Origin of the sequence: Breznakia pachnodae, assembly GCF_030814225.1 — a bacterium.
In the GTDB taxonomy this organism is placed as follows: domain Bacteria; phylum Bacillota_I; class Bacilli_A; order Erysipelotrichales; family Erysipelotrichaceae; genus Breznakia; species Breznakia pachnodae.
The window spans coordinates 1-57671 of the sequence record NZ_JAUSUR010000007.1; the positions used below are offsets into that span (position 1 = coordinate 1).

The 57671-nt window shown below is 32.9% G+C and carries 69 protein-coding genes; 7 read left to right on the forward strand and 62 right to left on the reverse strand.

The genetic code is table 11. The features are described from left to right. Positions 1-564 (forward strand): hypothetical protein (locus tag J2S15_RS15900; protein WP_307410101.1); only part of this gene is annotated, 564 nt, incomplete at its 5' end. A 99-nt stretch (positions 565-663) separates the two neighbouring features. Next, the gene (gene ulaA, locus J2S15_RS15905; protein ID WP_307410103.1) at positions 664-2178 is read left to right on the forward strand and encodes a PTS ascorbate transporter subunit IIC; all 1515 of its coding nucleotides are present in this window, start codon (positions 664-666) and stop codon (positions 2176-2178) included. A 139-nt stretch (positions 2179-2317) separates the two neighbouring features. On the opposite strand, the gene J2S15_RS15910 is transcribed toward ulaA, so the two are convergent. From J2S15_RS15910 to J2S15_RS16030, 25 genes are all read right to left on the reverse strand, one after another. After that, positions 2318-3205, reverse strand: a complete 888-nt coding sequence (locus J2S15_RS15910; RefSeq protein ID WP_307410105.1) for a hypothetical protein — start codon at positions 3203-3205, stop codon at positions 2318-2320. Positions 3206-3676: 471 nt separating this feature from the next. Then, positions 3677-4039, reverse strand: coding sequence for a hypothetical protein (locus J2S15_RS15915; protein WP_307410107.1), 363 nt, complete (start codon positions 4037-4039; stop codon positions 3677-3679). A gap of 80 nt (positions 4040-4119) precedes the next feature. Continuing rightward, complete coding sequence (locus J2S15_RS15920) at positions 4120-6309, reverse strand: ATP-binding protein (RefSeq protein ID WP_307410109.1); 2190 nt, start codon at positions 6307-6309, stop codon at positions 4120-4122. A gap of 676 nt (positions 6310-6985) precedes the next feature. Then, positions 6986-8188: an IS110 family RNA-guided transposase gene (locus tag J2S15_RS15925; protein WP_307410111.1), complete on the reverse strand. Its 1203-nt coding sequence runs from the start codon at positions 8186-8188 to the stop codon at positions 6986-6988. Positions 8189-8783: 595 nt separating this feature from the next. Further along, a complete protein-coding gene (locus J2S15_RS15930; RefSeq protein ID WP_307410114.1) occupies positions 8784-9524 on the reverse strand; it encodes a hypothetical protein in 741 nt (246 codons plus the stop codon). Positions 9525-10098: 574 nt separating this feature from the next. Next, positions 10099-10632, reverse strand: a complete 534-nt coding sequence (locus J2S15_RS15935) for a hypothetical protein (RefSeq protein ID WP_307410116.1) — start codon at positions 10630-10632, stop codon at positions 10099-10101. A 43-nt stretch (positions 10633-10675) separates the two neighbouring features. Continuing rightward, complete coding sequence (locus J2S15_RS15940; protein ID WP_307410118.1) at positions 10676-11176, reverse strand: hypothetical protein; 501 nt, start codon at positions 11174-11176, stop codon at positions 10676-10678. A 51-nt stretch (positions 11177-11227) separates the two neighbouring features. Then, positions 11228-11728: a hypothetical protein gene (locus J2S15_RS15945; RefSeq protein ID WP_307410120.1), complete on the reverse strand. Its 501-nt coding sequence runs from the start codon at positions 11726-11728 to the stop codon at positions 11228-11230. Positions 11729-11834: 106 nt separating this feature from the next. Further along, positions 11835-12446 carry a M23 family metallopeptidase gene (locus J2S15_RS15950; protein WP_307410122.1) on the reverse strand — a complete coding sequence of 204 codons (612 nt, stop codon included), beginning with the start codon at positions 12444-12446 and terminating at the stop codon, positions 11835-11837. Beyond that, positions 12443-14902, reverse strand: coding sequence for a polysaccharide biosynthesis protein (locus J2S15_RS15955; RefSeq protein WP_307410124.1), 2460 nt, complete (start codon positions 14900-14902; stop codon positions 12443-12445). Before J2S15_RS15955 ends, J2S15_RS15950 begins: the two co-directional genes overlap by 4 nt. Continuing rightward, a complete protein-coding gene (locus tag J2S15_RS15960; RefSeq protein ID WP_307410126.1) occupies positions 14895-17351 on the reverse strand; it encodes an ATP-binding protein in 2457 nt (818 codons plus the stop codon). The genes J2S15_RS15955 and J2S15_RS15960 overlap by 8 nt, the downstream gene beginning before the upstream one ends. Beyond that, positions 17338-17721 carry a hypothetical protein gene (locus tag J2S15_RS15965; RefSeq protein WP_307410128.1) on the reverse strand — a complete coding sequence of 128 codons (384 nt, stop codon included), beginning with the start codon at positions 17719-17721 and terminating at the stop codon, positions 17338-17340. The genes J2S15_RS15960 and J2S15_RS15965 overlap by 14 nt, the downstream gene beginning before the upstream one ends. Positions 17722-17742: 21 nt before the next feature. Next, entirely contained in the window at positions 17743-18039 is a 297-nt protein-coding gene (locus J2S15_RS15970) for a hypothetical protein (RefSeq protein WP_307410130.1), read from the reverse strand. A gap of 2 nt (positions 18040-18041) precedes the next feature. Next, positions 18042-19004: a hypothetical protein gene (locus J2S15_RS15975; protein ID WP_307410132.1), complete on the reverse strand. Its 963-nt coding sequence runs from the start codon at positions 19002-19004 to the stop codon at positions 18042-18044. Next, the gene (locus tag J2S15_RS15980) at positions 18997-19230 is read right to left on the reverse strand and encodes a hypothetical protein (RefSeq protein ID WP_307410134.1); all 234 of its coding nucleotides are present in this window, start codon (positions 19228-19230) and stop codon (positions 18997-18999) included. Before J2S15_RS15980 ends, J2S15_RS15975 begins: the two co-directional genes overlap by 8 nt. A 294-nt stretch (positions 19231-19524) precedes the next feature. Continuing rightward, positions 19525-20157, reverse strand: coding sequence for a hypothetical protein (locus tag J2S15_RS15985; RefSeq protein ID WP_307410136.1), 633 nt, complete (start codon positions 20155-20157; stop codon positions 19525-19527). 130 nt (positions 20158-20287) lie between these two features. Then, positions 20288-21154 carry a hypothetical protein gene (locus J2S15_RS15990; RefSeq protein WP_307410138.1) on the reverse strand — a complete coding sequence of 289 codons (867 nt, stop codon included), beginning with the start codon at positions 21152-21154 and terminating at the stop codon, positions 20288-20290. Then, positions 21151-21315 carry a hypothetical protein gene (locus J2S15_RS15995; RefSeq protein WP_307410140.1) on the reverse strand — a complete coding sequence of 55 codons (165 nt, stop codon included), beginning with the start codon at positions 21313-21315 and terminating at the stop codon, positions 21151-21153. The genes J2S15_RS15990 and J2S15_RS15995 overlap by 4 nt, the downstream gene beginning before the upstream one ends. Before the next feature lie 80 nt (positions 21316-21395). After that, positions 21396-21998 (reverse strand): MSCRAMM family protein, encoded by a 603-nt coding sequence (locus J2S15_RS16000; RefSeq protein WP_307410141.1) that lies wholly within the window; start codon positions 21996-21998, stop codon positions 21396-21398. Between the two features lie 175 nt (positions 21999-22173). Continuing rightward, entirely contained in the window at positions 22174-24075 is a 1902-nt protein-coding gene (ltrA, locus tag J2S15_RS16005) for a group II intron reverse transcriptase/maturase (RefSeq protein WP_307410143.1), read from the reverse strand. 679 nt (positions 24076-24754) lie between these two features. After that, complete coding sequence (locus J2S15_RS16010) at positions 24755-27904, reverse strand: MSCRAMM family protein (RefSeq protein ID WP_307410144.1); 3150 nt, start codon at positions 27902-27904, stop codon at positions 24755-24757. Positions 27905-28099: 195 nt separating this feature from the next. Further along, positions 28100-29095, reverse strand: a complete 996-nt coding sequence (locus tag J2S15_RS16015; RefSeq protein WP_307410146.1) for a hypothetical protein — start codon at positions 29093-29095, stop codon at positions 28100-28102. 236 nt (positions 29096-29331) lie between these two features. Then, positions 29332-29748 (reverse strand): sigma-70 RNA polymerase sigma factor region 4 domain-containing protein, encoded by a 417-nt coding sequence (locus tag J2S15_RS16020; protein ID WP_307410148.1) that lies wholly within the window; start codon positions 29746-29748, stop codon positions 29332-29334. 74 nt (positions 29749-29822) lie between these two features. Then, on the reverse strand, positions 29823-30884 hold the full coding sequence (locus tag J2S15_RS16025) for a ParB/RepB/Spo0J family partition protein (RefSeq protein WP_307410149.1): 1062 nt from the start codon (positions 30882-30884) through the stop codon (positions 29823-29825). 1 nt (position 30885) lies between these two features. Then, positions 30886-31605 (reverse strand): ParA family protein, encoded by a 720-nt coding sequence (locus J2S15_RS16030; protein ID WP_307410151.1) that lies wholly within the window; start codon positions 31603-31605, stop codon positions 30886-30888. Positions 31606-31887: 282 nt separating this feature from the next. On the opposite strand from J2S15_RS16030, the gene J2S15_RS16035 reads away from it, so the two are divergent. Continuing rightward, entirely contained in the window at positions 31888-32121 is a 234-nt protein-coding gene (locus J2S15_RS16035; protein ID WP_307410153.1) for a helix-turn-helix domain-containing protein, read from the forward strand. Positions 32122-32160: 39 nt separating this feature from the next. Here the strand turns inward: J2S15_RS16035 and J2S15_RS16040 are convergent, their stop codons facing one another. The 4 genes from J2S15_RS16040 to J2S15_RS16055 all read right to left on the reverse strand — a co-directional run bounded on the left by J2S15_RS16040 (position 32161) and on the right by J2S15_RS16055 (position 33281). Then, the gene (locus J2S15_RS16040; protein ID WP_307410154.1) at positions 32161-32370 is read right to left on the reverse strand and encodes a helix-turn-helix domain-containing protein; all 210 of its coding nucleotides are present in this window, start codon (positions 32368-32370) and stop codon (positions 32161-32163) included. Positions 32371-32433: 63 nt separating this feature from the next. Next, entirely contained in the window at positions 32434-32817 is a 384-nt protein-coding gene (locus J2S15_RS16045) for a hypothetical protein (protein WP_307410156.1), read from the reverse strand. After that, positions 32814-33029 carry a hypothetical protein gene (locus J2S15_RS16050; RefSeq protein WP_307410158.1) on the reverse strand — a complete coding sequence of 72 codons (216 nt, stop codon included), beginning with the start codon at positions 33027-33029 and terminating at the stop codon, positions 32814-32816. Before J2S15_RS16050 ends, J2S15_RS16045 begins: the two co-directional genes overlap by 4 nt. Before the next feature lie 42 nt (positions 33030-33071). Beyond that, a complete protein-coding gene (locus J2S15_RS16055; RefSeq protein WP_307410160.1) occupies positions 33072-33281 on the reverse strand; it encodes a helix-turn-helix domain-containing protein in 210 nt (69 codons plus the stop codon). 69 nt (positions 33282-33350) lie between these two features. Between J2S15_RS16055 and J2S15_RS16060 the strand changes: the two genes are divergently transcribed. Beyond that, positions 33351-33620 carry a hypothetical protein gene (locus J2S15_RS16060; protein ID WP_307410162.1) on the forward strand — a complete coding sequence of 90 codons (270 nt, stop codon included), beginning with the start codon at positions 33351-33353 and terminating at the stop codon, positions 33618-33620. Between the two features lie 628 nt (positions 33621-34248). On the opposite strand, the gene J2S15_RS16065 is transcribed toward J2S15_RS16060, so the two are convergent. The 33 genes from J2S15_RS16065 to J2S15_RS16225 form a co-directional block, all read right to left on the reverse strand. Next, a complete protein-coding gene (locus tag J2S15_RS16065) occupies positions 34249-34731 on the reverse strand; it encodes a hypothetical protein (protein WP_307410164.1) in 483 nt (160 codons plus the stop codon). A gap of 5 nt (positions 34732-34736) precedes the next feature. After that, entirely contained in the window at positions 34737-34943 is a 207-nt protein-coding gene (locus tag J2S15_RS16070; RefSeq protein WP_307410166.1) for a hypothetical protein, read from the reverse strand. A 12-nt stretch (positions 34944-34955) separates the two neighbouring features. Beyond that, entirely contained in the window at positions 34956-35864 is a 909-nt protein-coding gene (locus tag J2S15_RS16075; protein WP_307410169.1) for a DNA-methyltransferase, read from the reverse strand. 6 nt (positions 35865-35870) lie between these two features. Continuing rightward, on the reverse strand, positions 35871-36341 hold the full coding sequence (locus J2S15_RS16080) for a helix-turn-helix domain-containing protein (protein ID WP_307410171.1): 471 nt from the start codon (positions 36339-36341) through the stop codon (positions 35871-35873). Between the two features lie 4 nt (positions 36342-36345). Further along, complete coding sequence (locus J2S15_RS16085; RefSeq protein ID WP_307410173.1) at positions 36346-36876, reverse strand: thermonuclease family protein; 531 nt, start codon at positions 36874-36876, stop codon at positions 36346-36348. Beyond that, on the reverse strand, positions 36833-37510 hold the full coding sequence (locus J2S15_RS16090) for a hypothetical protein (RefSeq protein WP_307410175.1): 678 nt from the start codon (positions 37508-37510) through the stop codon (positions 36833-36835). Before J2S15_RS16090 ends, J2S15_RS16085 begins: the two co-directional genes overlap by 44 nt. Then, positions 37503-38249, reverse strand: a complete 747-nt coding sequence (locus J2S15_RS16095; protein WP_307410177.1) for a hypothetical protein — start codon at positions 38247-38249, stop codon at positions 37503-37505. The genes J2S15_RS16090 and J2S15_RS16095 overlap by 8 nt, the downstream gene beginning before the upstream one ends. Next, on the reverse strand, positions 38249-38563 hold the full coding sequence (locus tag J2S15_RS16100) for a hypothetical protein (protein WP_307410179.1): 315 nt from the start codon (positions 38561-38563) through the stop codon (positions 38249-38251). The genes J2S15_RS16095 and J2S15_RS16100 overlap by 1 nt, the downstream gene beginning before the upstream one ends. A 2-nt stretch (positions 38564-38565) precedes the next feature. Further along, a complete protein-coding gene (locus J2S15_RS16105; RefSeq protein WP_307410181.1) occupies positions 38566-38766 on the reverse strand; it encodes a hypothetical protein in 201 nt (66 codons plus the stop codon). Positions 38767-38797: 31 nt separating this feature from the next. Then, on the reverse strand, positions 38798-39112 hold the full coding sequence (locus tag J2S15_RS16110) for a hypothetical protein (RefSeq protein ID WP_307410184.1): 315 nt from the start codon (positions 39110-39112) through the stop codon (positions 38798-38800). Positions 39113-39147: 35 nt separating this feature from the next. After that, on the reverse strand, positions 39148-39561 hold the full coding sequence (locus tag J2S15_RS16115; protein WP_307410185.1) for a hypothetical protein: 414 nt from the start codon (positions 39559-39561) through the stop codon (positions 39148-39150). A gap of 96 nt (positions 39562-39657) precedes the next feature. Beyond that, positions 39658-40095 carry a hypothetical protein gene (locus J2S15_RS16120; RefSeq protein WP_307410187.1) on the reverse strand — a complete coding sequence of 146 codons (438 nt, stop codon included), beginning with the start codon at positions 40093-40095 and terminating at the stop codon, positions 39658-39660. 115 nt (positions 40096-40210) lie between these two features. Beyond that, a complete protein-coding gene (locus J2S15_RS16125) occupies positions 40211-41647 on the reverse strand; it encodes a hypothetical protein (RefSeq protein ID WP_307410189.1) in 1437 nt (478 codons plus the stop codon). Between the two features lie 7 nt (positions 41648-41654). Then, positions 41655-42089, reverse strand: coding sequence for a Lar family restriction alleviation protein (locus tag J2S15_RS16130; RefSeq protein WP_307410191.1), 435 nt, complete (start codon positions 42087-42089; stop codon positions 41655-41657). Between the two features lie 25 nt (positions 42090-42114). Next, positions 42115-42843, reverse strand: a complete 729-nt coding sequence (locus J2S15_RS16135; protein WP_307410193.1) for a hypothetical protein — start codon at positions 42841-42843, stop codon at positions 42115-42117. A gap of 1 nt (position 42844) precedes the next feature. Further along, positions 42845-43099 (reverse strand): hypothetical protein, encoded by a 255-nt coding sequence (locus tag J2S15_RS16140; protein WP_307410195.1) that lies wholly within the window; start codon positions 43097-43099, stop codon positions 42845-42847. Further along, positions 43063-43254, reverse strand: coding sequence for a hypothetical protein (locus tag J2S15_RS16145; protein ID WP_307410197.1), 192 nt, complete (start codon positions 43252-43254; stop codon positions 43063-43065). Before J2S15_RS16145 ends, J2S15_RS16140 begins: the two co-directional genes overlap by 37 nt. Continuing rightward, positions 43247-43666, reverse strand: a complete 420-nt coding sequence (locus J2S15_RS16150; RefSeq protein WP_307410199.1) for a hypothetical protein — start codon at positions 43664-43666, stop codon at positions 43247-43249. The genes J2S15_RS16145 and J2S15_RS16150 overlap by 8 nt, the downstream gene beginning before the upstream one ends. 54 nt (positions 43667-43720) lie before the next feature. Further along, positions 43721-44434 carry a DUF5131 family protein gene (locus J2S15_RS16155; protein WP_307410201.1) on the reverse strand — a complete coding sequence of 238 codons (714 nt, stop codon included), beginning with the start codon at positions 44432-44434 and terminating at the stop codon, positions 43721-43723. 35 nt (positions 44435-44469) lie between these two features. After that, entirely contained in the window at positions 44470-44715 is a 246-nt protein-coding gene (locus J2S15_RS16160; protein ID WP_307410203.1) for a hypothetical protein, read from the reverse strand. 179 nt (positions 44716-44894) lie between these two features. Beyond that, positions 44895-45146 (reverse strand): hypothetical protein, encoded by a 252-nt coding sequence (locus tag J2S15_RS16165; RefSeq protein WP_307410205.1) that lies wholly within the window; start codon positions 45144-45146, stop codon positions 44895-44897. A 231-nt stretch (positions 45147-45377) separates the two neighbouring features. Further along, complete coding sequence (locus J2S15_RS16170) at positions 45378-45830, reverse strand: YrhA family protein (protein ID WP_307410207.1); 453 nt, start codon at positions 45828-45830, stop codon at positions 45378-45380. Between the two features lie 2 nt (positions 45831-45832). Continuing rightward, positions 45833-47320 carry an HNH endonuclease signature motif containing protein gene (locus J2S15_RS16175; protein WP_307410209.1) on the reverse strand — a complete coding sequence of 496 codons (1488 nt, stop codon included), beginning with the start codon at positions 47318-47320 and terminating at the stop codon, positions 45833-45835. Next, entirely contained in the window at positions 47310-47660 is a 351-nt protein-coding gene (locus J2S15_RS16180; protein ID WP_307410211.1) for a DUF3958 family protein, read from the reverse strand. Before J2S15_RS16180 ends, J2S15_RS16175 begins: the two co-directional genes overlap by 11 nt. A 13-nt stretch (positions 47661-47673) precedes the next feature. Then, entirely contained in the window at positions 47674-47955 is a 282-nt protein-coding gene (locus J2S15_RS16185; protein ID WP_307410213.1) for a TIGR04197 family type VII secretion effector, read from the reverse strand. Between the two features lie 223 nt (positions 47956-48178). After that, entirely contained in the window at positions 48179-49345 is a 1167-nt protein-coding gene (locus J2S15_RS16190; RefSeq protein WP_307410215.1) for a tyrosine-type recombinase/integrase, read from the reverse strand. Positions 49346-49856: 511 nt separating this feature from the next. Continuing rightward, the gene (locus J2S15_RS16195; RefSeq protein WP_307410217.1) at positions 49857-50066 is read right to left on the reverse strand and encodes a hypothetical protein; all 210 of its coding nucleotides are present in this window, start codon (positions 50064-50066) and stop codon (positions 49857-49859) included. A gap of 80 nt (positions 50067-50146) precedes the next feature. Continuing rightward, positions 50147-50428 (reverse strand): hypothetical protein, encoded by a 282-nt coding sequence (locus J2S15_RS16200; RefSeq protein WP_307410219.1) that lies wholly within the window; start codon positions 50426-50428, stop codon positions 50147-50149. A gap of 48 nt (positions 50429-50476) precedes the next feature. After that, entirely contained in the window at positions 50477-51289 is an 813-nt protein-coding gene (locus tag J2S15_RS16205; RefSeq protein ID WP_307410220.1) for a hypothetical protein, read from the reverse strand. 14 nt (positions 51290-51303) lie between these two features. Beyond that, complete coding sequence (locus tag J2S15_RS16210; RefSeq protein WP_307410222.1) at positions 51304-53283, reverse strand: type IV secretory system conjugative DNA transfer family protein; 1980 nt, start codon at positions 53281-53283, stop codon at positions 51304-51306. Between the two features lies 1 nt (position 53284). After that, entirely contained in the window at positions 53285-54961 is a 1677-nt protein-coding gene (gene mobP3 / locus J2S15_RS16215; RefSeq protein ID WP_307410224.1) for a MobP3 family relaxase, read from the reverse strand. After that, on the reverse strand, positions 54954-55397 hold the full coding sequence (locus J2S15_RS16220) for a hypothetical protein (protein WP_307410226.1): 444 nt from the start codon (positions 55395-55397) through the stop codon (positions 54954-54956). The genes mobP3 and J2S15_RS16220 overlap by 8 nt, the downstream gene beginning before the upstream one ends. Before the next feature lie 110 nt (positions 55398-55507). After that, entirely contained in the window at positions 55508-56260 is a 753-nt protein-coding gene (locus J2S15_RS16225) for a hypothetical protein (protein WP_307410228.1), read from the reverse strand. 307 nt (positions 56261-56567) lie between these two features. On the opposite strand from J2S15_RS16225, the gene J2S15_RS16230 reads away from it, so the two are divergent. Genes J2S15_RS16230 through J2S15_RS16240 form a run of 3 tightly spaced genes read left to right on the forward strand, consistent with a single transcriptional unit; the run spans position 56568 to position 57562 of the window. Beyond that, positions 56568-56918, forward strand: a complete 351-nt coding sequence (locus tag J2S15_RS16230) for a hypothetical protein (RefSeq protein WP_307410230.1) — start codon at positions 56568-56570, stop codon at positions 56916-56918. Beyond that, the gene (locus J2S15_RS16235) at positions 56884-57111 is read left to right on the forward strand and encodes a hypothetical protein (RefSeq protein WP_307410232.1); all 228 of its coding nucleotides are present in this window, start codon (positions 56884-56886) and stop codon (positions 57109-57111) included. The genes J2S15_RS16230 and J2S15_RS16235 overlap by 35 nt, the downstream gene beginning before the upstream one ends. A 25-nt stretch (positions 57112-57136) precedes the next feature. Next, complete coding sequence (locus tag J2S15_RS16240; RefSeq protein ID WP_307410234.1) at positions 57137-57562, forward strand: hypothetical protein; 426 nt, start codon at positions 57137-57139, stop codon at positions 57560-57562. The last annotated feature ends 109 nt before the right edge of the window (positions 57563-57671 follow it).

The window sequence follows — 57671 nt, forward strand, 5'->3', positions numbered from 1 at the left end:
TTGGTTTGTGATGGTGAAGGGACAAAAGTAAAAGTGGCAAATCCAAATCCTGCAGAATATGAAGTGAACAAAGATGGGGATGATATAGCATATCGCATGGTTCAAAAAGTTGAGGATCAAATTCAATATCATACAATCTATTATAAAAATAAGGGGTTCTATCAAGAGTTTTCACAAATGAGTGGACAGGTAGATACAATTAGTGGGAATAATGATGCACTGATTATGAATACAGTGTTCAAAGAAATTGATACAAACTACTACAAAGTTACCAAGGAAGAGGATGGAGAGAATACAAAATATACATTCACATTGGATAAAGCAAAGAAATATAATGAAAAGTATCCAGATGACCGTGATAATAAAGTTTGTAATATTGTAGGCGATTATGTAAATCAGAAGTTTGAGATTACAGTGAACAAAGATGGATATATTATTGATGAACGTTTAGAAGAAACAATTAAATATACATCAGGTGAGACAGTACAGGAACGTACTAATGTTGTACATTATGAGTTTTATGACTTTAATGTTCCAAATGAAATAAACTTCTATTTTATCTAATAAACAAAGGACTTTCTCACTCTTGGGAAAGTTTTTTTAATGAAACTATTGACAACTGGTTATAACCAGTTGCACATTAAGAATAGAGGAGGGAATACAGTGAAAAATGAAAATGATAAATTACCAATATATTATAAGTTGGCAAAGAAAATAGAAGAAAACATTGAAAAAGGTGTTTGGCGTAAAGGAGAACCGATTCCTTCAGAGCGTGAGCTGATTAAGATTTATAATGTGAGCAGGATTACGGTTCGTAATACAATTGATGAATTGGTAAAACAGGGAAAATTGGAAAAGATTCAAGGGAAAGCTACGTTTGTATTAGGGTTAGTTGCACTTGTTGGATTGGTGTTACAGGGAAAAGGTTCCGCAGCAGTTTTCTCAGGAACACTAAAAACATCGTTAGGGATGCTGGTATTATCAGCAGGATCAAGTTTGATTGTTAATGAGATATTACCGTTTGTATCATTATTTACAGATGTATTTAATTTGACAGGATTTGCGACTTCATCAGAAGCAGTGGTAGGAGCAATACAACAGGCATTGCCAGTTGTAGCAAGTACAAGTTCGATTATCTTGGCAATTGGATTCTTGGTAAATGTGATTTTAGCGAAATTCTCTCCACTAAAATATATTTTCTTAACTGGACATATGATGTGGATTTTATCAGTGGTAGTAGCATTTGCATTATATAAAGCGGATTACAGCGAGACAATGATTATCATAATTGGTAGTGCATTACAAGGTATTATCATGGTTGTATTACCAGCATTGGCACAACCAATGGTACGAAAGATAACTGGTAATGATTCTATTGCGATAGCTCACTTAACAACATTAGGTACAGTACCTTCTGCTTATATTGGTGGATTATTAGGTGATAAAACAAAGAGTGCTGAAGATTTAAAATTACCAAAATCATTAGAAGTATTTAAAGATACATCAATTTCAGTTGCAATCGTTATGGGTGTGTTCTACATGGTTGTCGTAATTATGGCAGGACCAGATAAAGTTGGAGCACTAAGTGATGGTACAAACTACATTCTATTTGGATTAATGAAAGCATTAGGATTTACAGCAGGTATCTTAGTATTACTACAAGGTATTCGTATGTTCTTAGGAGAACTAGTTCCAGCATTTAAAGGAATCTCTGATAAACTTGTACCAGGTGCAATTCCGGCACTTGATGTACCTGCATTATTTGGATTTGCGCCTAATTCACTGATGATTGGATTCGTTACTGCAGTAGCAGGTATGATAGTATCAATGGTCGTATGTTCAATGGTATTTAATACAGTTCCATTAGTATCAATCATTGGTGCATTCTTCACTGGTGGAGTTGCTGGTATTCTTGGAAATGCAACTGGTGGTAGAAGAGGAGCAATCATTTCAGGATTCGTATATGGATTCTTATTAATCTTCTTAAGTGCAATGTTATCAACAATGTTTGACTTCTCTGCATATGGAGTTGCAGGAGTTGGACATGACTGTATTGATGCAATTGTGATTACCATTTTACTAAGTAACCCGATTATTGGAATTGTAGTAATTGGTGTGGTATTCGCACTGCTATGTGTACTAGAAGTAAGAAGAAAAGCAAAGACAGTTCAACAATAATTCCTATTAAGACTATTGATTTTGCAATAGTCTCAAAATTTTTATTTTTCTTTTCGTACATATTATAATCAGGATAGGATAACCTCTTCTTTTTATACATCCATCCGCTTCAACATTATAAAAAACCAGAGACAAACACTTAAGTGGTGCTCATCTCTGGTTTTCCTACATTATTGTCCTTTTCATGTTTATTCATATTTTGAAGCAAACGATAAGTATAGTTATGCACAGGCTGCTTATAAACCTCTTCTAAGGTGCGTTCACATACATCTGTATACTTTGTTGTGAGTATCTCTATTTCCTTCGCATGTGGACTTTGTTCAATCTTCTTATGGATCGTTTCTATTTGCATATCGGTTTGTGAAATAAATAATACTCTTTGTGCAATGATTGGAATCTTCAAATGTCTGGAATATGCATTTTCATCAAACGCAGTTGCGTAACTAGATAACTTACTGTGAATACGATCTTTACTTGCATAGGATCTTTCTACTTCTATAAAGATTGCGATATTACCTTTTAAATCGCGATCCTTTCTTTCAAGCAAAATAATTCCATCCGGTTGATTTGTTCTTTTTGGTAAACACGATTCTTTTTCACTCAATATCCTGGTAATCTTAAATTTGCTATCTGCAGACTGATTGAAGTTTCGTTTCATACATTCACATACTGTCGCAACTTGCACTTGGTGATAAACTCTATAAGGTGCTGCATTGCGAAGCGTATCTCTATAATCTGTCACAGGATAACCCGCTACATGCATCGCCTGTAGTCCAACCTTCCCTAACGTAATTGCTTTGTATCCAGTTCTAGCATCTAGCGTATAATCTTGTGGAATGTATGTTCTCCTGATTTGTAAATAGCCATACTGTGCTAATTGTAGAATCCGTCTTTCTACAGTTTCTTGCTTCTTCCCTACTTTGTAGAATTTATATACAAAACACATATCCACGAATCCATAGATTGCAATCATTCTCATTAATTCCCTATCCTCGCTGTCAACTCTTGGTCTTGTCTTATTCCCCATCTCTCATCTCTCCTTTCAGTGAATTGTGCCAGTCACCGGCACAATTGTCTTTTTATTGTTTTAGTTATGTATATAGATATTGATAATTATAGTAGTTTATATTGAGTAGTATTAGTTGTTGGTTAGAAGTAGTTTTATTAGTTAGTAGTAAGGTAGTTAGAGTATTGTTTTTAGGAATTGTAGAAGGCTTCGTATGGTAGGGTTAGTATAGTTGGTTTCCGTAAGGTTTTTATTTAGTGTATAAGGTACACTAGTCGACTCTTTATTGCATCAAGCAGTGTTGCTATATATCCCCTGTTTATTAGGTTTTAAGCAGTTTTTACTATGCCAAAAACTATGCCCTACTTCGTATAGCAATCGGCATAGTTTTCGGCATAGTAATTCCAGATAAAAAAAGAGGGTTGATTTAGTTCAATCCCCTACTCAATATTGCATCATAATTGGCTATCTTAAAAGAATCAGTTGCGTTGCCTATTGCTCTAGCATCTGAATAAGCAATGGCATAAACGCACCTACTGTAATCACCAGATAGAGTAACACAACTATCCCATTAATCTGATAATACCAACTGTTAAGTGTCTTCCCGTTCTCATCAGTCAATGGACTTAAGTATGCTCTCATCAATAAATATATAAGTGCTATTGTTACAGTGATCACAATCCCACTATGTACCTCACGTAATAAAGTATCTATTCCTGATTGAATCATATTCTTTGCTGTAATCAAAAAAATACTCTGTGATAACTTAATCATAAACAACAAATACAACCATACTCCAAGCAACGATAAAAACAACTGCACTGGTTTTCGTAACCATCGAGGGAGTAGTTTCATTACCAATCCCCTCATCTTATATTTGATTCTATTCCATGTACCTGCATTGAATATTCTTTTTAATTTGTATATATACTTTCTTAATCCTCCCATGCAATTTGATCTCCTTTCTCTACAGACAGTAAGCTATCTCCTTCTGCCAAAAGCTCCTTTTCATATTCACTGGTTTCTTTCCTGTTGAGGTAATTTTTAAATACTATCTTTTCCGCATCCGTTTTACTTATACAATCTCTTGCCATAAGTTCTCTGGCAAATATTCTATTCTTTTCTAAATTTTCTTTTACTGCAGTCTTGTTATTATGGTCCACTAGTTTTCCATCTGTGTATCGATAAGGGTAATCCACCTTAATCATAATACTCTTCTCAACTCCGTGATCACTTGTACTCAAGTATCCACTCATATCACGTAGTGTTTTCAAATCTTCTTCTTTCACTGTTCCACTAGAAATCAAAGGTACTAGACTTTTCGCAGCTTCTCCTTTTTGCTTCATCGATATAATTGTATTCATATTCCCCAAAAGAGCTGTTCGAAAGTCACTAGAGAATTGTTCTAGATATTGCGACATAATTACCAACCCCAAACCTCCCTTTCTTAGCTTAGCAGCTATCTTAGGAAAAATCGGTAACTGAACATCATGGGCTTCATCAACAATTAACAAGTGAAGTAAAGAGAAATCTGGTCTACCTAAAGCAGTCAAATAGTATTGCACACTTAAGTATCCACAAATAACTTTAATATCAAACTTGCTCATCCCTTTTAAATTCATCAAAATGATATAACCTTCATCCATCCACTTACGGATTTCTTTCACACAATCATATTTACTCGTTAATCCAAACATCAATTTCTTTTGTTCCGTATTTTTGAATGAGTTCAAACGATTCAATATTGGGTTCACTATATTCTCACTCATTGATGTCTTTAGTAAAAAATTCACTAAGTCTTGTGCATACATATTCTTTTTCAAACGACTAGCTAACCGTTTACGATACTTATCATCACTCCTGTCAAAAATTTTTGAAATATCTGCAATTGGATGTTCTTTCAGTGGATCACTCAATAAACATTGAATTGCTTCACTCATCATACGATCCACTTGAATTGTCTTGTTATCCCCATAAAGAGAAGTAAAGAAATCCAATAACTCCGTGGTATCTGTATTAGGATTTAATAGTGATATTGGGAAAACATAATCCTTATAACTAAAGTCTACATAGCGTATCTTTTCTAATAAGGGTTCTACATCATATCCATCTGCTTTAAATTTCAATAACATATCAATAACACCCAATGCTGAGCTCTCCAGTGGATCTAAAAATGTAAAACCTGGTACGTCCTTCTCACCATCCAGTTTTCTTTTTAGTAAATCCTGAATAGTTCCTTCAACTACAGATGATTTTCCACTTCCTGTAGTTCCAGTTACTACAATATGTTCTCTCGCCTTCGATTCACTTAGGTACACATCACGATCGTGCTGCACTGGATGATCTAATTTTCCAATATACAATCCTTTCAAAAACTCATGATCTTTTAACGTAACCTGACCTTGATACAAATAACGAATCTTATTGATTTCTTCTCCTTTTCCATCCAATGTTGGTATCTGCAGTAAGTTCATCAACTCTAAACCGGTTGAGACACTTACCTGATAACTTTCTTTGTAATCTACATAATATTTTGTTTCATAAGCTGTAAGAGCAACAATCTTGGAAGATATATCTCTTAAATATGTATTCTCATATTTTGTAGCTCCTTGTACTTTTAATATATATTCTATCTCTACATCACTTGCTTGCTTTTGAACTTTCTTATTTTTATCAAATACACTCCCTTTTTTTATTTTAAAATTGAGCCAAATACGTGTATTCTTTTGCAAAGTATTGATAATTGTCATTTGTATTGAGTCATTAAAAAAAGAAGTCAATTTCTTTGATGACTTCTTTCTCGTATTTGGTACATACAGCGTGCTCGCACGCTGATATTCAGGCAGATTCCCATCAATCGCTAACACAGATGCCTCACTACCTAAAAACGTCTGTAAAGCGCTCATAAACGCTTCTGATTCCTCATCTACTTCGTGATTCAAAAAATAGAAACTAATTCTTTCCTCTTTATCGCAATCAATAACAAAGGAAAATGGAAAATCAGATAGTAAGCGTTTGAAGAATGGTTTCTTCTTACCCATTGGTATAGATAAAGACTTTAACAGATTTAGCATCCGTTCTTTATCAAACACATAACTTTTCTTTGGTATTACTTGATAAATCATAGTACTCCTTTCACAATTTTTCTATATAGAAAAATGTGCCGGTGACCGGCACATTCTAGTTTTGTATCTATTCTATTTTATGGTATACTTCTTTTGAAGATAGTAATCTATCCTACACACCCAACTACTTCCTTGTGACAAAAGAAGCAGGAGGTGATTACTTTGGAAAAATTAATAATCATCCTACTTATTCTTCGTGATTGTAAGGAAATATTAGTAATTATAAAGAAGTAGCCACTTTTACTCCTTATTTTGCCGTAAGGTAAAAGTGGCTTTGTAGTGGATAGCAATTGCTATCTTCACCATTATTATATACCAATTTTATGAAATTTCAACTGCATGTGTAGCATTACCTACAGTTTTTATTTGTGCCGGTCACTGGCACATTCTAGTTTTATATCCAATCGAATTTATGGTATTATTCTTTTGAAGATAGTAATCTGTTCTTATCAAAATACCAACTACTCTCTTATGACTAAATAGTAGGAGGTGTTGCTTATGAGTAATTTAATCTTGATTCTTTTCATTCTTAGAGAAGTAAAAGAAATCTTGATAATTATAAAAAAGATTAGTTAATAAAAGTCAACATCTTTTTGAATGATATCTATCAAAAAATATATCTGCTGAAAAAAACTGTGTGCTACAGTTTTTATTTTGATATGATTATATCCTCTAATTATTGATATAAACAGCCTGTTTTACACATGCCATAAATCACCCGAAGTAATTTGTTTGCACTTGCTATGATGGCCGCTTTACGATTCATTGGATTTTCTTGTGTCATCTTCTTTTGATAAAATTCTCTAATTGTTGTATCTTCAATTGCTTTTCTTACTATGCATTTTACCGCAAGATATAAAAGACACCGCAATCGCTTATTTCCTTTTTTTGAAATTTTATAATGGAGCCCATTATTTTTTCCTGATTGATATATCATAGGTTCTATACCAGCAAAAGCAATTAATTGTTTAGATTCAGTAAATCGATTAATATCTCCTATTTCAGCTATAATTCGTGCTGCAAGATTATCTCCTATTCCTGGTATGCTTGTCAAAAGTACCATGTTCTCTGTTTTCTTCGCTAAATGTATCATTTTATTCAGAATTTCTTCAACTAACAACTCATAATACTCTATCTGATCAATTAAACTTAATAATATTTTCACATTAACGTCATCTTTTCTGCATCCTGATACTGTATTATCTGAGAATTCCTTTATTTCTTTACATTTTTTCATTAACCATTTTTCTTGATGATTTGTATGCTTTTGCAAGTATTTACACATTGTGGTTTCTTTCGTATTAGATATAATCTCTGGATGCTTATACTTCTTCAAAACAATCATAGAAGTTTCTCCATAAAGATTTGAAAATAGTTTTTTGTATCCTGGAAATACAACATCTAATTCTTCATTAAAATTCACTTTACATTTCCTCAAATGAACTAGTAATGATTCATAATTTCGACTATACTGCCGTAACGTATAGTATATATCTTCGGCTCTTCTTTCTTCTATGAGTTCTTCACAAAAATATAATTTAGCTATATTTTTGCAGTCTTGTTTATCAGTTTTCAAATTCCGAAGATTTTGCTTTCTGTATCTAGAAGATAGAATTGGATTTACCATGAAATAAATGAAATTTTCATTCTCTAAATAATTTTGCAATCCTCTATGATATATTCCTGTTGCTTCAAATACTACATGAACATTTTTACTAGTAATTCGTTTCATTTCATTCGCAAGTTCTTTAATTTTTTTGAATCCTTGTAGGTCATGTTTTACTTTGAAAATTGCCTTGAATGGTGTGTTTAAGTCAAGATAACTTCCTACATGACTTTCATTTTTTGATACATCAACCGTAATACAAACATCTTTCATAAAGTTCTCCTTTTCTTTCGCTTTAGAGTTTCCAATCTTCTTAACAATCCCTTATCTCGTGTTTCATACAGGATCTATGTCCTAATTAGTTTAAATCAGAGTATTCATCAAGAAGAAGGAAGGGAACGGACTTTTTTTCGAGTTCTTTGACTCATGACTACCCACGTTCTCTCTTGCCTTCACTTTTTCTTCTATATGCCTATAAAAGAAAAAGCCAAGAGCATCAAACACCCTTAGCATATTTATTACAAGCGGAGAGATTACCCAGAAAAGTAGTCAAGCTACACGGGGCTTTTTACGAGATCAAGTCTCAAGAAATTATTTCTCCATTTATAATATACTATATTTCTATTTTTTAGAAAAGAAAAAGCTAAGAATAATTGAATAACTCTTAACTTTATAATACGAGTGACTACCCCAATCATTATTTAGCGATACTGAGGGGAAGTCCTACTAGATAAGAATAGCAATTGCTATCTTCACCATTATTATATACCAATTTTATAAAATTTCAACTGCATGTATCATTACCTGCAGTTTTTATTTGTGCCGGTCACTGGCACATTTGCATAATCCCCTTATAACAAATATATTATCAAATCACACTTTTAAACTCTTTTGCTAAAGATTGATAAATTGCCATTTCATCAAGTTCCTTAATTTTAATATTTCGCCATGTGAACGTGCGCACATTATCAATTAGTTTCTTTTTAATAATTGGATCATAGTTATCCATTCCTTTGCATTCTGATTTTATAGTGTAGAAGTTCTGCAACACTTCATTTAAATATAGATGATCTTCATGGAATCGCTCGTTGCATTCAAGTAGAAAGCTAGTCGTATTTTTAGTTTTCATACCTTTGCTGAAAACTGACTTTATTTTATTTATTAATCTACTTGCTTCTTTTGCTTGATACATTTTTGAATACAATAAGAAATGATTTCGAATCCACAAAAAATCATTCACAATCTCCTGTAGTTTTCTAAAATCAAGATTCAAACTTACTATTTCTGCTTCTTCATCAATTCTGCTTACATCGCTTAGTATGTCAGAAAGTTCATTTGAATATCTTTCTACAATTTTTCTTGCTTCATGCAGTTCATTAATTAACGTGTTATAAATCGTCCAACGCATCTCAAATCGTACTTCTCTTTTCATAATATAAACACTGACAATCAAACTCAACGCAGCTCCAATTAGTGAACTTATTAATATTATTTCTATATCATTCATGTAATTCCCCAAACCTTTCTTGTATATATAATATTGTACCGAAACAATTACTATATACAAAGGAATTGTATAGTTACTTTTTCGAATCCTTATTTTTTCCATCTTTACCTCTATCTATAGACTTCATTGCAAACAAAAACACATAACCTTTTGATTATGCGTTTATTACCTGTGTTCTACCTGTCACTACATCCTATTCCAGTTTGTGCCACTCACCGGCACAATTTACATTGATATTTTAATATTGACGAAAATAAGAGACTGCTTATTACATTTTGTACGACTTTATTCAAAGTATTAGAACAGAGAAAGTCTCTATATGAAAAGATTATAAATAGTCAAATGTAATTTGAGGGATAGTATTACAGCATTATTGTAAAGTTCACTGATACTATTAGCAGACTCTTATTTTCAACTTCATTTTACTATAATACAAAATAATTACTAGTGTTTTATTATCAATAACCACCTCTATCTCACTTAGCCAATTAGATAAAGGTGGCTATTAATTCAGAACAGCGATTGCCATTCCTATTACTATTATATACATGATTGTTTAAATTTGAAACCATCTTATATTTAATCATCTAGTAAAATTGTGCCGGTCACCGGCACAAATCATTTATTTTAGATATAAGGAAAATTACTTTTCATTATTCTATTTATGTGTATCACTTTATTCCTTCATTCGTTTTTCAATCCATTGTTGAGGTGTTTTGTTTGAAAATCTATCATTTATTGTATATGCTGATTTCTTTTCAAAATCAATTACTTTCCAAAAATCCTCAGCTATTAAAAATACTGTCAATTTTTTATATGATGATAAATACTTATGTAATTCAGTAAATTCTTCTAGATCCTTTATATAAAACAAGAATTCATCAATAATCAAATAATCATACAAATATAAGTCTTCCCGTTTTAATAAAGTTAAAAGATCATTCTCTTTGTTATAAGGACGAGTGTAATGGAATGTATGCGTTCCTTTCAAATTTTCATAATCATTTTTTGCTGAATAAATCAGTGCTTTTAAATTTTCTTGCACATGCAACTTGTTCAAAACTTCTCGCATGAATTTCGTTTTCCCACTACCTCTTTTTCCTCTCATAAATCTGTAACCACGCTCATATTGTTCATCTTCTGCCAGATCATCAACGGCAATATCTTGAAATGTCCATTTCACATCTTCATCTTTTATCACTTTTTTCATCAATTTTCTCGTAGCTTTCGAAAACTCTATTTCCTTATCCATATTAATCCCTTTCATTGTTTCTTATTAAATCTTTAATATCAATCTCTTTTTCTGCATATCGTTCAGGATATCCAATTTCTTCTCGTAGTTGTTTATGACAATGTTTCACTATAAGCATGAGAATACATAGCACCAAAAAAATGCTTGTTTCAACCCTTGCTGCACCCGTATCAAATAATCCATGCCATATAACTACAAATGCAATTGCATAAGCCGATGTAAGAGATAGTAGTTCAATCATATCTATTAGTCTCTTATGCATTAGGATCGAATGAACTATAAATCCCATTAATATATATAGGAATGAAATTATGAATTCTCTTTGTAAATCAATCTTCCCTGCTTTGATCATTAAAAAAACATCTTTAATTCCATACATAATGATGGAGCTAACTACTATACCTATTACAATATGTAACAATCCTCTAAAAGTTCCTAGTATCCAACATAACCATTGCTTCTTTGAAATGCTGGCTAACTTTCTTGTTAACAATTTCTTCATTTCATACACCTCTTATTACTTCACAAAATTGTGCCGTTGACCGGCACAATTTCAATATACGTTATCATGATTACCTTCTGCCAGATAATCCAATTTATAATTTACCTGCAAATACTGTAGTAGCCACAATACAAACATACATGCCATTGTTAACTGCACTTTATCACTCATAGCAATTGTTTCCTTTGGTATCCCTGCCATAAGGCCAAATAACAAAAATGCAAATACTACTTTCAGTAAGATAATACTGATTTTATAAAATAACTGTTTGCGTTCTTTTCGTTTCCTTACCTTCTCATTTGGTGTTTCCTTTATCCTAAAATTTGTATTATTGATACTTTTTAGTTTTTTACTAAAACCTATATAAGTACTAGCGTTCAATAATATAAATACAACTAACCCTATTACCATCATATATAGTAAATTATTGGTTGTTGTTTCTAATGTTGAAATATCAATTAAAAATATCAGTACAAAGAGTACTGTAATCAACTTAAATAAAATTCTTCCTATATTTGAAAATGTTTCTTTTCTTATCTCTTGTTTATTCATATATGTTTCCTTTCGCTCGTTGCACGAGGGCTTTTAAAAACTTGCTGCGTAGAGCACATAACTCTCTACACACCGATGTAGCAGTACTTTATCTATCTTTTAATTATCATTTAAATTCTAAAAATGTTCTTGGTGTTACCCAGTTGATTGTAGAACCTGCATAGACTCCTCCATAGTGGACCTCGGCATGCAGATGACTTCCAGTACTATTTCCTGAATGACCTTGCGTTCCAATCACTTGACCTTTTTTCACCATATCACCTGTTTTTACTGCTACTGTAGCTAAATGTGCATATTGCATATAGTAATCTTGATCTTCATAATAAAACTTCAAAATTACATAATTCCCACCACCACTCGCTACATTATCAAACGGGCACCAGTTTCCTAAATATCCACCACTTGGTTCGCAAGTATTGCTTGCTCGATAAACAACTGCATCTGTAAGGGCAATTATCTTTGCTCCATATCCAGCATCCAAATCCATTCCCATATGCATTCCATCTAAAGCCCGATCTCCTACATCCGAAGTAATTACATAGTTGTCATTTTCATATGGACCTACAAATTCACCAGCTGCTGTAATCACCTCTACATTTGTTTCTTCCGCAATACTATTACTATTCCCCTTACCTCCAATTAATACTAAAAAGGAAAAGAGGATAAAGAATACAGTGAAAAAGAAAAGAGCAGCTATTTTCTTAACTACCCTTTTCATTCATCTTCCTCAAAACCACTTGAATCATCATTTTCTATTTTTCTTATAAATTCATCAAGTTTACTTTTTGTTTCTTTTGACTTCTCTGCTCGTTTTCTTACAATTGGTTCATCTCGTCTATTTTCGGAAGAATTCCTTTTGCTTGTGATATCCGGACTTCCATTATACGTTGATGTTTGGATTATATCTTCATGGTGCTTATCAATATCAACTGGATCATCGTAGTATTCGTTATCATCCAGCAATTCATTTCCAACATCTCCAATACTAGAATCATCTTCTTCTGATAAATCTACAGGATCATGTTGAGCTTGTTTCTTTTGCATCATCTTATCGAACTCTGCATTTAAATCATAGTCATCTAGATCGACTTCCTCTTCACTAGCACTTACCTGATCAACACTACTACTTCCATTTTTATCAACTGCATTTTCATCTGTTTCATTTGATGTTGTCGTTGATGCAGTAGAATCATCATCAGATGCTTCATCACCATCTACTTCTTCATCTTCGCCAGTTTTTGAAATTGCACTTCCTTCTTTTGTTTCTTCATCGTCCGTTGTTTCATCTTGATCTGAATGTTGTTTTGCTGATGAGTCATCTTCTACCTCTTCATCAACCGCATCATCATTACCGTCTTCATATTCCCCTAAATCATCACTACCTACTTTATCTAGACTTGAGGATCCTCCATCGCTGTCACCATCTTCATCTTCGTCCCCATCTTCATCATTTTTGCTACCAAGTCGAGGGAATTGTTCTTTTGCATTCTCCAGCAATTGGCTAGGTGTCATATCTCCACCAGTGAAGCGAGCAATGGTACTGACAACTCCTGCACCATCTCCCCCAAAGGTAGCTAACACTTTTTGTAGTAACATTGGTGCATTCTTTCCTGCCATAATCATCGCAAATAATATAACTGCATCAAATGGTAACACAACTAACAACCCCGCGCTTTGACTACTCAATGTATTGATCAACTGAATCATCATAAATATAATCACAACCAATACCACCTTCGATAAGGCCGCAATAATCATCCATATAAAGCGATTCACAAACCACATGAGCGCATTTCGCTTATCAGGGTCAAATACCACCCGAATGAGTGCATACAGGCTCACTGATAGCAGTATCTCCTTCAAAATAGATACTGCCAATACTGCCATACACGCAATAATGATAACTCCAGCAATTAATATACGGTGTACAAAAAAGAAGAATGATAATAATAAAATCATAAGCGACGATGCCCAGTTATAAATTACCGCAGTACTTCCATAGTACTTTCGTTCATTCTGGGTATTCGACTTACTTGGATCTTCTAATAAAATTCGAAACCTTGCATACTGCAAATCTGCAGAGTTGTTTTCCCACATCTCTTGTGCATTGCTTTGTGCACTATCAATATTACCCATGAGGCTTTCTCCAAAGTCTGCATTGTAATCTTTACTTGGTGCTGCAATATCACTTACCCCGGTTACCCCAAAGTGACGTAATCGAAATCCTTGTAACTGCATAACATCAAACAACATTCGTTTTACTTGAATCTCATATTCATCACTTGCTCCTGTATCACTATAACTTTCATCAAACTTTGTCATTTCTGTGACGGTTTCCGTTAAAAAAGACATTGCTGTAGATTCAATATAATCCATCGTCGGTTTTCCATATCTTGCGACACCATACACTAATACAGCACTCAGTGCACAAGATAGAATAATCTGTAGAATCCCTTTTGCACCATGTATATTTTTGAATGATGCCAAGAGTCGCTTGAAAATTGCAAATACTGTAAAAAAGATAAGCAATTTTAGAAAAATAGAATTTGGATTGCTCCAATCAAAAATTGCATTATCAATGACATCAAATACCCCTCTTACTGCATCACTCCAAAACTCCGCAACTGCTGCATTGAATACAAGAAAGGTCACAACTGTAATCGCAGCACCAATCATTTCAATGAGTGATATTACTACCCGCATAATATGCATAATGATGGTTTCACCATCTAACAAATCGATATCATATGCAATTCCAGTCTGTGCTGAATTCGAAAAGTTTTTTATATAATCTTCGTTCTTTTCTTTTTCACGCACAGTATCATTGAGTGAATAGAGAGCACCTTTTATAAACTGTGGTGTATCTGAACTTGCTTTTCTATCTTCTTTACATTGTTCATAATCAGAACTCCCTTCTCCATAAATCATACAGGAGTCTTTCATAATTTCTGAACCTACTTCTCCATGCGTATCATCACTACTTTCAGTGTCGCTTTTGTCATCGCCACTTTCTTTTTTCTCTTCACGTACTATTGCCTGTTCATTAGCGGTTATTTGTGTGGCTCCAATCGTTGATGAAAATATAGGAATCAATATCAGGAAAACAAAAAATATAGACAATAGTCGTTTTTTAGTTGAAAGAATTTTTGTCGAAGAAATTGATTTCTTATCCATCATAAATACCTTCACTTTCCACAGCATAATTATCAAACATCAGGGTATCTTGTTTGGGTATTATCTTTTTGTCGACTTCTCCAACTTTTACTTTCAGTGTTGAGAATGCATCTGCGAATACATCCAACATTTCATTACGGACCATACTTTTTCGCTTATTGTAATCTTCAAGGATAAATACATACTTTTTATCAGGATCTGCACCTTCTTGTTTCGTACGGTCTTGTAATGCATCCTTGATTGTCTCATTACCTTCCAGACCCATCTCACGCATAATGTATTCAATCTCTTCGCTAGAGCGAATAGATCCTACATATTTATCACCTGTATTATTTAAAATACTTGCGGAAATATCACTGAGTGATTGCGCAATAATGTATAAGTGCACAAACCAGCTACGCACTTGTCGATTTGCATGCTCTACAATTGCTTCTCCACCATCTATTTCCTTGTATACTTTATATTCATCAAATACTAACTGCTTTTCTTCTCCAGCAAAGCGCTTCATGAACCCATTGATTATATTTTGTACTCTTGATAACACAACTGAGAAGACTGCACGTTCCAATCGGTTTGGATCAAACCGATCATTTGCTTCTCTTTTAGGTGGTATCTTATCAAAGGTTACTAGGTTGTACATCTTATTCAAGTTGAATGCTTCATCAAACGTTGTGTGTTCATCACTGAAAAATAAACGTCCCATCGAGTCTTCTCGTAGTGTAAGTAATTCCTTTGCGACCATTGGTTCAATTTCCATTAGCTTATATTCAATCAGATACGTAAAGCTAAGTTTCTTTATTTTTCCTAATTGTAAATCTGTAATCATTGCACGATGTGCTTCTTCTACTTTCTGGAAAATACCTTCATGATGCATGTTGACTGCACGAAGCAAGGAATCCACATCTTTCTTTGCCTGCGAATAAGCTTCATTGATATTTTCATTAATCAAATATGCATCAAACATTCCATTCTGACAATCAGGAGAACCAATAATTAAGTGAGACGCCATATCACCTAACAGTTCTACCTTTTTAAGGCGATCGCCTTTTGGATCCACACAGAGGGTTCGCATACCTCGAAAGACCATATAGGTAAATACTCGATTATCTGCCTGCTGGGTTTTCCCACCTCCAGACTCTCCAGCATAAGCAGTTGTGGAACAGTGGGTACCTGTTGCACCTTCTTCAAATACTTTCGATATATCATAGAGAATTGGTATTCTTCCCGGCTTTGTGAAGGTTTCTACAAAGCCTTCATGCTCTTCACCAATAAATAATCCGCCTAACCAGTTGTATTGGCAAAAGTAAGCTACATCTGTAAGCTGTGTGTATTTTGTAAACACGCTACGATATGGCATCAGGTTGTTTGCCAATTTTAATTGATCACCATATTCGACGGATAAATTCATTTTACCTTCCATCAGGATACGTAGTTGATCACTGTATCGTTCCAGGTTCTTTTCCCTCTTGGAATACAATCTAAAAAAGAGCTGCCAACGAATCTTTGACTTCTCAATTGATTCATCTACATTCTCTCCTACTTTTGCGATTGCAATTGCTTTTACACCTTCTTTATCGATACGATCACTCAAACTTGTATAACGCTCTGTCTTTTTGATAGTATCCTGTTTCTTTCCAGCCATGTTCTTTTTAAATTCTCTGGTATGCTCTAAATCAAACTTTACGATGGTATCAACTGGAAAACTTTCTAGCTGCAAACAGTTAATGACATCATCCGTATAATTCTTACTACTGATTTTTTTCTTGTTGAATTTAGAAGCTACAAACGTTCTGGAATACAATGTTTCTTTTTTATGATCCATTGTTTCATATTCATACACTAATTTTGATGGGTCCACATCTGGCCGAACATAATAATCATAGACTGGTTTCTCAGTTGGAATCGCCAGATAGTTCTGTAGTCCAAGCAACTCTTTTTCATCTACTACACGTTTTACATCTAGACCTTTTTGTTTGATTTTCTTGAAAATCTGTTTTTCATATAACTTGAATCGTTCCATCATACGTTTATCGTATGGCACGTTTTCATCAACTGTAAACATCTTCACTCGCTTGCGATGTTTCAATTCCTCTCTTCCATCACAAAGTACAAAATAAAGGTCATAACGAAATCGCTTGTGTTTCTTTAGAATCTTCTCAAGAGAAAATAGCATTTGACCTGCTAAATCTCTGAAACCATCATGTCCATACTTTTCGAAATTATCCAAATAAAATTGTAAGATTTTCTTGTTATCAATTCCTCTTGGTCGAATTAAGAAATAACCTGGCATATTAATATTAAGAATCAACTTTTTCATCAATTCTACCAGATCACTTTTTTGCGTTTTCTCTGAATAGAGTGAGTTCTTTGGTTTGATTAGATAATTATAAGTCATAACACCATAGTTACTCATTAAATTATCTTCTATATACACCTTACCTACATGCATGCATATACACAACTCCTTTCACTTTCTTTGAAAGATAATGTTCTCTTCCATCACTTCCATAAATACATTTTAATTTTCGAATTCTTGTATAGTAAAATTTCTCTATACTGGTTCTTCCAGTTTCTTCATCACGCTCACTACTAAAATGAGAGAAAATCATCATCCCTACAAAACTGAGTGTAAACGAAAGAAAGAACATGATATTACCGAGTAAGAGTGCAAGTGGAATTCCAAACACAATGGTTCCAGCAATCGTTCCTACTGTACATGCAAGAAATGGTAACCAACCTTCAAACTCAAGAGCAATGATGGGAATTACAATCTTTTGCTTATAATCTTCTACACAAGCATAATTATAAGAATTTTTCATCCCTGTATCTCCTCCTCATCCTTAAATTGGAATTCCAATATAATCTCGAAGAATCGGGTGAATAAATCCCCATATCCATCCTACAATTGCTGTGAATACATTAATAATTGTTGATGGTGGAAGATAAACAATAATTCCAAATATAGCGATATAAACAATCGCTAACACCACCTCATCTAATACTGAAATGATACTTCCTTTTGATTTCTTCCATGATGCACCAGCACTATCAATCAGTCTTCTTATAAGAAAAAAGAAAATCAGTGCTGCAGCACCTTTCCAAATTACCTGAAATAACGCTGTATCTACAAAATTCATATTTAATATACCTCCAATCTTTTTATCTTATTTTTTTCTTTATCGATTTCAACATAGTATTTTCTAGTTGAAGAATATAAAGTTCCATATGTTTCACTAACTTCTGCATACACATAGATTGTTTCCTCATCACTAGTAGCACTACTCACATTTACAAGTTCCAGTTTCATATTTGGATCCAGTTCATCAATGACGCTATTTTTTGTACATAACAGTCTCGCTTGTTTGATATCATCATTGTTGGTTTTCAAAAACAAATTGATTGTTCTTGTAACTTCATCCTTATCACTACCTTCTAGTGTTGTAGATGCGCTCTCACCTTCAAACTGATAGATTTCGACTTTATCTTCATCAACAATTGCATTTACATTTACTTTTGCATTTGCAACTGGTTCTACTACCAAATAACGACTCCCATCCTTTGCGACACTTACTTTGAAATACACTACGGTTGAAACTGCTTTTGGTTGTTTTTCCTCTTTTGTGGTTAAGGTTCCATAACAGTAATAATCATTGATTCCTTTTTCTGTATCACTGGTTGACACTTTATAAATTTCAACGTTATTCAAATTGGCATACTCCACTAATTCTGTATATTTCATATCCCAACTATTCTGTAGTTGAAATTTCTTTAACGATGCAAGTTCATCCTCTGTTTTTGGATAATGGTAATATTCTTTGCTATAGTTTTGAACAAACGTCATCGCTTCAACTTCTGCATAGTTATGTGTTGTAACTGCAGGAGCGAAACTCTTAATTGCACCCAACACACCAAATCCAATACATACATAAATCAAGATTCGTTTACGTAACAGTTTACGATCAAACTTTTTTAAACGACGATCAAGTTCTACTTGCTCTTGTACTTCATCTGTTTTTTCAAACTCCTCTTCTGGAGTATCTTCACTTTCATCAGCCCATTCCTTGTTTAGTTTCTTACCAAGAAACTTACTTAAACTAAACATCGATAACACCACCTTCCTTTCTTAGTTCCAATACACTACGCTCAATTTCCTCTACATCTTCTTTACTTAAATGGCGAATACAAAAATTTGTATGGCCATAGCGTTCATAGACACTATGCAACTTCTCTTGTAACCATGACCGATTCTCTCGCAACAAAGAAAGGATCCAAAACACACTTAGGTTTGGATACTTTTCTTTCACTGCTTCATAATGTGTGATCACCATACACAGCACCTCCTGTTCTTCTATGGTGAACTCTGTTTGTTTCCTTGGAGGTTTCTTCTCTTTTAATTCATTCACTTAATGCCTCCTTTGCCTTTTATTATGTATACTTCTATTAAAAACTCACATATAGGATGCTTTTACTCGCTCAACGCAGTTGTTTTTAATCACTCTCACGCAGTAAGTTTTATCTGCCCTCACGCAGTGAGTTGTGCCGGTCACCGGCACAACTTTGTTTATACGCATTTTCTACATGTGAGCATAATAAAAAGGCACGAACAATCGTACCTTTCATTATTATCTATTCTTTTGCTTCCAACTATATCTTAAATCATTCAACTTAGATTCAGGTAAAAATTTAAACATTGCTTCAAACAGAGATTTAAAGTCCTCAAATTTTGCGATTAGGGTAAAACTCATACTGTTCCACATCCTATTTTTGAGTTCACTCATAAACTCTTCATTTCCTCTATCGTACTTAAGCTCAATTTCATGTTGCTTACAATATTCTTTCAGTTCTTCTTCCTCGCCATTCATGCATTCTATTACCATATAAGATTCTAAAACATATGGATTATTGGAAACATATAGTAATACACTTCCATCATCTCTTATAATTTTATTTATTTCAAAGCAATATTCACACCACTCATCATGCTTTCCATATGGAATTTCAAAATAATAAGATTTTCTCAATGTATCTTCCTTTACAATTATTATTTCACTATTACTATAATTCATTGTGAAATAATATCCAAGATTGTATAATCGAGATTCGCCATTCAACATAATAATATACCACTGCAGACATTCTAAACTTTCAATTTTATCATCAGAAGCATCTGCTAGTTTAATCGAAGATTTCTTATCTCTTTTTAATCTTTGTATGATTTGATACGCTTCTGTTTTATATTTATCATTCTGGTTCATCTTTACCTCTTCTTGCAGATAACCTTGTATCTGATTTTGGAGCATAATTTATAAACTCAATGCAATTGTGCCGGTGACCGGCACAATTGCGATGGACTCGATTACTTTAAGTATAACTACAAATTCCTTGTCAATAGAAAACTGCTTCTTGTCCTAACGGAACGGATCCATTATATAAGTTCTTACATGCTCCAGAATAACCAGGGAAAGAAAATAAATACCCTTGACATGCTTGCTGTGCACTTTGCATATCATAACCATCAGAGAACAAAAACTTCTTATTTGCAGGCTTGTTTCCTGTTGTTTGTGAGGGTTCAGGGCTAACAGGATTAGTAACTTGATTATTTGAGTTGTTTTGTCCCCCACTGCCTTCGTTTGAGCCGTTCTCAGAGCCATTTGTCTCTTTTGTATCCGTTTCCTCCACTTTCGGCTTTTCCTTTACTGTGAGCCTTAAAATAGCACTTACCTTATTACCGTTTTTATCTTGAATTCGATATACAATTTCATGACTTCCTACTTTTTTATAATTCTCAGGTTTCTCTATTTCCACTTCTAGTTTTCCATCAATTGGATCCTCTGCTTTTACTACATAGGATTCCAAATCAATTGCATCACCTTCTGTAATTTCCACAGATGCTACACTCAATTCCAACTCTGGAAGAATGGGATCGCTAAAGTTTAACTCCAAAGCAAATTCTTTCTGATTACCAAAAGAATCATACGCTAAAAAGATATATACATGTTCGCCTATTTGCGTTGTATCAATATTAGGATATGTAATATCTTCCACATTTGAACTTGTGCTTTTAATAAATGAGATTGCATCCAATTCACTCTCTACTTCATAAACACTTTCTACTTCTTTAAATGTGATTTGCATCTGGTCGTATGATTCTTGCTTTTGCATTTCATAAAACAGAAATGCTCCTACACTACAAAGTGCAATTACACTTATTACAATGATAAGAAGGGCTTTCTTATTATTCGATTTCCTCATTTTGTATCACTCACTTTGTTTCTGTTGTTCTCCAATAATTCACGTTTTGGATCTACTGAGATAATTCTTAGACATGGTCCATGTGGTTCTTTTCTCCACTGTTTAATTATCTCTAGCATTGCTGGAGTGTTACATGTCATACCACCATTGTTTTCTTTCATTTCCTTCACCTCGTATTCTAGTATCGCTTGGTGAGAGTCCTACCTGGACTACATCATTTTATTCGCTCTCACGCAGTAAGTTATTCTTTTTTCTCTTCAATGATTTTACGATACAACACTTCACTCTTTTCATTCTCTGTTTCTTTAGTTTTAATCTTTGTGACTTTAGATTCTTTCATCGCTTGTTCATGTCTCTTTGCATAGTTTGCTTGTGAGCGTACAAAAGAATGGAAAACTGATTGATTACTTTGAGCTTGCGCAAAAGAATATGTTCCTTCTCTTCTTTGATAAATAAGAATTCCTAGGATAAAGAAAAAGACTCCTGACAACCCTAGTAATGTGAAATGTAAATCTAGGATTGTAGAATCTCCTGCATGTACTTGAACGACTTCCATCATTTCATTGTAATATTTAATTGTATATACTCGATCTTCATCAAAATCATCCATTGTGACTTTCACAACTTCATCAGATAATACGAATCCTTCTGGCGCTTCTTTTTCTTTAACACGTACTTCATCATACGTTCCTTCACCATAGAATGTGAATGTCGCTATACCTGTTTCAATATCACCGTCGATTACAAACGTATCAACAACCTTACCATCTTTCAATCCTTCAAACTCAAATGAGAAAGGAAGTCCTTTAATTACTTCATCTGTTAGTTTATTTGCCTTGTTCACTTTGATCTCATGTTTGAATTTTTCCATGTGAAATAGCGATAGGTAATCCTTTGAAATTATCTTCGGATTTTCCCCCGCTCCACACCGTGCGTGAGACTTTCACCTCACACGGCGCTCCATCAATTATTTATAAATTTCATTTTACTTAATCTTTTAGTTAGAAATATTCATTTGTTTAATGCATTTTCAATTCAGAATTGTTAATAAGTTTTCTCAATTTGTTGAGTTTTTCCAATTGCTTTTCGTTTAAATTCCATCGGTTTAATATGATGCTAATAAAATTACCGTCTGTCGCATGAATAAGATAATGTATCTCTTTATGGATAATTATCAAGTTATGATAAGAATCATCTTTTGTTTTCGACCATAATTCCTTGTGGTGACAGTGCACATCTTCTAGCACTAGTTCTATCCCACTCACTGCACATCTACCTTTCTGTGCTATGAATAATGATAAACGATTATCATTATATTCTATACTGGCTCTTTCACTTATAATTGGATGCTCTCTCAACCATTGTATTTTCCATTCTTCAACTGATTTTTGTGTTTCATGTATTAGTTTTCTACCTTCTACAGTGTATATGTTTATATTTCTTTTTCGTAGCCAAGATATTTTTGTTTGGACATAGTCTATTGGTAAAATGGGATACCCATTTAGGTACCTTACCATTTTTGATGACATATATTTTCTTATGCCTTTGTCCTTACCATCATATTTCCCACGACTTGTTAAGCCTTCTCTTTTAAAGCGATTGTAGAAGCTTCTCATCATCTGGTACCCAATCACGTTAAAATCCCTATTCACATGTGTTGCTTTATTATAGTAATTATGTATTCCAATTACCATACAATTGTACTTTCTTATTTCTTCCTTTAATGTACTTTCTTTTTCAGCTTTTCGTATGCATTTCATTTGTGCTTTTAATGAACCTTTTATTCGTTTCTGTGCTTTTGCTGAAACATGCGAATGACAGACATGTCGATTGCTTTTTTCAACTAGCCTTAAGCTAAACCCTAGGAATTCGCTACTTTCTTTCTTCAAGTTTGTTACTTTTGATTTCTCTTTTGATATCGGTAATTTCAGTCTTTCTTCCAACCACATTTCAATTGCGTGATATATTTTATTTGCAGTTGAACGATTGCGACAGAATATCTTGAAATCATCACAATATCTCACTATATACATTTCTTTCAAACTTGTTTTGTTTCGTAGTTTCCTGTAACTATTTGCTTTATCTCGAACTCCCTTTTTATTGAACTGTGGTTTCAATTCCTTACAGTCTCTTTCTTCCCACTGATTAGCTATCCACCAGTCAAACTCATTCAGATTAATATTTGCCAATAACGGACTTAATACTCCTCCTTGTGGTGTTCCTTTGGTTGGAATTATCGTTTCTCCTGTGGGCATTACTATTGGAGCTTTTAATATTTTTCTAATTATTACTAATAACTGCTTATCCCGTATTCCTAATGTCCATATTTGTCTCATTAGTTTTGTGTGATTTACTTCATCAAAAAATGATTGTATATCCATGTCTACTACATATGACATTTTTGTATGATTCATTCTATACATACAAACACCTATTGCATTTTCTGCTGAGTTTAGAGGACGAAATCCATAACTATGTTTATAGAATTTGGCTTCACATATTGGTTCTAATACTTGTAATATACACTGTTGGGTTATCCTATCCCATATTGATGGAATCCCTAAGGGCCTCATTTTGCCATTTTCTTTTGGTATCTCTACCCTTTTTACTTTTCTTGGTAGATATCTTTTAAACCTCTTTTGAACTTTCCGTATAAACTCTTCCTGTGGCAGCTTTTCTAAATCTCTTATGGTTATTCCATCAATCCCTTCACTTTTACTTCCTTTATTTCTTTTAATCGTTCGATACGATAAAAGTATATTTGCGTTAGAACTAATGGTATCCATTAATTTATGAAATATCGCTCCTTCACTACTTCGTTTATAGAGTTCGTCAAATATTTCTGTCATTCCATAATATTCACTGTAACTAATACTTTGATTCTTTAATTTTCTATTCTCTTTTCTAACTTTTGTATTCATGGTTTATCACTCCTCTCGTCAGATTCGTGACCTTTTTAGTCCTACTAGAATCCATGAGCTGTGATTAAGTTTCATTTATAAATAATTGACTTGTGGCTGTTCCTCTGGTTCCATTACAGAACCTTCATTGGTCGTGCCACTACTCTCACTAAAGATTCAGAAAAGTTATGATTTCCTTTTCTTCGCTTCTTTGATTGTGCTACCTCCACGTCTTTAGCTTTCAACGTTCCCTTAACTCTATCAATGTTTAAACTTAGGTGCTTGCTTTACCCCACCAACTTATCATATGCCTGTAACATATCAAGGACTTTCATAAAACGCATTTTTACTTATCCTCAAGTCAGTTTCACGTACATTTCTATACGCAAGGCCTTGGAGCGTACATTCGCAAGTTCGTCAGACTTTTTAGTCATTCTCACCATATTTAACTTTTTATGACTCCCGGCATATAGGTTACATATCCTACCTCTAGGACACTTTCGTTAATTTCTTATTACGGTAACTCTCTGCCGTCTTTACCGAGCTTCATACAATAAATATGCACTTATTAATTGCATGTCGGAGTATTAGAGGAAGCGTTTCAAGGCGTTACCCTATCATTCCACTTCTCAAGTTAAGAGTTCTCCACTCTTTGTTTTTTTTCTCCCTTCTTTTATTTGAGTGTGCATAATCTTTTCAATTATGAACGTTTCGCACGAGTCTGACCTGGATCTTCTGGATCGTTATGCGAAATCAGTGGTGTTTCTGTTTCTACCTCAACAATTGTATCCTCAGTTTCCTGAACAAAGAAATCCTCGCTAAAGAAGTATCTGCCTTCTTCAAGTGTATGAGCTTCTGCCAACAACTTGCTAGTAAATAATGCATCGGCTTCTTCAAAAGTAACATTTCTATAGACTTCTTCCAACACTACTTTATGATTTCCGTTTCCACTTTCATCATATAACCAGTATCTTGTATGAATTGTATAAATTAGTTCTGTATCAATATTCTTTACATCACTAATATCTGTCATCTCATTATCAATACTTGGATCTAATACTTTCGCATCATTAATTCCTGTAGCTGTAGTACCAATCGTTGGTTTTGGCTTATTGTAGAAATCAATTGAATAAGTATTTCCTAATCCTTCCGTGTCATCATTGATAACCACATGGATTACTTCTTCACTTAGATACCATCCTTCTGGTGCTGATGTTTCAACTAAGTAACCTTCAAAAGTATATGGAAGGTCGTTTAAAACTGCTTTTCCTGTTTCTGGATCTGTAGTTAGTTGTGCAATCTCTTGCGTTAGTTCTGCATCTGCATATAGCGTCCAACCAAACTCTTCACCTATCACAACTTCATCAGTGTATTGATTCTTTTTAACTACTTCTAAATCGGTACGAATAACTTTGTTTTCTACTTCACGTTCGATTTCGATTACTTTAGTTTTGTTGTCATCTTCATCTTTTGTGAACGTTACACTAAAGTCCTCGGCTTGCACATACCCTTTAGGATAAACAACTTCTTCAAAGTTTAGAGTTGTTCCTTCTCCATACCCAACATAAATATCATCCATGAATAAATCTGCATCTTCATTGGCATAGAACAACCCATCTTCACTATCAGGATTTACGTATTGCTCTCCAGCAGTGTGTAGAACTGTCTCACCATCATAAGTAGCAAGTACATCGTTTTTAAACGTTACTTTCCATCCACTCTGTAATACTTCATCATCGTATAAACCTTCAACTCGTTCAAATACCTTTGTAAGTTTCATGCTTCCTGTAGGAGCTTCATTTGTAACTCTAACAACAAAGATTGGTTTACCATCCACATTTACCTCATGTGAATTTGAAGAAGTAATCGTGAACGGAATTCTTTCATCTTTATCCAAGTAACCTGATGGTGTACCTGTTTCAACTAGTTCATAGTCACCAGCTGGAAGTACTTTGTTTGTAATTAGCAGTCCATCTTCTGTAGACCATTCATCAATTACTTTATTTCCAACAACTTCTGTATACCATTCATCGTTTGTTTTATCCCAAATTTGGAATGTTGCTGGGAACGTAATCAACTCACCACTTGCTTCATCTTGCTTGTATACTTGAAGATAAGAAGTGTGTAAATTGTTTCCTACAATTGAATTAACAATTTGTCCATCATAAGAAATTGTTCTTGTGAACTCTGGAGATAAATCCCAGTTTTCATTTCCTGCTTTTATTTGAGTGAATGTATAAGTACCTGCTGGTTGGTTTTTCACCCATGCAACTCCATCTAATCCAGTTGTGACAGTAATTACTTTTGCATTTTCTTTTCCAACCTTTGCAATTTCGGATGTCAAACGAACTTCCCAAACAGATCCTGGTTCTGGCATCTGTAATCCACTTTCTCCAGTATTAACAAACTTTTGAATACCAAAGTCTCCACGCATTACTTTATTTGCAGAAGTAGTTTCTCCTTTTACAACTGCAGTCGCATTATCCACATATCTTAAATCAACTATATGTTTTTCAGTATCTAATAAATAAAGAGTTGATGCTTTCTTTTCTACAAAATAATATCTTCCCGGCTGTAACCCTGATACTGTCATTGTAAGATCCGATCCAATTGTTTCCGTTTTGATCAATTGGTCTTTCTTTAATGTTTGTAATCCTGTAATTTCATCATAAGTATCTTCATATGCACGGAATTCAAATTCCGCATCATCTAAGCGACCATCACCCAGTGGTTCTGTCCCACCAGTATCTTTATCTACTTTATGTAATATCGCTGTACCAGTTACACGATTATTTGTTTGGCTAAATGTAACAGTTTGATTTGGTAAGATTGTAACTTTGTAAATTGTCTTATCAATTGTAAGAGGTGCTCTTACTGCAGTTTCTTGTACATACACATCACCAATATCAATACCAGTTTGTGTGATCGACCCATCTGCTCCTGTTGTTAGAGTTGCAAATGGACTACTCATATTTGAATTTGTACTTACGTTAAATGTAACTCCAGATACTTTATTTCCTAAGTTATCAACTTTTACAATTTGTAAGTCTCCTTTGCGTAGATTAGTCAAATTAAAAGGTACTACATCAGGATCGGTAATCCCAAAACTTCCAGTTTGCTGTGACCCTGCTTTGTTGTAAACCATTGATAATCGCTTATATTGACCAATTTCTTTTTGAAGTCGAATACCAATCGTATTATCAGTAGTATTATTATTTGTTATTGTTAGTACGCCATTAGAGAATGTTGCATTAACTCCTGTACTGGTACCATTGACAGTCCAACCACTAGTAATACCATTGGTAACATTATATGTCTTTGTTTCTCCAGACTTTATTGTTCCATCTCCGAAATTGAATGTTGGTTTTGTCCAAAAACTTGTAGCTTTTGCTTCAAACTGTGAATAATAATTTGAAAGATTTGGCACATCAGTAGAATCAACTGTAAATCCATGGGAACTACCATACATAATTGTATGTTGATATAGTTGCCATGCACTATATGTTTGATCATCCATAGCTTCAATATTATTAGCAACCGCAGTTCTAGCTAGTTTTGTTTTTATTGCATCCATTACCATCGGATCGCTATTATAACCGCCACCAGGTTGCGTCATCGTTGCTGGGTCAAAGCATGTATTTAACAATCCATCTGCATAAATACGATCTAACTGCGCATAACCACTTGTCATTCCATTAATTGGTGTTGTTGATGACCACGAGTAATTATACCCTGTAGACGATGTTGTCAAGTTCCCTATTGCTGCAGCTTCCACATTTCCCAAAGTACCTGCAAACATTCCAAACGTAACAAGTAAAGTTAATAAAATTTTAGATATTTTCTTTTTCATTTTTCTTGTTTCCTCCATTCATGAAAAAAAGCGACTTATCGTCGCTTAGTTATTTTAATCTTCTTATTATACTAAATATATTTAAGCTGGGTCCACCTCCTCCTGCTCCATTACTTTTAAATCCACTCATTCTAATCCTCCTCTCAAAAGAAAAAGCCGATGATTATCACCGACTTTAATTTATTTATTGTTTATTTATTGAAATGTCCATGTAACTGAATATTTAACATTTACAATTTCTCCTGTACTTGTATAACCATATGCTATTTGTGTTGTAATGTAACTTGTAATGTCTGAATATCCAAATTTTGCAGCATATTTTCTTGCAGCATCCCAATCGTTAAATATAGAATCAGCCCAATCAGCTGCAGCAGTGTCTGTATCGAATATTTGCCCTCCTAATGGTGTAGGAGTTAATTGTACAATTGGCTCTGATGGTGCTGGAGTAGGATTGCTAGGAGTTGTAGTTATTCCTCCTGTACTTGTGCTACCAGTTCCACCAGATGTATTTGTACTATCTCCAGTTGTTCCTGCGCCTGAACTATCTACAGTTCCAGATGTTGTAGATTCTTCATTTGTTTCTGCATTTGTTTCTTCTGCAGTTGCTTTTTCCTTTACAATGATTGTTATATCTTTAACTGTTTCATTGTCATATGCATCTTTCGCAGTTACTGTAGTTTTGTACTCGCCAGCTTTCGCTAAATCTACTTTTGCCATATCTAATGAAACTGTGGCTTCACTTAAATCTTCAATCTTAAATTTAGTTGTTAGATCCTCAGTTGAATTTTGCTCAACTTCTATCTTATCTTGAAAATCAATAAATTCCGGAGCTGTTGTATCTTTTACTATAATTTTAAAATCTAAAGTTTCATCTTCATATTCTGCAGTTCCTCGATACTCACCTACTGGCAATCCATCAATTTGGATTGAATTTTCAATAATTACATACGTTACCATATCAGATAATTCTTCTCTTACCATTTTTTCGTCATCAATATCTGCGGCTAATTGTGTATTTTGTATTAAATTCTCATTTTCTGTTTTTAATACATCTTCTGGGCTCAGTAATATTTCTTCACCAAACTCAAATACAAATTTATCTTTCTTCAATTCAAACTTAGGCTTATTATTTCCACAAGCAACAACACTTGACAACAAAATAATTCCTAACAAAATTTTAATTTTTCTCATGATTTTTCTCCTATTTTCCTTTTTTACTTTGATATTTGTGCCGGTGACCGGCACAATTCTTGTTGTTTTCATTAAATATAGGGTTAAAACAACCTAAATTCATTGTTTTTACCTCTAGATACACTAAACTCATTATACATATTTTAACACATTTTGCTTTGGATAAACTGTTGAATTTTTTTGCGAAAACTTTGTGTTTATTTTGCAAAAACTTTGCATTTATTTTGGGTGCATTTTCATTGATGTTCACACTTCACCTCTAACTGTAATAATATCGCAATTGAGAAGTACGCTTCTCTTAAAAGTTTAAATACTGAATATTCTGAAACTTGCATTGTTTCTATTATTCTATCATTTGACAACATTACAATATATTTCAGGAAAAGTACTTCACCCTCTTTATCATTCAATCTATCCATTGCTGTTAACACTTCTTCAATCTCAGCATAACGTTCATCCTTCTTTTCTATTTGATGAAGTATCTTTTGTGAGTGATTGCTGTAGCCATTACTTTGTACATCACTCCCATACGAAACCCCTGGTATTTGATATCCTGCACACAATAAGCGATAGAGATCACTAAAGTGTTGCATTCTCTTTTTTGCTTTCTTAATCGTCTCTTTTCGGTCCAAACTTTCTATATAACTACTCATAAACCCTCCAGTCCTTTTTTTTTGCTATTATCTTATTTGCGCTGGTGACCGGCACAAATTTTCTTTACTTCATTTTACAAATTACTGATTCTATTTAAAATCTCTACACATGCTGATTCAACACCTGATAAATCTTGTTCCTGTAAGGTTGCTTTATCTGCTTTTTCTACAATATCTATCATCTTTGATAATGACTGCTCCAAACTTTCAATGGTATTTTTTAGATATCTTTCATCATTGATCAAGTTCAAATATAATTCTTCTTGATCTTGCTCAATATCTTTATTCATTACTTCATCTTCATCAGCAACAAGTATGCCATCTTCTTCATCGTAATCCAAAAACTCTATATCTTCTTCTGCAGTAACTGCTTCTTCATATTCTTCTGAATCATCTGCAATCACCTCATCATCAATTGTGCCACTCACTGGCACAATTTCTTTGTCTTGTGCCTGTTTGTGTTCTTTTATAGTTTTTAGTGATAGATCATCATTCTCTTCAATGAACATTAATTGTTCTTCATCATCCAGTGATGAGAGTTCTGCAGCTGCGCTTATTGTTAATTCGCCTTCCTCAATTTTCTTTCTTACTTCCGGAATTGCATTATTAATTACCTTCTCATATACACCAACTTGGGAACTTTTTAGTCCAACTTCTTCTGCAATTAACTCTCTAATTCTTCCTTTTAGTTCAATACCTTGCTTTTTTCTTTCATTGAATACGTGGCGTAATTCTTCAATACAAGATAAGTATTCAGCTGGTGTATATGGATCTGTTTGTAGATTATTTAATATCTTTCTTCTAGCTGCGTCTAAATCATCCATTTCCTCTATCTTACATGGAACATATTTAAACTCTTTATGCCCTTGATCAATCAACATATTTATAGCTGCAAATCTTCTATGACCTGCCACCAGTTCATAATTATAAACATCGTTATCCTTAATTGGTCTAACTAGCAGATTATGCTCGATTCCATCAGCTAGCAGATCTTCTGCCATACCTTCAATATCTCTCAATTCACGGTTTTTATCTGCTTCTTTGATTTCGTGATAATGAATCATCTGTATTCTAGTTTCATTCTTCTTCGTCTCTTTCACAACATCTTTTGCGAAATCCTTCAATATACTTCCCATCTTATAGTACCTCCATTACTTCTTGCGCTAACTTTATATAGTCTTTTGTCACACTCGCTCGTTTATATCGTTTCGAAAGTGGGATCTGTTTTGCTCGTGCTCGCTTAGGAGCATATTTATGATAATGAATCCTTGTTTTAAAATTATAATTCTCAAGTGCATCTTGTAACATATCCAAATCCTCTTCTGTGGATTTTAGTGAATTCACTTTTGTATACAATATTTTAAATATGGTTCCTTCTTTACAAATTGTATTAATCTCTCGAAGTAGTGTCTGCATTCCATCAAGTGAATCCGGTTCCAGTTCACATGGAATAATAACTGCATCACTGGCAACTAAGATTCCAGCAATTAATGCATTGAAGAATGGAGAGGTATCTAAAATGACATAGTCATAATTTCCACTTAACTCATTCATTTTTTTCTGGAAGAGTGATATATCAAACTCTGCAGATGCTAATGTTGGATCACCCGGAATAATATCCATGTACTTGTTGTATTTCAGAATACAATTCTTAAATCGCTTTTGCATGATTACATTCAGAATTGTGCGATCATACGATTTCGTAATGAGTCCTTTTGTACTATTGCACTGTGGATCCATATCTACCAGAACTACTTTTTGTTCTTTTCTTGATAATTCATAAGCTAGATTCTTTGCAGTAGTAGTTTTTCCTACTCCACCTTTTTGATTTGATATCGCTATAATTTTATGTTTCATTTCCTTATTCTCCTTTTAATTAATTTCACTCTGTTGCACATGCCAGTGCAGTATAGAAATAAGTATTTGTTTATTGGAGGGCTCAAATACTTAAGTGAGTTAGGGTATGTATTGACGCCTATACTACACCAGCACCTACAACAGAGTGATTACATGTATATTGTAAACTTATAAATGAACCTTGTCAACATAAAAGTAAATTTATTAATTGTTTAAGTACATTTTCAGATTGACTTTTGTCACTTTATATATCATAATGGTATTGCAAAGGAGCATATTATTATGACATCAACTGATAAAATAAAGTCTCTACTTGCTTTACATGGATTTACATTCACTGATTTAGCAAAGCATCAGAACGTTACCAAGCAAAATATTTCTAACAAAGCTAGTAATGATAGTTGGAGCAAAAAAGATTTATTTGATATTGCAGAGTTAACAGGAACAAAGTTAGCTTTTATTGATGATAAGAACGATTTAACGTTTGTTCTTGCAAAACCTGATAAGGATAAATAGAGTCCTTTATTGAATTGTGCCGGTGACCGGCACAATTTTTTATTTTGCTAGATCATTGTATATAAAATCATCAATGCTAATTTCTAAACATTCACATAACTTAGCAACTGTACGGATGCTGGGATTTGCTCGTTCGCCAGATTCAATTTTACGAATGATACTTTCATTTAATCCAGTTGCTTTACTTAATTGGTAAATACTCATGGTTTTCTTGTTTCTTAATTCTTTTAAATTTACTTTTATTCTCATCATGTGTTTCTCCACTTTGATCTTCATGATATTATCTAAATTTAGTTCATATCTACATAAGGTTTAATGAACAATATTCCAATTTCTAGCTGCAACATATATTAATGAAACTATCAGAAGAAATAACCCAATCCTCACTAATCGTTCTATCCAACCATAAGGGACATTTTCATCACTTACTATAGTCCAATGATTCCCAAATATTTTTGTACTAAATAATATTTGATAAGTACTGTGCCATCCCATCTTCTTTTCTTGCTTATATAAATTTTCTATTAATTTTCGATAATATACTATTAAGATACAATTTGTTTTCACCCTTTCCTCAAATGCAATATTCACTAAAATAATTCTAATTGCATCAAAAACTATAAGGGTTAAAACCAAGGCTATCATTGCTATAATTCCTCTTTCCACAAATACTGGCATCACTGTTGATTCACTCATATTTCCTTCTTTCCAATTGTGCCACTCACCGGCACAATTTTTATTACCCTACTATAAATAAGTTGGTTTCCATTTTTCGTAATCATAACTCTTCCGCTTTCTTGAAGAATTCTATAATCAACAATCCTCTTTTTTCTAATTAACATTGCATTTAGTATTGAAACAATAATCGATACAATTGATATAATTACTGATATTATGTCTATTTTCATTAAACCTCTCTCTTCTTAATTGTGCTGGTGAGTGGCACAATTCTATTTAGTAAAATCCTCATTTACAAACTCGTCAATTGATACTTTAAAATAATCACATATCTTTTTTACTGTTGAAATTTGTGGATCCGCTGTTAGTCCTTTTTCAACTCTTTCTATTACTGTATGTGGAACATCTATAATATTCCCTAGTTTTCTGTAGCTCAATCCCGATTGGATTCGCAAGTATTTTAAATTCTTTGCAATATTCATATTTTTACCTCATTTCGTATTATGCTATAATGTATTTAATTAATTACACATCATTAGGGAGGGATTCTTTTGTATTCTTATTTATTTTTTATTACTCTAGCAGATGTAACTGCTAAATCCCCGGAAACTACTTTATTTAACGCAGATACCATTATGTCTCTTATAGGAACTATTGGGGTTGGAAGTATAATTGCAACCATACTTTCTTATTTTCTCAATCACAAAAGTTCAATAACAGATGTTGATATAAAGAAATTGAATTTCTATAAATATATAGCATTTTCATGTATTTATGATTCTTTTTTTGAAAAACGTGTATGTAAGCAACAAACCTGCTAGAGATTTTTATAATGATCTAAAAAAAGAAATGGCACTGGATGAGGAATACTCTATGCTACTAAGTAAAGTAGCTCATGGACTTTTAATTAAATATTATAAAAATGATTCTACTGATAATTTGGAAAATTAAATAAACGCATTGATAAAGAATTTATAAAAATGTTAAAAAGGCATAAATATCGCTCCTATAGTTTTTGGAATGAATTAGTATTCAATATTGTTTTTTTTGTCCTATTGTTTAGTTCTATTTTCGCAATCCTTTATATTGCGACCATTATTACTACAGCAATCACTGGAATTATTCATCCTGTAGTTATGCAAGACTTACTTAATGCAATTATAGCGTTAGCAATCTGTATCGTTTTTATAGTACCAAGTGCTGCATATGTATACAGACATTCATATATGTTTACATCCTAAAGTAGAAGCTTCTTAAGTAAATACTCTAATGTATATATAAAAGTTGGAAATACAATTATACTCATTACTATTATAAATACTATAGATTTCCAAGTATCCTCTTCTTCTGTATATGTCACCATACATAGAGCTAATACTCCTGGAATACTCCCACAACATATTATTTTCATTTCAGGAGTTAGAATATCATTTATTGTAATCATTCTTATCATCTACCTTTCTTAAATGTGCCACTCACTGGCACATTTTTTAGTTTGTTTCGTACTAACCTACTCATACGATATTCTTTCTTTTGATAATTCAGTAAAGCACTCTTATTTCCTTTGATTTTTTTCATTTCCAATGTGTTCACTTTATTAAGGTCATCAATCGCTTTTCGCACATGCTTTTCATACATGATAAGACTCCTATTGATCAGATTAATTTCTTCTGCAGTTAAATCATTTTCATCAGTCTCAATCACACTTTTTTTAGCACTTTGCTTTTCAATGATATCCTGTAACCTGATAATCTCCTTACTAATTTCTTCTGCAGTTATCAATAACTCTTTCTTTTGTGATTTTGGCATTTTATCTAATGCTCCTGTTGGATCTGGCATTTGAATCATTCCAGTTCTTCTATACATATAAGCCAGATGTAATTGATAAGTTGTATATTTCCTCAGTTTTCTTTTTGCTTCTGAAACATCCATATCTGCTACATCCTTTCTAAGATGTAATACGTATTCTTTGCACTTTTACGTTTTGAGGTATCATCTTGCTTTTCATATATTACAACAGTGAATCCTTGTGTTTCCAATTCATCAATTAAATTTTTCTTTCCTACTCGTTTCACATATTCACCACCAACTGCACAATTTCCATATTGCTCTAAATTTCTTGGTATAAATGGTTTTAGTTTCATTTTCTACTCCTCCTAGGTTTCTTTAAATAATTCATCAATTCGTTCCATTTCAAGTTCAATATAACGTCTCACTAATTCGATGCCTATAAAATTTCTATTATAACGAACTGCAACTTTTGCAGTTGTGCCACTTCCCATAAACGGATCTAATACAACATCTCCTTCATCACTTCCACATAAGATCATCCTCGTTGCAAGTTTCTCTGGGAACGTAGCATAATGTTCTATTCTAAGTGGTTGCTGATTCACTTCCCAAACGCTGCGTACGTTGCGATAGAGCTTGTTCTGTTTGCATTTGTGTCTTCTTCCTGATTGTGGTGTAGAACATCCTTTACTCCCCCTAGGATTGCTTGTATCCTTTGTTTTCATCTTTTCTTTTAATTGATGAAACTTGTAGTATTCATTTTTAGAAAACATATAGATATTTTCATGTTCGACAGTGAAGCGATCCTTCACCGCACTTGGCATCACATTATTCTTTTTCCAAATAATTTCATTTCTACATATCCATCCATGATCAATCATCTTTACCATGAATCGCTGTGGAATCCCAGTTAAACTTTTTCTTCTGATACTTTTATCTTTATAAGTCAGAAATGATTTACCAGAACCTTTATTACTTACCTGTTTATCATTATCTTTTGGTTGATATCCTTTACCATTGTTAGATCCATAGTATGTATCAGCTAAATTAACAAATAGCACTCCATCATCTTTTAATACACGTTTACATTTTTCAAAAAACAGTATCAACTCATCAATATAATCATGCGGTGTTTCTTCCTGTCCTAATTGATTTGGATGATTCTCATAATCCCTCAACCCCCAATAAGGTGGACTAGTAATAATTAGTTGAACGCTGTTATCCTCTAGTTGATCAATAACTTCTCTTGCATCTCCTTCATGTAACCTGTTAATCATTAATATCTACCTCTTTTTATTAGACTTACTTTCTATATGTAAAACTTTATAATTATTTACAATTGGCTCATCTATAGCACATCCAGCTGTTGTTCCCGCAACTTCGAAGCAACCATTTGGACTTGTTAGAACTAAATCTTCCGGATGCTCTATAAAACACAGGGATATAAGGACTAGAGTATCTGGAACTTCTATAATATTTGTAATTTTTATAAACATTGCAATTTTTTTTGAAGGTTCCTTGAAATTTATATCGGATGTTTTTTTGAATTTATAATACATAAATGTATCAATTGTGATACTGAAATAACTACATAAATTTGCGATTGTTTCAATTGTAGGATTTTTTGATTTCCCTGATTCAATATTGCGAATAATACTTTCATCGATTCCAATTTCTTTCGCTAATTTTGTCTTGCTTAAGTTACGACTTTCTCTTAGATTTTTGAGATTTTCTTTTATGTTAGATCCTTTCATAACTTTACTCTTTCCAAATCCCTAATTTATTTTCTTCAGCATAATCCTGCAAACTGTATAACTCATCAGTGTATCGATAATCACCATAAATATAATCTACAGTGGCATACCCTTCACCTACAAGAGAACGTTGTAGTAGATTACCATCTACCCAAACCCACGCCAGTATCCGACTATATTTATCCGTTCTATTTGATTCTTCATATTCTAATTCGATTTCTGTCGCATTACTGAGCATTGAACATGTATATTCACTCGCTTCTTCTCCATAGAATTCCTTCCCCTTAGTTGGATGCTTTGTTTCTGGTGTATTCACCGCAAGAAATCGTACCGTCTTTTCTTCACCATCAATCATCAATTTTGCAGTATCTCCATCTACACATGCAGAGAATGCAATTCCATTTTGTGTGGTTGTACTTGAAGTGTTTTTATCCAAATAATCTTGCATATAGAAGAATATTCCTACAGCAATTACCAATAAATACGATTTTTTACTTAATCGCTTTAATATGCTCTGTTTTGTTTTCTTTTTCATCTTTACTCTCCTTACTTATTTTTGTGATGGTTGCTACAATCCCCTTGGAAGAAATAGTTAATACAAAACAAAATGCTGTAACAATAGCAGCTGCAATAACTGCATAGAATTCCATAAACGAATCTGACCAATCCTCTACATATTTTTCATATACTTTCTCTAGGTTTTCATCCTTCCATTCTTGAAATGGCATATCCTTTTCATCACTTTTAATAACCAGTTGCCAAATATTATAATATTGATATTGTGCATAGGTATCCTTTGTCGCAAACATTGATGAGTCATACTTATCTTGAATATAGTACTCTACAATTTCACCTTTTAAATAGGTATTGTCATCCACCCAGTCAAGAGGTTCATCACTCGAATAGATCAATTCACTTGGTAATCTATTGTTGGTAATTTCGTAGTTATATATGAATGAATCATTCTCATAAATTCTTCCAACATAATCAATTTTGAATTGTTGTTTATCGGAAGCAAACTCATACACTTCTACATCTTTATAAAACGCATCATATGTTAGAGGCACTGGTTTTACTAAGTTATAAAATAGTATGCCAATTGCAATGCATCCTGCAAAAAGAATAAGTTTTAGTAGGTTTCTTTTGCACTTTCTCTTCATATTATTCATACGCTTTCCTTTTTAAGATAAAGCATCTTCGAATCTGTTCATCGCCACAACTAAATATTTCTCCAACTGGTTCTAAATCTACATCTCTTTTTGTTTCAGTAATAATGTAGTTGCATTTACTTTCACATTCGATGGAATCACCTGCTTCAATTAATACATTTGTTGGTGTTATAAAATCACATGCTGCTATATATTCATCGCCAACTTCTATTTCATAGTAACCTCTACGTAGTGAGCTAAGTATTTCTGGATTGATATACATCATTTTTTCAAATATAGATTTACTTGACCCTTTTTCTCCTAAAACTAACTCATAATTCTTATGATTCACACGATAAAGTAATTCAATTTCGTATTCTTCCCACGCTGATGCTTGCATAAACTGGGGATAATAACATTCCACTGCATTTTCTACTATGAGATTCATATCATGCAGCGCAATACATAACCCTACATCATAATGATCTACAACCACACCAATGTAAGTCCCAATTCGAACCATACCGCATCTTGGTACATCAATATTCACCTTTACTATGTCACCAATTAGGAAACCTTCACCATTTCCTTCGACATCTAGTTCCGATACTCTCACATCTCCATTTTCCATAAAATCGGCAATGGCATTCATCACTCTAGAGTTTTTTATTTCAGATACAGCTACGCTGATTGCTTTAAATCCTGCATTCAATTCTTCCCCTGATAAATTCCACTTCTTCATTAGATTATTCTTTTTCATCAATTTTCCCCTTTACCCTTTGATGCATCTGACTCATTAGATTCTGGTATATTTTGAAGGTTCGCAAAATCGATATAGGAATCTCTTTTCAAAAGCATATTGGCACGTACTAATCTCTTACAGTAATCCAAAGCAGCTGCACAATCTTCCTCTTTCTCGAATGTTTGAATTTCAACTTCTGCTGTACTACCATAAATAATTCCAATAAGCACATAGCATTCAATCTCTGCATTTTTACTATACCCTTTTCGCTTTGCATGGTACTTTAATCCACTTACTTCATATAATCCATTTTCATTTTCTATATAAATCATTTTTATCTTTTCCTTTCCACTTGTTTAATTTCGAGACTTTCAATCAATATAATCGAGAAAATCATCAAACTATAAATTCCTGCAAAGTTTCTTATGTTACTCTCTATGATGGATAATAGTGATAATCCTGAATAAAGGAAAACCGCTAATACTAATGCACTTATTAAAGTCTCTTTCCAAGATACTTTGTTGTCGTCGTTCATTTCATCACTCCTTTAATTTTTTTATAAAAATCTATTTAGTTTCAATCATGTTATGATCTGAATCTTTTTTAAATTTAAGTTCACCTAAATTGTTAGATCCTAATTGCCATTCCAGCTGCTGCTCAAGCAACTCATCTCTAAAATTTATATAGTCATCGCCCATTCGGTCTAAGAAACCAAATGGTAAAGTGGTGCATATTAAATTATCAGCTTGATCAGTTATGATGAGATTATTACTCTTGTTATCTCTAATAAACATTGCTATCTTACGAGCTGTTAATTCAAAATACCATTTCTGTCTGTAATATCCATTCGCATCAAGAATGTATCCTATTGCCTTCGCCATCTAATTCTCCTTTTTCTTACTACCATTGCTATACTCTATGAATCTAAGTCAAGCCATTCCAGCATTAATTCAATTGATTCGAAGTTTCCTATAAACATAAACCAATCATCAAATTCTTTTTGCGAGAAAAGTGGCCGAATTGCTCTTACGAGCATTTGTCTGCTTTTTTTTCTTTCTCCAGTAATATCTTCCCAAAAAAATTCTAATGTTATTTTGTTTAGATGCATTAATTTGAGTGTTGAAAGTAAATCTTTAGTTTTAATAGATTTATACCGAGCACCCTTAATATTTCTTGATTCTAGATAGCATTTTATTACAAATCTCAGGTCAGCCTCTGTAAATGAATCATAGTTAATTGGTTCTAAAAGTTTTATCTTTTCCTCCAATTCTAGTCGTTTTAACTCTCTGTGTGTTAGTGAGTACTCTATGTCTGCTTTATCTTTTTTCATCTAATTCACCTCGTTTCTTGAAAATCAATTTGTATGTGTCGATACTTCAATCATCAGGATATTTTAAAACTCAATGATTTGGTACAATGTCCATAACTATGAATCATCTCCTTGAAGCAATTCTGCATGTTGTTGTTTCGATAATTGTAGAATTCTATAAGTTTCACTATATGGAGCAGCTGCATTCGCAATAATCCGGATTGCTGTCATATGAAGATGTTTTGCTTCATCATTGATATCCATCTTTGATATCATATTTATAATTTCTTCTGTGATGCATAAAATATCCTCTTCCGATTTCTTTTCACATAACTCGCTGTAAAATCGTTCTGCATTTATAAAATCCATGGACTGACCATTTTCATTAGAAACATAATTTCCATTATCGTTATAATCATTCCCTTCACTGATCCATGTCTTTAGTTCTATAAGTTCTTCATGAGTTATATCTACTTCAATCAAATAGTCAAGTAGAGCAAGTTCCACATCTATTTTTAATTGAAGAAATTCATCTTGTTTGTAGTATTCATTCATAGGTATCTCCTTCGTATAGTCTGTAGTCATTGTTGATATGGTGGGAAATCAATGCTTTCTTGACGTATATCATAAAAGCTACTAGTTTTTTTGCAACGCCCCTAGGCGCTGTGATTTAATTTAGCATTATCTCGCTTGATTCCAGCCATTCTGTGAACCGTTTTTGTTCATCATATCTAATATATCGAGTAAATATTGTTGTGTTTAAATTGGACAATAACTCATCCATTATTTCTTTCAATTCCTTTTTAAATTGCCATGCATGTGTCCTGATGTACTGTAAGTCTCTTGTAACCATGCTTTTATCGAGACCTAGCTTATCTGCAATATATTTATTGCGTCTACCATCTCGTTTCAATTCAATTACACGTGTACGTCGCTCCAGTATCTCCTTTTGCTTAGGTGTAATATTAAGCAACTGCATCTTTCGCTTTCGTTTTTGATACGATGCATCCTTTAGTTTCTTACTGCGTAATATCCTCAAATGTTTCTGTTCCTCTGGCGTGATACCTCCCCCACCTTGCTTTGACATTTTCTCAATGATCCATTTAATACCAGGACGTCGCTTTTTGCCTGCAGGCTTAGTATTATGTACGAGTTCCTTTTCATCTAAGGGAACAAGAAACATGTCATTATACTTTCTTGCATACTTCATTTCTTCCTCTGGAGAGGCTCCATACCACCTGCAATATCGTCTTACTAAGAAAATCAGTGTTTCACGATACCCGTCGCGTATCTTTGCTTTGTTTCTAAGACTGATCAATCGTTCGAAATCATCAAAGATTGCTAGAGCATGTTTCTTTTGTTTATGATTGAATACTTCCTCATTTTCCATAAAATGAAGTTGTATCTGTTTTTGACGTTTTCGGTTCTTCACAGCTCTTTTCTCCTTATGTACCTTCACTTCTTCTTGGGTATAAGGAAATAAGTGGTAGAATTCTTCTATCTTGTACTGGGTATCATGTAGCTCCAGCACTCTCACCTCTTCTTGCACTTTGGAATTATAAGTTCCCGGAATCCGAATGATTTGCGTTACATTCATTGCACGTGCATCCATTCCATACTCTTCGAATAAAGCACAAAATGTCTTATAGATACTCTTATATGTGCCTGTCATCTTTCTAGAACAATGTTTGATGGTATAGATGATATATAACCCTCTACCTGAATCAACAACTGCTGTAGGTGGAAGAGGCAACTTATCTTTGAGCACTTCATACATCTGCTCTGCAGTGTAATTCTCATATTCTTTAATTTTGTAGTAATCAAAATCTAGTGCAAAAGCATTTAAATGCCAGACATCATCTTCAATCTTTTTCCTTCCTCGAAAGGAGTTAATACTGAAATATGCATCATCTTCTTCTCGACTTAGAATGCCATCCACATGTGCATAAAACTCATCTTCATTAAATACTTGATCATAGAAATAACTCTTATCTGGGAAAATTACAAAATCATTGCTGGGATCCCAGTTCTTGGTAATTGCTATATGACATTTTTCATCAATCCCTTCATGAATCTTTCGAAGAAATTCATAATTTATATTCTCCATCATCAACCTACACCATCTTAAAGGTCTCAACATTTATTAGTTCTCTATAAACCTCTATTATTGTCCCGTCATCCTCTTTCTCTAAAATTGCCTTTTTCACATTGCGATCAACCAATTTGTATTTGTCTCCCTTCTTTAAAGCACCGTTATTCTTAGTTTCTTCGTCATGAAGCCAATAAAACGTATCTGATATTACTTCATATTCGTTTCCTATCGATACAGGAAGTTCCTGAGCCACTTGAATGTTAGCCACAAATCTCATATTCCATTTCATATGACTTTCTTCTCTTGTAGATCCATAACCTCCCTTTCCTTCACACTTCATGCAAGAAACGTAATACAACCATTCTTCTGCATGCGAATATAATTCTTGGTTACAATGATTAGTAGTTAAGTTTACGCTCCCACAAAACGGACAAGGGTTTAAATTCTTATTATCCATATTCCTAACCTCACTTTTATTTTCTTTATTTGATCACTTCATAATCTGTTATTACAAATGACTCATTTTCATATGTATCATTACTAATTGTTGTAATATCAATAACGCTTCCTTCCTGTAGTTCTTTTAATCGGTACAGTTCTATACCTATCGTCGCATCTTCATAAGCCCACAAACCGTCTTTTAAAGGCTGCAACAACAAACGAATATGCGCTTCATGATAAGTTGATGAATCATGGTGGATAGGCACATTCACCCCACTTCCTGTATTAATAAACGTAGTATAAGAATCATCTTCTACTCTTGCAGGTGAATACATAATCATTAGTACCTTGCAGTTATGCGTTGTGTAGGTTCTGAAATCACTCTTTCGCTCTCCATGCACAGCTAGTACAACACCAGCAACTGTGACATACAGCACAACTACGGTAAATATTGTAAATTGGCTATTCTGATAGTAATTGTTGTATTCATAGAGCAACACGGGAAGTGACAATAGTATATTTACCGAAAAGTAACCAATAATTGTCCATACGATTCGCTTTAAGAAATTTTTTATATTCTTATCGCTAGATACATCAATCAATACCACTACAATTACAACCATCAATAAGATGATCGTTCCTAAATTTACAAACCAAGCTAAGAAGGTATATGTATTTCCAGTTAACGCTTCAACAGCCTCTAATAATCCTAATGGCAAGAATAATATCCCACTTATCAATACATCAATAAAATATTGTAGAAATTCCATCTCATTCTCCTCCAGTTTCTTCCCTTACTTTTTGTTGATAATCATCAAATCTATTAGAAAATAATTCATATGATTTACTTCTGATTTCTTCTACGTTCACTTCTTCTTCCAATCCTTGTGAATAGTAGTAATCAATTAGAGGAACTTGAATTTCTATTCTTTGATGTCCTCTTGTATAAGTAACACTGTATGTTGTTGACCCTTCTTCTACTGGTTCTTCTAAATCGAGTATATATGGAATGTAGCAGTTATACACAGATGATTTTGAGTTGCGATATATCTTATCGAGTAAATTCTAGATCCATCACGTTTCCAATCCATAACTGTTACCTCATCTGTAGCTGTTACAATGGTTGCTTTATGGTCTTTAAATTCTTCTTTAATCATTTCTATGATTTCTAAATTATTCATCATCTTTCTCCTTTATATAGAACCGGTCATCACAGTATAGTTGTGCGACAGCATATCCTTTATTTTCATCACTTCGGAACTGAACCATTTTATATTTTTCTTTGATCCATGTTTTATGTACTGTTCGCCATATTCCATAACGTTTATCAAATACTTTTAAACCTTTCTTCAATTCTTCATATTTTAGTGATCTATATGCTCCAGTATTCATTGGTTCGATTGTTTCATCATCTACAATTTGAATACATTGGATTTCACTAAAAAATCTTAAATCTGTTTTCCCATCACCATCTATGATCGTTACTACATGCCTTTCAAAATCAGCTTCTTTAACTTTTACTCTTGTATTAGTAGTTTTGTCTATTGCTAATGATGAGATTCTTCCTTCTTCCAATAGTATTTCTCTTTTCATCTGGTTCTCCCTGTGCCTGGTTTACTTTCCAATATCAATCTATGTTCCAAATTCTTATACCTTCCTTAGTCTTTTGGGAAACTCTCTTTTCATATTTGCTTCACCAACTATAGAAATTAAACTATCTTTCATAAACACTGGAACATTAGCTCTGTTGGCTTGATGAACAATATGATCAATCCATTCTTTTTTCGGAATTACTTTACCTTTTCTGTTTCCAGTTTCAGCACCGATTATGATCCAATGAAATCCAACTTTTAAAGGTAGAAAACTAATTCTATCTAACATAGGTTCGATTGATATAAACCTATTAACCTCATTTATATACATTGTCTTTTGATATAGTACGTCCATTCTTCTTGTCTCATTAGTATTTGTTACAGTTACCCCAAACCATAATTTATGACTTGGATAATTATGATTCAGCATATACAGCATTGCACTTGCATCAACGTTTAACTCTTCTGGTCTTTTGGTTAAAAATAAGTAATTATGCTTAGGATGACATTCGATTTTACTTAATAAACTGATAAATGGTGCTCCTTGCCAATCTGCAATATCACTCATACTATTCATAAAGATGTTCTTTGGTTCTTTACTATCTTTTAATTTCATTAACTGATTAGGAAAGAATTGTGGCGTGCTCCAATCATCAATCCATCCAAATCGATCGTTCATTCTTTTCGCATAACAGTAAGGACACCCATGGGTGCATCCAATAACTGGGTTTATCGTTACATCACACCATTCTATTTTTGTGTTATTCATAATTGTTAATTCCTTTCATGTGTAATGTTGTAAGTTTAGAAGAGAGTTAATTTCTCATCACTCAAGATTCTTTCGCCTTTGTAATTTACAACTCTCTGAGATCCATATATTTCTCTATACTTTGAACACACTGGATCACTTAAGTTGCCTATGATGTTACCTACATAGTCTTTCAACCAAAATCCAAGACTGTGCATTTCTAGACAACCACCAGCAGAAACTACATCATGTACAAATTCAATATCTTCTATATAATTATTTGTTTTATCTGTCATATCCATAATAGATCCTCCTTTTTCCCGAATTAGGAACTTTACGCCTTGATTATTCTGTATAATTTGATATAATGTTCATGTAAACATGACGAAAAGCTCTGGTAAACTACCATAAAATTTTGGTTCATGTTAAATCTGTAATCTAATTCGATGGATGCCAATCTCAGGAATTAGATTTTTTTATTTTACATGTCATTATTCTCAATAAATAATTCACTAACTGGACAGTTAACATAATCTGCCATGATTGCAATCATAGGTAGATTAATAGCTGTTTTCTTTTTTTGTCTAGCTATCTTTAGAAACCAACTAACGTCCTTTCCAGTATCTCTAGCAAAATCTGTTTTTGTTTTATTACACTCTCTTAGTTTTTTTAGAAAATTTTCATAAAACACATTTGTTACTTCATCAATCCTTTGTTCTTGTTTTTTGTTCATTGGTCACCTCCTTATATAGCCTCATATAAACAAAAAAGAGACTCTTTGAAGTTGCATAAGCAATCTTCAAAGAGTCTCTAATTCTCTTCAAATGGTGGTCCCGGTCGGAATCGAACCGAGAGTTTAATTTATCCAATACTTAGATAAATATATCACTTTTTTCTATATTTATATTATAGTTCTTTAAAGTACATCTGTCAATAGTTTTAGGAAATAAAAGTTAGTTTTTCATCAAACTACGGTTGATAATGCTTCTATGAGCAAATCAGTAACAGTATCAAATTCTTTTTCAACATCTGAACAAGGCTTAGATAAAACTACATACTTACCACTCATTCTCGATTGAGCATACCATGATAAATCATAATCTCCAAATATTACATAATCAGTTAAGCCTTCTGGTAATCCATCAATATCATTATTATCATAAATATTATTTTCAATTTCCTTATTTAGGCTGTAAAAAAACAATCCATTGAAATTGAACTTGTCAACTTTCTTTGAAAATTCAATATATACTTCAGGAACAGGTAATTCAGAAAACTTTGCTTCCCACCATTTCCTAAAAACGTCTTCACTTCCACTTTTTAAATCTTTGTAAATAGTTGAACCAAACTTTCTCTCTATTTCATCAATACATTCTATACTTTTGCATAGTTCTTTACTTAACATCATATCATTCATAATTATCTTCCTCCGTTATAATAGTAATTCCCTTTTAACACTGGCCAATCAAGTGTTATTGACATTCCAGGATCTAAACATTGTGTAAGTGAGTTTTGATAAGCTGTAATAGTTTTGTGGTATGGATCATTCTTTATTAATACAAGATTGCTATAATCATTCGTACCACCTAATTTTAATGGAATAATATGGTGTACCTGATACCCTTCTGGAACATAACCATTTTGCATTCTATAAATATCTTTATCTGTAAAACCCATTGAACTTAAATCAGAGCTATAGGTATTTGCAAAATCCTTTATAAATTGATTTCTGATTCCATTATAATCTTTTTGCAACTGAATATAAGTCTTATCATCTGTTTTAGTTAATGTGATTTCCTGTGTTTTCACTCCCTTAAGTTCTACAGCAGTTTTATCTTTTCCTAACTTATATACAAAGTTACCTTGTTCTTTTTTTATCATTCTTTCTTTATATGTCGACCAATATATTCCTATACCAGTATTAACTCCATAACTTAAAAGTGCTGACTTTCTTTGCAGAATTTCAGTATCTGTTAATTTTATTCCTGAATAATAATCAATTCCTTCTCTTGCTTCCCAAGCCATTTGTGAAAGATAATCAATATCTTTTGATTCTCCAAATATTACTTCTTTTCCATATAAGTCTGCCATCTCATTTAACCATAACTCATACTTGTCATTAAACTGTATGTCTTCTTGACTAATGTATGGTGGATTATCTAACCACATCATTTTCTGTTGTCCATAGATATCAACACTTACATATTGCTTTTTCTCAAATCCTTCTTTAAACACTTGACCTTGCAATTCAAGTTCTTGCTCACGCATTGTTGTTCTATATTTTCTTTCATCTGCAATTTTATTAATCTCATTTGCCCAGCTTAAATCTAATCCTTTGATATTAAATGATTGGGTCAATTCATCATACCCTTTACCACTTTCCACCAAAGTTAATCCAACTTCCACTTTATCAATTAGAGAAAGTACGTCATCAAATATTCTTGGTGATTCATGATTAAATGCTCGAAAGCTAGCTAAGCGTTGCGTTAGTGCTCTCAGTAAGCGCTCCATTGCTTCAATGTTTTGCTCCAAGTACCAGTCCATGTATGGAAGCCCTTGTTGAATTGAATCTAACAAATAAATATAATTCTTACATTGTCTAATTTGTTCCTCTAATTTATGCTCTTCTATATTTCCTGTATATACGTCAGATTCATACATTAATGGAAACATGTAATGTGCATTCATTAATGAATTACTCACTAACTTTAGTCCTCGTGATAATGGTGTGTATACACTTAAGAAATACTCCTTATTTGAATCATAAGCTTTTCCACTTAACTCGGAATTATAATACGCCTGTATTACATCATCTATTTTACCTGCATAATTGCGATAAGCAACTGCTAGTTTATTTGCATACTGCGTTTGCGTTTGGACTTCATCTAAATACATATTAATCGACATAAGTATCTTCGTCCTTTACTTCTATATTCTTTAATTGCTCAAACAGATCTTCCTCTTTTAAATCAAGTTTCTTTTTTTCATATTGTAACTCATCTTGAGTTTCTTCTAACTTTTGCATACTTTGATTTTGCATAGTAATAATATCTGAATTTAACATTTCAATGTCTCTATTAAACTCATCACTGTTATCATTTGATAGCAAATCATCTAAAAACCTTCTTTGATCTTGATATAGTTCATTTAGTTCTTCTTTATGTACACCAAGTTTTTTCATCTTGTTTATTACTATATCTGACTCATCTTGAATAAACTGTAATTTTCCTCTGTATTCTTCATTCATAGTTTCGCCTTTCCTAAAAGTTTTTCTTTAATCTATGTTTGAATTCCGTATCCACTGCATCAAAAGCATTTCCTAGCATAGATATCTTCTTACTATCTTTCTTAAATGCTGCAGCAAGACGACTTACACTACTTGTTGTTCTCTGCAAACTATTCTTTGCTTTTTTGTTGCCTTTTACATTCGTTTTAGTTGCAAGCATTGAATCATTTTCAACACCTAAACCTTGATTAGCAACGGTAGCCATATCTTCGCTAATCTTTCTGGCAACTCCTTTATTACTTTTTAATGTTGTCATTTGCCCCTCCCTCCTGATATTGTCTAAATTATAACAATATCATTATTTATTTTCAATCATACATATTGCTATGAGCACATGTGGTCAAATTATAACAAAAGAAGTAAGTACAGACTATTTCAAACTCACTTCTTCCTCAGTTGCTCTAACATTGGAACATTATGTTTCACATTAAAGCTTACATACATACACTTAATTATTTCTTTAATACTAACTTCCTAAATTATTTTTGCAATAATAAATCACACAATACACCATGAAAGCCTTCATCATCTATCAACTTTTTCGTAACTTCTCTAATAATATTTTTATACGATATCTTCTTGCTTTCTAGTGACGATAAACATTTATTTATATCATCTAAATTATAGCCTATTGCTTTCAAAACAGTGACATTTGCTTTTCTCTCAGCTGAGTTCTCTCCTAATGAGCTAATTAAAAATTCTTCATCTATTATATCTACACAAGCATCTGACGTTGACTTAAAGAGATGACTATATGTTTTTAGAATCTCTGCTTCAGTGTTTCCTAATCTTTCCGCTACAGCTTTCGCTGGAGCACCTCTATTAATTAATAATGATGCATGGCTATGTCTTAAACTATGTAGTTTTATCTTGGGCAATTCAGCTAGACTAGTAACCTTATGAAATTTTCTCCTAACCATTCTTATATTGATTGGTGAGTATCCCCCAAATAAGAAAGGGGCACTTTTAGGATATCGTTTTTCAAAGTAATCAAGATATTTACTCATAATCCTTTGCATTACTATGGGCATTTTTATAAGCCTAATTGAATTATCGGTCTTGGTCGTTGTTACTATATATCCAGATGATATTTGCTCTTTCGTGCAAAATGTACATGTCTTATTTATTCTTACATATTCGTTATCGATAATATCAGTTCTGCGTAAAGCCAACGCTTCTCCTACCCTGAATCCCATATAATAAAGCATTGATGTGATTACCAAATACGGATAGTCAACAGGTCTATTTTTTACTAATCTTTCATAGCCACTATATATTACTTTCCATTGTTCTGGTGAATAGTACATAATATCCTGCTTTATTCTGTCTGGATTTTTATATTCCCTAATATTTGTCACTGGATTCTCCTTTACAATCTTTTCTCTAACGGCCCAATTGTATATCTTATTAATATATGCTCTAACTTTATTTGTATAATCTATTGATAAATGCTTATGTATTGGATCTAATATTTCCACTTCAATAAGTTCAGTTGTAATTTCTTCTAACTTTAAATCTAGCCAATTTACAAATACTTTTTTTGTATTGCTGTTTGTAATTTTTGTTGCTGTTTTTATATCTCGATATTTTTTCGTATCATATGCATTGATTAAATCATTTAATGTATTTATATTTTGTTCTTTCATCTTTTTCTCCTTTTTATAGCCCTCTTTTTTTCTTTCTACTTAATGCATAAAATATCTATCACATTTTCTCACCCCTCCCATACGCTACCAATTTACTAAAATCAAACAAACGTGTAAATTAATGGATAGAAATTGAAGATAAATATATGCTTGTAAGTAAATGAGTAATTAGTCATATACTCCCTACTAAAGGTTATTAAAATTGACTTCTTATTACTTTCTAGCTATAATGTGGATAGTGGTAAAGGATATTACCAAAAGAAAAGGACATTGTTGCAAGCAATGTCCTTTTATTGTGCAAGTGGCAAAGGATATTAATTAATTATTATGCTTAATTATAACAATAAGTAAACAAAGTACAAGGATAACCTCGTACATAACAATAACCTCTGACTACCACCTACACAAAGAGTTACTTCTGTCATAGAAGATACCTCCGCTATCAATTTTACTATATTTCTTTTTAAAACCCAATCTTTATTTATCTGGAACATTTAATATGAAATATATCCTATACGATTTTAATATTGTATTTCACTCTTCTCTTATAAGTTACTTGATTCTTTGTCACATCAAACATAATTGCTAATACTGAATCAGGAATATTTAGTTCTACAGCTAGATAAAACAGTTGATCATGATTTATCTCATCCCACTTAATTTTATTATCTTTAATATACCCTTCTGCAATAGACATTTTCAAATTATACCAATCAGCCATCTCAAGCCCTCCATTTTCCTTATACATTATAACTCAGCTGTAATATGAAATATCATTAATTATTAATATTCCATTTATTTCTAAAACGAAAAAGTATTATTGAATGCAAACAACTCACAAGCATCTCCATCCACGAACCAATGAGTTGTTGGTGCGCCCTTTATAAAATCGTTATACAGTTTAAACTCAACTGAAGCAATCTTAACTTTGTATGCAAGTGCTTTATTGTTGTTTGAATAGTAATTAACTTGTAATTTTGTTGAGTGTGATATTTTATGTTTTCTATCTTGGTAGACTATGAATAAAGGTTCTCTTTCATTATTTTGTTCTAATACTACCACATCTACTTTTATCTTTTTCATACTACCCATTATAACACGAAAAAAATACCCTGGTAATAAATACCAGGGTTAAGTGTTTGATGAGATTGTTACATTCTGTTTTGGAATATTCTTTATATTTTTATATTCCTGATCCAACTCACAAGCTAATACAATCTTCTGCCATAAATTCTTTACTCGATCATATTGATATTCAAGAGCTCTTAATAACGGTGCATCTTCTTTTGAATATGTTTTCAGTTTCATCAAATAAACTGGACGAATCAAAAATGAATTATCGGCCACTATTTGAAACGTTGCCTTATTCTTGTATTCTTCAATAAAAGCTTCCTCGTCTTTCATTTCATCATATAAAAGTTCTTTTGTCCAACACGCTTGTTCCTTATCATACATATAGCTATTATTCTTCAAGATTGTCTTGATCATAAAACTATCATAAACATTAATATAGACATATGTTATTTTTAGGTCTTGGTCGACTTTTTCTGTCCAGTTCGAAAAACTAGAAAATTCCTTTTGTATACGATTCCTCATCTTCTGATCAGAATAAGATTTTAAGTCTTCTATTTTAATAATATTCCTACTCAATGACACACTCAATAATTTACGTAAAATCATAAAAAAATCACGATCAGGATGTGTCTCTTTTCGATTGATAATATCAATATGTTCAGTTAATGCAATTAATGCAGATATAAATACATGTCCTGGCTCTCCAGATAAATTATTAATTGTTACTTTCTTTAGCTCAAAATAATATTTTGAATTCTTTTTTACTTCTTTATATGAGCATTCTAAATAAAAATTTTTATATTTATCATAGAAATCAGGGTATGCATGTAATACAACCTCCAGCATCTTTTTTCTTATATAATATAGCATTCATTCACCTCTTTCTAATCTGCTACTTGCTCAAGCAAACTCTGTAGCTCAAAGCGCGATATTTTTGCAGAATATTTCTTCATATATTTCATGAATTCAGGATACCTTCTATCATCTAACAGACTCAAAGCTTCTACATCACGATTTGTAATTTCTGATATCTGATTCATAACTGTTAGAAATGCATCTTCCTTCGATTGATTCTTTAGGTTCAATTCAGGAATAAACGAAACGTTTATAGAAGACTCACTAAATGTTCCATTTTCTTTCCTGATTCGATCTAAGTACTCTTGTATATCCTCAAAAGGCATGTAACTAACATCATAATATTTCACTTCTCTTTGACTTTTATCCCTTGGCTTGGGAGTAAGTCCCCATTCTTCTTTATAGTAAGAAGGGAAGTAAGCTTTGAATGGGTATTTGCTTCTCCTAAACAATAGTCGTATCTCTTTATTTTCCATCCGTAAAATTTCACCTGCAGTCATAAGATAACGATCGGTCATTTGTTCACTTATTGAACTACTTCTACCTGCGTTTGGACCACTATTATAAGTTTTAGATACACTACCTGTTTTTATTGTTTTCGTTCCTATTGATTCTGAAATAGCTTTTGCTCTTTCTTCGTCTGTAGGAGCAAGACCTAAAACGATTTGAGTTGCACAAGAGTTTCGAATAATTTTATCTAAGTCTTCTCCATAATTATATTTAACCTGTGCTTTATCCTGATAAATCAAATCAAACAAGATTCCTTTTTGTCTATCATTTGTCATATCTTTCTCAAATTCCTTAACTGCAGGCGAAACTCCAAACTCATCCCACATAACTTTAACAATTTTAGGAAGAACACCATCATAATGCTTCAAAGCATGATTCGCTAACTGAGTTGTAACCTTTTTTATGATCAACTTTGCAAAAACTAAAAACTCAGGTTTGGTCTCTGGCATATTTATATATAAAATACATTTTTTATCAACTAGATCTCTATATGTAAAACAATTCTTTTTAGTCCCCATTGATATAATTTGTTCAGCCTGTGTATTATTAAATACTTTTAAATCATCTAAAACTGAAGCATAGATATTTGATTCTGTTTCTTCTGTCGCACCCCATGCAGCACCTATGTGTTTCTTTGGCCCAAAGTCTGGTTTCATTCCTTCCAGAAGTCTCTTAATCTTGGCCTCTGGAGAAGATGCTTTTGTAGCTGGTTTACCAGGAAGGTCATTTATATCTTTAATAAGTGATACAACACTTGATAAATGTCGTTCATCAGGTTTACCAAACATACAAACTAATAGTGATACCGAATGAATCAATGCTGAAGAAGCTCCAATAAAAAACTGGTTAACATTGTTACCAGCATCTTTTTTTGTGATAATTTCATCTGCTAATCTCTGTGCAGCGCTCTCAGCTTCTGCTAAATACATTAAGTCTCCAGTTTTTTTATGCATTTCTAACCCTTCGATAATTTCATCAAAGAAATCAATACCAATTGATGAACCAGGATTATCAAAATCAATTACTGGAGTATAATATCCTAATGCTTGAGCATCTGCCATTGTTAGATTCATTACTTCAGGTTTATTCCCTGGTATAATCATGTTTGCTCCAGCCATCATATTATATTGAACATTAGGTATAAAATATGTAGAAGTTTTACCAACTTCTGTAGGTGCTTCAATACTAGCATGTGTGTTACTTGTATCAACAAATACTTCCCGTGTCCTAGGTATATAATGTACTACTCTTCCAGGCTTCCATTCATGCGACATATCTTGAATTTTAGTAGGAAGTTTTACAACTGTATAAAATTCTCTCATTTCCTTTTCTGTCATGAAACGATCTGTACCGTGTTGACCATCTCCAGTTTCTTCAGCTTTAATATTTTTTAGCTTTTTATTGCCACTGGTTGATGCAATACCACCTATAATACAAATCAGGATAATTGCACATCCAATAAGCAAAGGGCCTAGACCTATATTTGCTATTAAATCCATATCAATTCCCTCCTCTTGCTCTCTCTTGCATATGTGTTCTCTTCATTACAAACTCATCTTCTCTTCTTAATGATTGCAAGCGTCTTAGCTCACGATCATTTTGTATGGATCCAGAACCTAAAAAACTCATGAATTGCTGCATTACTTTTGCAGCTGCATGAGCATTGTTAGTTTCACATGTACTTGAGAATTTATTAAAATCTAGATCCTTATCAATTTTTTCATTAAATGATTTATTTAATGCAATAATATCTGATTTTCTTATTGTTGATTTATCTTTCACGTCTAGAAATGTCTCAAGATTCTTTTCTTCATCAGGTCGAATTCGATTTACCTCATCAAGTATCTCATCTACATCCTTATCCTGCAGTAACTGCACTTTTATAACTGCTTTTACCAACCTCTCAGGATCCACATCTCCTTTTATTGAATATCCAGTTTCTAATTTCTTATTTAAAGTTTCTAAATGACTATCTAATAGAAGTTTTTTCATATAATTATTATCCTTAATATCATATGCAGCACGAATAATTGTATTGTGAAAAACTTTACGATCACTCTTTCCTGGATTAATAATTTGATTCAAAAATTTATTAGCATATTCTGCCGTATCCTTTTGATAGAAGCTTGCTATATTCTCTTGAGATTTTACATATTCTGACAATAGTGGTCGCAGCTGATCAGTACTTAGAATCGATGATACTAAATAATTAACCTTTTGCTTTACCTCCGCCGTTTGATATTCATAACTTCTTGATCCAAAATCATTAAGATATGAAGACAATTTCACTATACTGTCTTCCAAGTGATCTTTCAATTCTTCTGATCCAACCTTGCAAGATTCTTTCATCATATCCTCTATTTCTTTTTTATATTCATTTTCTAAATCTTTACGAGTTTCATATTTCAATTCTTTAGCCAACCACATCTCATTAGAAAATATATCATTTGCAAGAGATGATTTAAATTTCTCTATATCCTCACTTGTTTGAAATCCACTTCTTGCTTTTTCGTCCCAACACATTACATGTACATGAGGATGGTAACCTTCATCATGAAATGCAGCACACCATTTAAAATCTTCCTCTGGTATTCCTAAACCTTCTGCTTTTTCATTCATTTTATTTCTTAGTAATGTTTTCCATGATTCCTGATTCTCATAATCAAGTTCTTCAGCGTCTAATCGTGTTAGCGAAATAATATCTCTCCATACATTTCCAGTATGCTCTTGTAGTTGTCTATTATATTCTTCTAAATCTGCATCACCCAACTGATCAAACAATCCATGCGACATTGTTTTGTTAGCTACTACTCCAGGACGCTCAGCGATATAGTTTAAATACCGCTCCTTGCCCATCGCTAATTCTTCCAACATCTGGACTCCTTCATGAATAAACAATGATGCCGTATACATACTTGGATTGTTTTCAAATAGTCCATATTCATCTAATTGTATTAAATCTTTAAATTCTTTTGTCATTTGATCAATTAACTTTAACTGTTTTTCAGTTGGATCATATTGTATAGTTTTCTCATTTAATACTCTTGTTTTTGTCAGCTCATCATAATCTTTATTCAATTCGACTCCATCTCTTGTAGCTATATAGTTTACAGTAAACAGAATTTGCGCTTTATCGCTTGGTTTTAAATAATCAGAAAAAACAATTAGTCTACTCATTATGTTCCTTTAAGAGATCACTGTAACTTTTAGGTTTCACATTATGCTGCAGATCCTCAACTGCTTCTTGTCGATACCGATTTAATAATCTATGAACCTCTTCTTTATCTTCATATTTATTAAAGTAATCTAAAATGATTCTATTCAATATACCAAGATTAATCGCATTCTCCATTGATAACTTCGTCAACCTACCTCCTAGATGATTTTCTGTTCTTTTACAAGCTGCATCAATAATCGATCGAATATGTTCAATCAGATATGGATTATTGAATTCATGAAGATTGTATATATTCGCATAATCCTCTAACACATATGTTAGTACAGCTTTTTTTGTCTTCATCTTTAATCCTTTTGCATCTATTATTTTTTCTAATCTTTCATATAGATCAGCATCTATTTCTCTTAATGCTGCCACTGATATTTTCTTACTCATTTCTTATCCTTTCTTTGCTACTTAAATCATATATTTTTATTGAGTATTCATTTACTTTATAACTGCTTACAAACAAAAAAACTACATGAATATGTAGTTTTCAATGTCTTCTATCTAACTAAGTATATTTCATACGAATCGTATGATGGGTGAGACTGATAATAATAGTCCATTGTTTCGAAAGATAAAGTTGATCCAATAGACAGACTTCCAACGTACGCAGCTACCCCTCCAACAATTTTATTATTATTCTTCATTACAATTATTACCCGTAAAGGAGCAATATCATCAAGAAAAATATTTTCAACTTGTCCTGTAAAATGAGGGTAACCATCGTAATCAAAATAATCATTAGTATTACTTACTTTCAGCGCGCCATCCGTCTCATATAACGTGTAATGAAAATTATCTCTCTTCACAACAGGGGTAAAAGTCACAGTATCCACTATTTTCCCATAGGTGAAGATACTTCCAGTACCTGCTAATTTTTCTCCTGCAGGTGCAAACGAAAAAGAGTCTTTTTGCTCTGCAATAACATGTCCATCTCTATCAAATACAGTTACTTGTATTTGCGGAGTATATGCAATAAATTTATCACTTTCATTCTCAAATATATATGTATAAAGTAACTGTTCATGTTCAATATCTTGATAATATCCTATATCAATAATGTTAAGCTTCTTGTGAGAATTTACAATATTTGTATATTCATCAATTTTCTTATCCCTTATTTCTTTTCTACGTTCTTCATATGATTCACGTTCTTCTTCAACTTGTCTTCTTTCTTCCTCATTATCGGTTCCACTTGAAACTAATAGAGTTAATAACACAACTCCAAGTAATAATACGATTCCTCTTTTCATTTTTTTCCTTCCTTTGTTGCACTTCACTTACGTATAGAATTTAACTTTATATTTATATAAATATTATACAGGATTTGTTTACATTGAAAACGAAACTTTATTTTTTTGGTTTGCGACCTCTCCTGCGTCATCGATAACACGCATTATGAGAATTACAAGCATACGTAAATTTGCACGCAAATTTCCTATCAAGCGACTTCGTCGTGCTTGTAATTTTCATTGACATGCGCGTTATTTTTCAGGTGCAGTCGAGGTCGCAAACCAAAAAACTGCAAACTTGAATGTAATTTAAGAAAGGAGGATTTTTATGCTGACAAAATTTAATATTGCTGGTGTTGTCCAATCATTTCATGTGGACGACAATCAAGAGCATGGTGTACTTCGCATCCAAACGGATGAGAACGAAACCGACATCGTTGACGTTCACGTTTACGACAGTAAAAAAGGCTTACTTGAATTGAAGAACAATTTCAAAAAAGCCACTATCGCAAAATGTGAAGGTTTTATGGAAACTCTTGGTCTTGCCAAAGCAGTACCGCTATCAAAAAATCCATTGCAACAAACGGAACTACTTGTTTACCAACTCGTTGCAAAGTCAATGGAATTTCTTACCGTTGACGAAAATGAAAACGATAGCACAGGCAAATTCAAAGCATAATCACATTGTAGTCATGAGAGTATTCACAATTTCATTTGATAGATTACTTGAACACAATGTAACGATTATTGCCGAAAGCGAACAACACGCAATGGATATATTTTACAAAAATATTGAAGAATATATCTCACGAAAGCCCAACGAAGAATATACAACCATTCACAATATCGTTGTGGAAACAAATTCATTTTAAACGTACAAACGAGGAGGAAATAAAAATGAAGAAATATTATTTTTTAGCAATTGCAGTTAACGAGGAGTATGGTAGTGAACCTAGAATTTACTCATCAACCAAGAAAATCAAAAAGAACGACTATGTCGTAATCCCTAATTATGATGAAGAACCTATCACGGCACAAGTTACTAGCCTTATAAGTGAGATTGACGCAATTACAAAGTATCGTTACATTACTGATGTGATTGATGTTGTAGACATGAAAGCCTATACCGACAAGCGAACTGCTCAATATAAAAAGCAAGTACTTAACGATAAAATGCAAGAACTAATCACTCAACAAAAGAACTTGGATACACTTGAAAAGTACGCAGGTAAGAACCCTGAAATGGCTCGCTTGCTTGAAGAGTTAAAAGCACTGGATGAACCGACTGCAGAACCGCAAGACGAAGACCCAGATACAGAGTAATCCACATATTATGGAGCATGATGTCAGTCACTGACATCTCTCCATTTAAAACTCACTTTGTGAGTATGCAGGATAAATAAAACGCGCAAAAATTGCGCGTTTTAGACCA

Bases quoted from the DNA above. Each gene is read 5' to 3' on its own strand.
- J2S15_RS15910 (WP_307410105.1), bottom strand. From the start codon at position 3,205: ATGGGGAATAAGACAAGACCAAGAGTTGACAGCGAGGATAGGGAATTA.
- J2S15_RS15915 (WP_307410107.1), bottom strand. From the start codon at position 4,039: ATGAAACTACTCCCTCGATGGTTACGAAAACCAGTGCAGTTGTTTTTA.
- J2S15_RS15920 (WP_307410109.1), bottom strand. From the start codon at position 6,309: ATGATTTATCAAGTAATACCAAAGAAAAGTTATGTGTTTGATAAAGAA.
- J2S15_RS15925 (WP_307410111.1), bottom strand. From the start codon at position 8,188: ATGAAAGATGTTTGTATTACGGTTGATGTATCAAAAAATGAAAGTCAT.
- J2S15_RS15930 (WP_307410114.1), bottom strand. From the start codon at position 9,524: ATGGAAAAAATAAGGATTCGAAAAAGTAACTATACAATTCCTTTGTAT.
- J2S15_RS15935 (WP_307410116.1), bottom strand. From the start codon at position 10,632: ATGAAAAAAGTGATAAAAGATGAAGATGTGAAATGGACATTTCAAGAT.
- J2S15_RS15940 (WP_307410118.1), bottom strand. From the start codon at position 11,176: ATGAAGAAATTGTTAACAAGAAAGTTAGCCAGCATTTCAAAGAAGCAA.
- J2S15_RS15945 (WP_307410120.1), bottom strand. From the start codon at position 11,728: ATGAATAAACAAGAGATAAGAAAAGAAACATTTTCAAATATAGGAAGA.
- J2S15_RS15950 (WP_307410122.1), bottom strand. From the start codon at position 12,446: ATGAAAAGGGTAGTTAAGAAAATAGCTGCTCTTTTCTTTTTCACTGTA.
- J2S15_RS15955 (WP_307410124.1), bottom strand. From the start codon at position 14,902: ATGGATAAGAAATCAATTTCTTCGACAAAAATTCTTTCAACTAAAAAA.
- J2S15_RS15960 (WP_307410126.1), bottom strand. From the start codon at position 17,351: ATGCATGTAGGTAAGGTGTATATAGAAGATAATTTAATGAGTAACTAT.
- J2S15_RS15965 (WP_307410128.1), bottom strand. From the start codon at position 17,721: ATGAAAAATTCTTATAATTATGCTTGTGTAGAAGATTATAAGCAAAAG.
- J2S15_RS15970 (WP_307410130.1), bottom strand. From the start codon at position 18,039: ATGAATTTTGTAGATACAGCGTTATTTCAGGTAATTTGGAAAGGTGCT.
- J2S15_RS15975 (WP_307410132.1), bottom strand. From the start codon at position 19,004: ATGTTTAGTTTAAGTAAGTTTCTTGGTAAGAAACTAAACAAGGAATGG.
- J2S15_RS15980 (WP_307410134.1), bottom strand. From the start codon at position 19,230: ATGGTGATCACACATTATGAAGCAGTGAAAGAAAAGTATCCAAACCTA.
- J2S15_RS15985 (WP_307410136.1), bottom strand. From the start codon at position 20,157: ATGAACCAGAATGATAAATATAAAACAGAAGCGTATCAAATCATACAA.
- J2S15_RS15990 (WP_307410138.1), bottom strand. From the start codon at position 21,154: ATGAGGAAATCGAATAATAAGAAAGCCCTTCTTATCATTGTAATAAGT.
- J2S15_RS15995 (WP_307410140.1), bottom strand. From the start codon at position 21,315: ATGAAAGAAAACAATGGTGGTATGACATGTAACACTCCAGCAATGCTA.
- ltrA (WP_307410143.1), bottom strand. From the start codon at position 24,075: ATGAATACAAAAGTTAGAAAAGAGAATAGAAAATTAAAGAATCAAAGT.
- J2S15_RS16010 (WP_307410144.1), bottom strand. From the start codon at position 27,904: ATGAAAAAGAAAATATCTAAAATTTTATTAACTTTACTTGTTACGTTT.
- J2S15_RS16015 (WP_307410146.1), bottom strand. From the start codon at position 29,095: ATGAGAAAAATTAAAATTTTGTTAGGAATTATTTTGTTGTCAAGTGTT.
- J2S15_RS16020 (WP_307410148.1), bottom strand. From the start codon at position 29,748: ATGAGTAGTTATATAGAAAGTTTGGACCGAAAAGAGACGATTAAGAAA.
- J2S15_RS16025 (WP_307410149.1), bottom strand. From the start codon at position 30,884: ATGGGAAGTATATTGAAGGATTTCGCAAAAGATGTTGTGAAAGAGACG.
- J2S15_RS16030 (WP_307410151.1), bottom strand. From the start codon at position 31,605: ATGAAACATAAAATTATAGCGATATCAAATCAAAAAGGTGGAGTAGGA.
- J2S15_RS16035 (WP_307410153.1), top strand. From the start codon at position 31,888: ATGACATCAACTGATAAAATAAAGTCTCTACTTGCTTTACATGGATTT.
- J2S15_RS16040 (WP_307410154.1), bottom strand. From the start codon at position 32,370: ATGAGAATAAAAGTAAATTTAAAAGAATTAAGAAACAAGAAAACCATG.
- J2S15_RS16045 (WP_307410156.1), bottom strand. From the start codon at position 32,817: ATGAGTGAATCAACAGTGATGCCAGTATTTGTGGAAAGAGGAATTATA.
- J2S15_RS16050 (WP_307410158.1), bottom strand. From the start codon at position 33,029: ATGAAAATAGACATAATATCAGTAATTATATCAATTGTATCGATTATT.
- J2S15_RS16055 (WP_307410160.1), bottom strand. From the start codon at position 33,281: ATGAATATTGCAAAGAATTTAAAATACTTGCGAATCCAATCGGGATTG.
- J2S15_RS16065 (WP_307410164.1), bottom strand. From the start codon at position 34,731: ATGGATGTTTCAGAAGCAAAAAGAAAACTGAGGAAATATACAACTTAT.
- J2S15_RS16070 (WP_307410166.1), bottom strand. From the start codon at position 34,943: ATGAAACTAAAACCATTTATACCAAGAAATTTAGAGCAATATGGAAAT.
- J2S15_RS16075 (WP_307410169.1), bottom strand. From the start codon at position 35,864: ATGATTAACAGGTTACATGAAGGAGATGCAAGAGAAGTTATTGATCAA.
- J2S15_RS16080 (WP_307410171.1), bottom strand. From the start codon at position 36,341: ATGAAAGGATCTAACATAAAAGAAAATCTCAAAAATCTAAGAGAAAGT.
- J2S15_RS16085 (WP_307410173.1), bottom strand. From the start codon at position 36,876: ATGAAAAAGAAAACAAAACAGAGCATATTAAAGCGATTAAGTAAAAAA.
- J2S15_RS16090 (WP_307410175.1), bottom strand. From the start codon at position 37,510: ATGAATAATATGAAGAGAAAGTGCAAAAGAAACCTACTAAAACTTATT.
- J2S15_RS16095 (WP_307410177.1), bottom strand. From the start codon at position 38,249: ATGAAAAAGAATAATCTAATGAAGAAGTGGAATTTATCAGGGGAAGAA.
- J2S15_RS16100 (WP_307410179.1), bottom strand. From the start codon at position 38,563: ATGATTTATATAGAAAATGAAAATGGATTATATGAAGTAAGTGGATTA.
- J2S15_RS16105 (WP_307410181.1), bottom strand. From the start codon at position 38,766: ATGAACGACGACAACAAAGTATCTTGGAAAGAGACTTTAATAAGTGCA.
- J2S15_RS16110 (WP_307410184.1), bottom strand. From the start codon at position 39,112: ATGGCGAAGGCAATAGGATACATTCTTGATGCGAATGGATATTACAGA.
- J2S15_RS16115 (WP_307410185.1), bottom strand. From the start codon at position 39,561: ATGAAAAAAGATAAAGCAGACATAGAGTACTCACTAACACACAGAGAG.
- J2S15_RS16120 (WP_307410187.1), bottom strand. From the start codon at position 40,095: ATGAATGAATACTACAAACAAGATGAATTTCTTCAATTAAAAATAGAT.
- J2S15_RS16125 (WP_307410189.1), bottom strand. From the start codon at position 41,647: ATGGAGAATATAAATTATGAATTTCTTCGAAAGATTCATGAAGGGATT.
- J2S15_RS16130 (WP_307410191.1), bottom strand. From the start codon at position 42,089: ATGGATAATAAGAATTTAAACCCTTGTCCGTTTTGTGGGAGCGTAAAC.
- J2S15_RS16135 (WP_307410193.1), bottom strand. From the start codon at position 42,843: ATGGAATTTCTACAATATTTTATTGATGTATTGATAAGTGGGATATTA.
- J2S15_RS16145 (WP_307410197.1), bottom strand. From the start codon at position 43,254: ATGAATAATTTAGAAATCATAGAAATGATTAAAGAAGAATTTAAAGAC.
- J2S15_RS16150 (WP_307410199.1), bottom strand. From the start codon at position 43,666: ATGAAAAGAGAAATACTATTGGAAGAAGGAAGAATCTCATCATTAGCA.
- J2S15_RS16155 (WP_307410201.1), bottom strand. From the start codon at position 44,434: ATGAATAACACAAAAATAGAATGGTGTGATGTAACGATAAACCCAGTT.
- J2S15_RS16160 (WP_307410203.1), bottom strand. From the start codon at position 44,715: ATGGATATGACAGATAAAACAAATAATTATATAGAAGATATTGAATTT.
- J2S15_RS16165 (WP_307410205.1), bottom strand. From the start codon at position 45,146: ATGAACAAAAAACAAGAACAAAGGATTGATGAAGTAACAAATGTGTTT.
- J2S15_RS16170 (WP_307410207.1), bottom strand. From the start codon at position 45,830: ATGAATGATATGATGTTAAGTAAAGAACTATGCAAAAGTATAGAATGT.
- J2S15_RS16175 (WP_307410209.1), bottom strand. From the start codon at position 47,320: ATGTCGATTAATATGTATTTAGATGAAGTCCAAACGCAAACGCAGTAT.
- J2S15_RS16180 (WP_307410211.1), bottom strand. From the start codon at position 47,660: ATGAATGAAGAATACAGAGGAAAATTACAGTTTATTCAAGATGAGTCA.
- J2S15_RS16185 (WP_307410213.1), bottom strand. From the start codon at position 47,955: ATGACAACATTAAAAAGTAATAAAGGAGTTGCCAGAAAGATTAGCGAA.
- J2S15_RS16190 (WP_307410215.1), bottom strand. From the start codon at position 49,345: ATGAAAGAACAAAATATAAATACATTAAATGATTTAATCAATGCATAT.
- J2S15_RS16195 (WP_307410217.1), bottom strand. From the start codon at position 50,066: ATGGCTGATTGGTATAATTTGAAAATGTCTATTGCAGAAGGGTATATT.
- J2S15_RS16200 (WP_307410219.1), bottom strand. From the start codon at position 50,428: ATGAAAAAGATAAAAGTAGATGTGGTAGTATTAGAACAAAATAATGAA.
- J2S15_RS16205 (WP_307410220.1), bottom strand. From the start codon at position 51,289: ATGCTATATTATATAAGAAAAAAGATGCTGGAGGTTGTATTACATGCA.
- J2S15_RS16210 (WP_307410222.1), bottom strand. From the start codon at position 53,283: ATGGATTTAATAGCAAATATAGGTCTAGGCCCTTTGCTTATTGGATGT.
- mobP3 (WP_307410224.1), bottom strand. From the start codon at position 54,961: ATGAGTAGACTAATTGTTTTTTCTGATTATTTAAAACCAAGCGATAAA.
- J2S15_RS16220 (WP_307410226.1), bottom strand. From the start codon at position 55,397: ATGAGTAAGAAAATATCAGTGGCAGCATTAAGAGAAATAGATGCTGAT.
- J2S15_RS16225 (WP_307410228.1), bottom strand. From the start codon at position 56,260: ATGAAAAGAGGAATCGTATTATTACTTGGAGTTGTGTTATTAACTCTA.
- J2S15_RS16230 (WP_307410230.1), top strand. From the start codon at position 56,568: ATGCTGACAAAATTTAATATTGCTGGTGTTGTCCAATCATTTCATGTG.
- J2S15_RS16235 (WP_307410232.1), top strand. From the start codon at position 56,884: ATGAAAACGATAGCACAGGCAAATTCAAAGCATAATCACATTGTAGTC.
- J2S15_RS16240 (WP_307410234.1), top strand. From the start codon at position 57,137: ATGAAGAAATATTATTTTTTAGCAATTGCAGTTAACGAGGAGTATGGT.